Source organism: uncultured Agrococcus sp., from assembly GCF_945915485.1.
GTDB lineage: Bacteria > Actinomycetota > Actinomycetes > Actinomycetales > Microbacteriaceae > Agrococcus.
Genome location: NZ_CAMEFJ010000008.1, coordinates 1 through 57,671, shown reverse-complemented (window position 1 = coordinate 57,671; position 57,671 = coordinate 1). Strand labels below are relative to the sequence as shown.

The 57,671-nt window shown below is 63.7% G+C and carries 57 protein-coding genes (1 of these 57 running past the window's edge); 8 read left to right on the top strand and 49 right to left on the bottom strand.

Annotation, left to right across the window (positions count from 1 at the left end; translation table 11 throughout):
• Positions 1–601: the 5' portion of a pyrroline-5-carboxylate reductase gene (gene proC / locus Q0O95_RS02990; protein ID WP_293695132.1), read on the bottom strand. It extends 233 nt beyond the left edge of the window; the window shows 601 of its 834 coding nt (coding positions 1–601); its start codon is at positions 599–601; the stop codon falls past the left edge of the window.
• 37 nt (positions 602–638) lie between these two features.
• Between proC and Q0O95_RS02985 the strand changes: the two genes are divergently transcribed.
• Both Q0O95_RS02985 and Q0O95_RS02980 read left to right on the top strand, forming a co-directional pair.
• Complete coding sequence (locus Q0O95_RS02985) at positions 639–1,601, top strand: cation diffusion facilitator family transporter (RefSeq protein WP_293695131.1); 963 nt, start codon at positions 639–641, stop codon at positions 1,599–1,601.
• 150 nt (positions 1,602–1,751) lie between these two features.
• Complete coding sequence (locus tag Q0O95_RS02980) at positions 1,752–2,126, top strand: hypothetical protein (RefSeq protein WP_293695129.1); 375 nt, start codon at positions 1,752–1,754, stop codon at positions 2,124–2,126.
• A gap of 85 nt (positions 2,127–2,211) precedes the next feature.
• Here the strand turns inward: Q0O95_RS02980 and putP are convergent, their stop codons facing one another.
• Both putP and Q0O95_RS02970 read right to left on the bottom strand, forming a co-directional pair.
• Positions 2,212–3,753, bottom strand: a complete 1,542-nt coding sequence (gene putP, locus Q0O95_RS02975) for a sodium/proline symporter PutP (protein WP_293695127.1) — start codon at positions 3,751–3,753, stop codon at positions 2,212–2,214.
• Positions 3,754–3,879: 126 nt separating this feature from the next.
• On the bottom strand, positions 3,880–4,350 hold the full coding sequence (locus tag Q0O95_RS02970; RefSeq protein WP_293695126.1) for a nucleoside deaminase: 471 nt from the start codon (positions 4,348–4,350) through the stop codon (positions 3,880–3,882).
• Positions 4,351–4,922: 572 nt separating this feature from the next.
• Between Q0O95_RS02970 and upp the strand changes: the two genes are divergently transcribed.
• The 3 genes from upp to Q0O95_RS02955 all read left to right on the top strand — a co-directional run bounded on the left by upp (position 4,923) and on the right by Q0O95_RS02955 (position 7,916).
• Positions 4,923–5,561: a uracil phosphoribosyltransferase gene (gene upp, locus Q0O95_RS02965; RefSeq protein ID WP_293695124.1), complete on the top strand. Its 639-nt coding sequence runs from the start codon at positions 4,923–4,925 to the stop codon at positions 5,559–5,561.
• A 735-nt stretch (positions 5,562–6,296) separates the two neighbouring features.
• On the top strand, positions 6,297–6,989 hold the full coding sequence (locus Q0O95_RS02960) for a winged helix-turn-helix domain-containing protein (RefSeq protein WP_293695122.1): 693 nt from the start codon (positions 6,297–6,299) through the stop codon (positions 6,987–6,989).
• A 504-nt stretch (positions 6,990–7,493) separates the two neighbouring features.
• Positions 7,494–7,916, top strand: a complete 423-nt coding sequence (locus Q0O95_RS02955; protein WP_293695120.1) for a hypothetical protein — start codon at positions 7,494–7,496, stop codon at positions 7,914–7,916.
• Positions 7,917–8,445: 529 nt separating this feature from the next.
• On the opposite strand, the gene Q0O95_RS02950 is transcribed toward Q0O95_RS02955, so the two are convergent.
• From Q0O95_RS02950 to Q0O95_RS02930, 5 genes are all read right to left on the bottom strand, one after another.
• Positions 8,446–8,697 (bottom strand): Smr/MutS family protein, encoded by a 252-nt coding sequence (locus Q0O95_RS02950; RefSeq protein ID WP_293695119.1) that lies wholly within the window; start codon positions 8,695–8,697, stop codon positions 8,446–8,448.
• A gap of 128 nt (positions 8,698–8,825) precedes the next feature.
• Complete coding sequence (locus tag Q0O95_RS02945) at positions 8,826–9,593, bottom strand: alpha/beta fold hydrolase (RefSeq protein ID WP_293695118.1); 768 nt, start codon at positions 9,591–9,593, stop codon at positions 8,826–8,828.
• Positions 9,593–9,913, bottom strand: a complete 321-nt coding sequence (locus Q0O95_RS02940; RefSeq protein ID WP_293695117.1) for a biotin/lipoyl-containing protein — start codon at positions 9,911–9,913, stop codon at positions 9,593–9,595. Before Q0O95_RS02940 ends, Q0O95_RS02945 begins: the two co-directional genes overlap by 1 nt.
• Entirely contained in the window at positions 9,913–10,923 is a 1,011-nt protein-coding gene (locus Q0O95_RS02935) for a transketolase C-terminal domain-containing protein (protein ID WP_293695116.1), read from the bottom strand. Before Q0O95_RS02935 ends, Q0O95_RS02940 begins: the two co-directional genes overlap by 1 nt.
• Positions 10,916–11,953: a thiamine pyrophosphate-dependent enzyme gene (locus Q0O95_RS02930; RefSeq protein WP_293695114.1), complete on the bottom strand. Its 1,038-nt coding sequence runs from the start codon at positions 11,951–11,953 to the stop codon at positions 10,916–10,918. Before Q0O95_RS02930 ends, Q0O95_RS02935 begins: the two co-directional genes overlap by 8 nt.
• A 296-nt stretch (positions 11,954–12,249) precedes the next feature.
• On the opposite strand from Q0O95_RS02930, the gene Q0O95_RS02925 reads away from it, so the two are divergent.
• Both Q0O95_RS02925 and Q0O95_RS02920 read left to right on the top strand, forming a co-directional pair.
• Positions 12,250–12,726, top strand: a complete 477-nt coding sequence (locus Q0O95_RS02925) for an Lrp/AsnC family transcriptional regulator (protein WP_293695113.1) — start codon at positions 12,250–12,252, stop codon at positions 12,724–12,726.
• Between the two features lie 171 nt (positions 12,727–12,897).
• Entirely contained in the window at positions 12,898–14,256 is a 1,359-nt protein-coding gene (locus Q0O95_RS02920) for an FAD-linked oxidase C-terminal domain-containing protein (protein WP_293695148.1), read from the top strand.
• Positions 14,257–14,578: 322 nt separating this feature from the next.
• Here Q0O95_RS02920 and Q0O95_RS02915 read toward each other — a convergent pair whose 3' ends face one another.
• The 4 genes from Q0O95_RS02915 to hutH all read right to left on the bottom strand — a co-directional run bounded on the left by Q0O95_RS02915 (position 14,579) and on the right by hutH (position 19,531).
• Positions 14,579–14,827 (bottom strand): hypothetical protein, encoded by a 249-nt coding sequence (locus tag Q0O95_RS02915; RefSeq protein ID WP_293695111.1) that lies wholly within the window; start codon positions 14,825–14,827, stop codon positions 14,579–14,581.
• Between the two features lie 218 nt (positions 14,828–15,045).
• Positions 15,046–16,209: an imidazolonepropionase gene (gene hutI / locus Q0O95_RS02910; RefSeq protein WP_293695109.1), complete on the bottom strand. Its 1,164-nt coding sequence runs from the start codon at positions 16,207–16,209 to the stop codon at positions 15,046–15,048.
• A 13-nt stretch (positions 16,210–16,222) separates the two neighbouring features.
• Entirely contained in the window at positions 16,223–17,896 is a 1,674-nt protein-coding gene (gene hutU / locus Q0O95_RS02905) for a urocanate hydratase (RefSeq protein ID WP_293695107.1), read from the bottom strand.
• 114 nt (positions 17,897–18,010) lie between these two features.
• Positions 18,011–19,531, bottom strand: a complete 1,521-nt coding sequence (gene hutH, locus Q0O95_RS02900) for a histidine ammonia-lyase (RefSeq protein WP_293695105.1) — start codon at positions 19,529–19,531, stop codon at positions 18,011–18,013.
• A gap of 94 nt (positions 19,532–19,625) precedes the next feature.
• On the opposite strand from hutH, the gene Q0O95_RS02895 reads away from it, so the two are divergent.
• A complete protein-coding gene (locus Q0O95_RS02895; protein ID WP_293695103.1) occupies positions 19,626–20,378 on the top strand; it encodes an IclR family transcriptional regulator C-terminal domain-containing protein in 753 nt (250 codons plus the stop codon).
• Positions 20,379–20,740: 362 nt separating this feature from the next.
• Here Q0O95_RS02895 and Q0O95_RS02890 read toward each other — a convergent pair whose 3' ends face one another.
• The 37 genes from Q0O95_RS02890 to Q0O95_RS02710 all read right to left on the bottom strand — a co-directional run.
• A complete protein-coding gene (locus Q0O95_RS02890; RefSeq protein ID WP_293695101.1) occupies positions 20,741–21,013 on the bottom strand; it encodes a DUF4190 domain-containing protein in 273 nt (90 codons plus the stop codon).
• A gap of 64 nt (positions 21,014–21,077) precedes the next feature.
• Complete coding sequence (gene rfbC, locus Q0O95_RS02885) at positions 21,078–21,644, bottom strand: dTDP-4-dehydrorhamnose 3,5-epimerase (RefSeq protein WP_293695099.1); 567 nt, start codon at positions 21,642–21,644, stop codon at positions 21,078–21,080.
• Positions 21,645–21,651: 7 nt separating this feature from the next.
• Entirely contained in the window at positions 21,652–22,809 is a 1,158-nt protein-coding gene (locus Q0O95_RS02880) for an AI-2E family transporter (RefSeq protein ID WP_293695098.1), read from the bottom strand.
• A 296-nt stretch (positions 22,810–23,105) separates the two neighbouring features.
• Positions 23,106–24,299: an elongation factor Tu gene (gene tuf, locus Q0O95_RS02875; protein ID WP_293695096.1), complete on the bottom strand. Its 1,194-nt coding sequence runs from the start codon at positions 24,297–24,299 to the stop codon at positions 23,106–23,108.
• Between the two features lie 155 nt (positions 24,300–24,454).
• Positions 24,455–26,569 carry an elongation factor G gene (gene fusA, locus Q0O95_RS02870; protein WP_293695095.1) on the bottom strand — a complete coding sequence of 705 codons (2,115 nt, stop codon included), beginning with the start codon at positions 26,567–26,569 and terminating at the stop codon, positions 24,455–24,457.
• A gap of 66 nt (positions 26,570–26,635) precedes the next feature.
• Entirely contained in the window at positions 26,636–27,106 is a 471-nt protein-coding gene (gene rpsG / locus Q0O95_RS02865) for a 30S ribosomal protein S7 (RefSeq protein WP_293695094.1), read from the bottom strand.
• Positions 27,106–27,480, bottom strand: coding sequence for a 30S ribosomal protein S12 (rpsL, locus tag Q0O95_RS02860; RefSeq protein WP_293695093.1), 375 nt, complete (start codon positions 27,478–27,480; stop codon positions 27,106–27,108). Before rpsL ends, rpsG begins: the two co-directional genes overlap by 1 nt.
• A 488-nt stretch (positions 27,481–27,968) precedes the next feature.
• Positions 27,969–28,613 carry a hypothetical protein gene (locus Q0O95_RS02855; RefSeq protein ID WP_293695092.1) on the bottom strand — a complete coding sequence of 215 codons (645 nt, stop codon included), beginning with the start codon at positions 28,611–28,613 and terminating at the stop codon, positions 27,969–27,971.
• On the bottom strand, positions 28,610–28,960 hold the full coding sequence (locus Q0O95_RS02850) for a hypothetical protein (RefSeq protein ID WP_293695091.1): 351 nt from the start codon (positions 28,958–28,960) through the stop codon (positions 28,610–28,612). Before Q0O95_RS02850 ends, Q0O95_RS02855 begins: the two co-directional genes overlap by 4 nt.
• Before the next feature lie 5 nt (positions 28,961–28,965).
• Positions 28,966–30,675, bottom strand: coding sequence for a hypothetical protein (locus tag Q0O95_RS02845; RefSeq protein ID WP_293695090.1), 1,710 nt, complete (start codon positions 30,673–30,675; stop codon positions 28,966–28,968).
• Positions 30,675–30,947 carry a hypothetical protein gene (locus Q0O95_RS02840; RefSeq protein ID WP_293695089.1) on the bottom strand — a complete coding sequence of 91 codons (273 nt, stop codon included), beginning with the start codon at positions 30,945–30,947 and terminating at the stop codon, positions 30,675–30,677. The genes Q0O95_RS02845 and Q0O95_RS02840 overlap by 1 nt, the downstream gene beginning before the upstream one ends.
• 80 nt (positions 30,948–31,027) lie before the next feature.
• Entirely contained in the window at positions 31,028–31,858 is an 831-nt protein-coding gene (locus tag Q0O95_RS02835; RefSeq protein ID WP_293695088.1) for an FHA domain-containing protein, read from the bottom strand.
• A complete protein-coding gene (locus Q0O95_RS02830) occupies positions 31,855–32,679 on the bottom strand; it encodes a protein phosphatase 2C domain-containing protein (RefSeq protein ID WP_293695087.1) in 825 nt (274 codons plus the stop codon). Before Q0O95_RS02830 ends, Q0O95_RS02835 begins: the two co-directional genes overlap by 4 nt.
• A 90-nt stretch (positions 32,680–32,769) precedes the next feature.
• On the bottom strand, positions 32,770–33,903 hold the full coding sequence (locus Q0O95_RS02825) for an AI-2E family transporter (protein ID WP_293695086.1): 1,134 nt from the start codon (positions 33,901–33,903) through the stop codon (positions 32,770–32,772).
• Positions 33,904–34,050: 147 nt separating this feature from the next.
• Positions 34,051–35,169, bottom strand: coding sequence for a sn-glycerol-3-phosphate ABC transporter ATP-binding protein UgpC (ugpC, locus tag Q0O95_RS02820; RefSeq protein WP_293695085.1), 1,119 nt, complete (start codon positions 35,167–35,169; stop codon positions 34,051–34,053).
• Between the two features lie 117 nt (positions 35,170–35,286).
• Positions 35,287–36,633, bottom strand: a complete 1,347-nt coding sequence (locus tag Q0O95_RS02815) for an ABC transporter substrate-binding protein (RefSeq protein WP_293695084.1) — start codon at positions 36,631–36,633, stop codon at positions 35,287–35,289.
• Positions 36,634–36,662: 29 nt separating this feature from the next.
• The gene (locus Q0O95_RS02810) at positions 36,663–37,508 is read right to left on the bottom strand and encodes a carbohydrate ABC transporter permease (RefSeq protein ID WP_293695083.1); all 846 of its coding nucleotides are present in this window, start codon (positions 37,506–37,508) and stop codon (positions 36,663–36,665) included.
• The gene (locus Q0O95_RS02805; protein WP_293695082.1) at positions 37,505–38,443 is read right to left on the bottom strand and encodes a carbohydrate ABC transporter permease; all 939 of its coding nucleotides are present in this window, start codon (positions 38,441–38,443) and stop codon (positions 37,505–37,507) included. Before Q0O95_RS02805 ends, Q0O95_RS02810 begins: the two co-directional genes overlap by 4 nt.
• 502 nt (positions 38,444–38,945) lie before the next feature.
• The gene (locus tag Q0O95_RS02800) at positions 38,946–39,230 is read right to left on the bottom strand and encodes a WXG100 family type VII secretion target (protein WP_293695073.1); all 285 of its coding nucleotides are present in this window, start codon (positions 39,228–39,230) and stop codon (positions 38,946–38,948) included.
• Positions 39,231–39,350: 120 nt separating this feature from the next.
• Positions 39,351–39,620: a hypothetical protein gene (locus Q0O95_RS02795; protein WP_293695081.1), complete on the bottom strand. Its 270-nt coding sequence runs from the start codon at positions 39,618–39,620 to the stop codon at positions 39,351–39,353.
• A 127-nt stretch (positions 39,621–39,747) separates the two neighbouring features.
• Positions 39,748–40,545: a hypothetical protein gene (locus Q0O95_RS02790; RefSeq protein WP_293695080.1), complete on the bottom strand. Its 798-nt coding sequence runs from the start codon at positions 40,543–40,545 to the stop codon at positions 39,748–39,750.
• A gap of 36 nt (positions 40,546–40,581) precedes the next feature.
• Positions 40,582–41,253, bottom strand: coding sequence for a hypothetical protein (locus Q0O95_RS02785; protein ID WP_293695079.1), 672 nt, complete (start codon positions 41,251–41,253; stop codon positions 40,582–40,584).
• 32 nt (positions 41,254–41,285) lie between these two features.
• Positions 41,286–41,906: a hypothetical protein gene (locus Q0O95_RS02780; RefSeq protein ID WP_293695077.1), complete on the bottom strand. Its 621-nt coding sequence runs from the start codon at positions 41,904–41,906 to the stop codon at positions 41,286–41,288.
• Positions 41,907–41,960: 54 nt separating this feature from the next.
• Complete coding sequence (locus tag Q0O95_RS02775; protein ID WP_293695075.1) at positions 41,961–43,142, bottom strand: hypothetical protein; 1,182 nt, start codon at positions 43,140–43,142, stop codon at positions 41,961–41,963.
• A 23-nt stretch (positions 43,143–43,165) separates the two neighbouring features.
• A complete protein-coding gene (locus tag Q0O95_RS02770; protein ID WP_293695074.1) occupies positions 43,166–43,465 on the bottom strand; it encodes a hypothetical protein in 300 nt (99 codons plus the stop codon).
• Positions 43,466–43,546: 81 nt separating this feature from the next.
• Entirely contained in the window at positions 43,547–43,831 is a 285-nt protein-coding gene (locus Q0O95_RS02765) for a WXG100 family type VII secretion target (protein WP_293695073.1), read from the bottom strand.
• A 604-nt stretch (positions 43,832–44,435) separates the two neighbouring features.
• A complete protein-coding gene (locus tag Q0O95_RS02760; RefSeq protein ID WP_293695071.1) occupies positions 44,436–45,086 on the bottom strand; it encodes a hypothetical protein in 651 nt (216 codons plus the stop codon).
• Between the two features lie 214 nt (positions 45,087–45,300).
• Complete coding sequence (locus Q0O95_RS02755; protein ID WP_293695070.1) at positions 45,301–46,101, bottom strand: hypothetical protein; 801 nt, start codon at positions 46,099–46,101, stop codon at positions 45,301–45,303.
• Positions 46,094–46,654: a hypothetical protein gene (locus Q0O95_RS02750; RefSeq protein ID WP_293695068.1), complete on the bottom strand. Its 561-nt coding sequence runs from the start codon at positions 46,652–46,654 to the stop codon at positions 46,094–46,096. Before Q0O95_RS02750 ends, Q0O95_RS02755 begins: the two co-directional genes overlap by 8 nt.
• Entirely contained in the window at positions 46,635–47,267 is a 633-nt protein-coding gene (locus Q0O95_RS02745) for a hypothetical protein (protein ID WP_293695066.1), read from the bottom strand. The genes Q0O95_RS02750 and Q0O95_RS02745 overlap by 20 nt, the downstream gene beginning before the upstream one ends.
• Positions 47,268–47,275: 8 nt before the next feature.
• Entirely contained in the window at positions 47,276–48,502 is a 1,227-nt protein-coding gene (locus Q0O95_RS02740) for a hypothetical protein (protein WP_293695065.1), read from the bottom strand.
• The gene (locus Q0O95_RS02735) at positions 48,499–48,801 is read right to left on the bottom strand and encodes a hypothetical protein (RefSeq protein ID WP_293695063.1); all 303 of its coding nucleotides are present in this window, start codon (positions 48,799–48,801) and stop codon (positions 48,499–48,501) included. The genes Q0O95_RS02740 and Q0O95_RS02735 overlap by 4 nt, the downstream gene beginning before the upstream one ends.
• A gap of 190 nt (positions 48,802–48,991) precedes the next feature.
• Positions 48,992–53,500, bottom strand: coding sequence for an FtsK/SpoIIIE domain-containing protein (locus Q0O95_RS02730; protein ID WP_293695061.1), 4,509 nt, complete (start codon positions 53,498–53,500; stop codon positions 48,992–48,994).
• Between the two features lie 36 nt (positions 53,501–53,536).
• Positions 53,537–54,247: a hypothetical protein gene (locus tag Q0O95_RS02725; protein WP_293695059.1), complete on the bottom strand. Its 711-nt coding sequence runs from the start codon at positions 54,245–54,247 to the stop codon at positions 53,537–53,539.
• Positions 54,240–55,745, bottom strand: coding sequence for a serine/threonine-protein kinase (locus tag Q0O95_RS02720; RefSeq protein WP_293695057.1), 1,506 nt, complete (start codon positions 55,743–55,745; stop codon positions 54,240–54,242). Before Q0O95_RS02720 ends, Q0O95_RS02725 begins: the two co-directional genes overlap by 8 nt.
• A complete protein-coding gene (locus tag Q0O95_RS02715; RefSeq protein ID WP_293695055.1) occupies positions 55,742–56,989 on the bottom strand; it encodes an FHA domain-containing protein in 1,248 nt (415 codons plus the stop codon). Before Q0O95_RS02715 ends, Q0O95_RS02720 begins: the two co-directional genes overlap by 4 nt.
• Before the next feature lie 17 nt (positions 56,990–57,006).
• A partial coding sequence (locus tag Q0O95_RS02710; protein WP_293695053.1) for an FHA domain-containing protein occupies positions 57,007–57,671 on the bottom strand: 665 nt, incomplete at its 5' end.

Sequence of the window (57,671 nt, the reverse complement as noted above, 5' to 3'; positions counted from 1 at the left end):
GCTCGAGAGCAACGCGAGTCCACTGCTCGATGAACAGGAACACGTACGCCGGCCCCGACCCGGAGATCGAGGAGAGGGCGTCGATCTGAGACTCGTCGATGACCAGCGCCGTACCAACGGCCCCGAAGATCGTACGGGTGACGTCCACTGCGCCCTCGCCCGCGCCGGTGCCGGCTGCAATGCCCGCAACGCCCAATCCGACATGGCTCGGCGTGTTCGGCATGACACGAACAACGGCGATGTCGTCGCCGACCTCGGCCTCCATGACCGCCGTCGTGATGCCCGCCGCAACCGACACAACGATCGTCCCGGAGCGCAGAGCATCGGAGATCTCACGCAGAAGCTCAACGATCTGGTACGGCTTCACGCCGAGTACTACGACGTCCGCTGCTGCGGCCAGACGTCGATTCGCGTCCGGCTCAGCAGCCAGCGCAACGGCTTCGACGCCGTCGCTCGCGATCTTCGCCGCGGACTCCTCAGAGCGAGTCGTGGCCGAGAGCGACCCGAACTTTTCACGCTGCTGCACGAGACCGGCGAGGATGGCCCCGCTCATCGAACCCGTGCCGAGGAAAGCAATAGATGGCGTATCTGAGACATTCATAACCCCCAGCGTATTCCTCCCGCGTAGACTCGTAAGCGTGAGCGCGTCACACGGAACGAAATCGGTCATCGCCGCGTTTTTTGCGAACCTGTCAATCGCGGTGATGAAGTTCATCGCGTGGGCTTTCTCCGGCTCTTCAGCAATGCTTGCCGAGGCCATCCACTCGGTCGCAGACGCCGGGAATCAGCTCTTGCTGCTGCTCGGCGGCCGCCTGGCGAAGAAGAAGGCGGATCGCGAGCATCCCTTCGGCTACGGACGCGAGCGTTACATCTGGGCGTTCATCGTCGCGCTGGTGCTGTTCTCGGTCGGTGGCCTCTTCTCGATCTACGAGGGCGTCAACAAGCTGCAGAACCCGCACGAGCTGACACTGTGGTGGATTCCGATGCTGGTGCTGACCGGCGCGATCATCGCCGAGTCGTTCTCGCTGCGCACCGCCATCAAGGAGTCGAACCAGGTTCGTGGGGGTGCCGGCTGGATCTCCTTCATCCGCAAATCGAAGTCGCCGGAGCTGCCGGTCATCCTGCTCGAGGACATCGCCGCGCTACTCGGTCTCGTGTTCGCGTTTGTCGGCGTCGGTCTGACGGCGCTCACCGGGAACCCCGTGTTCGATGCCGTCGCGACGCTCGTCATCGGGGCCCTGCTCGTCGTCGTGGCGATCGTTCTGGCGATCGAGATGAAGTCGCTGCTGATCGGCGAGGGCGCGACCGAGGACGACTGGATCAAGATCCGCGACATCATCAATGAGAACGAGCGGGTCGAGGGCCTCATCCACATGAAGACCCTGTATCTGGGGCCGGAGGAGCTCATGATCGCGGCGAAGGTGGCGTTCCCTCCCACCTACACGACACAGGACATCGCGCGCGCGATCAACGATCTCGAAGGGCATATCCGACGGAACGTCGCGGATGCCAGAGTCATCTACATCGAGCCCGACATCATGATCGACGACCCCGGGGTCGAACTTTCAACCGATGTCGTCGTGATCCAGTCGGGTAACTAACCGACTTCACGGCGGCATCGCCGTCAGCTGATTTCGGCTCGGTTGTAAAGGGCGAGTGCGGAACGCTCGATGCTCTGCATGTGGCACCGGGGCGAGCATCCGGCATTTCCGGCTTCAATACACCTTTGTCGAGCCAGTTACCCTTGTTATATGGATGTTTTGCACTTGATTCTGCTCGTCGCCCACTTCATCGGTCTCGCTCTTCTCGTCGGAACATTCCTGGCGAATCTTCGCCGTAACGAGAACTGGAACTTCCCCGTCATGGTGATCGGTGGTGCAATTCAGCTCATCTCCGGCATCGGCATGTACGGCCTGTTGATGGGGATGGGCGCCGACCCCAACCACATGAAGCTCGGCATCAAGAGCCTGGTGGCACTGCTCGCATTCGTCGGCGCACTGATCGGTCTGCTTCAGCAGCGTAAGCTCAAGGCGGCCGGTGAGAACCAGCGCCCTGCCAAGAAGTTCTTCCACATGGCCGGTGGCTTCGCAACCATCAACGTGCTGATCGCGGTGCTCTGGCAGTAAACGACGACAACGCTAAGCGGCCCTTGCCATCCTCGGATGTGCAAGGGCCGCTGCTGTTCGGTGCGTCACCGCGCACCGAGGCGGGTCAGCTCTTCACGTCAGTAGCACCGGTGTCACCGGGCTTGCCGACGGCGACCAGCGTGCCGGTCTCAGTGAACTCTTCCTCGATCTCCCCGTTCGGCTTGTAGGTGGCCAGGCTTACGACGACGGCCGTGAGCATCGCGAGGATGAACGCGGGCAGGAGTCCGTAGAGGCTGAAGATGACCGGGCCGTCCTCGATCTTAGCGAGGGCATCCCAGACGAACACGGTCACCGAACCCATGACCATCGCCGCCAGTGCGCCCCAGTTGGTGAGCTTGCGCCAGAAGAGGCTCAGCAGGATGATCGGGCCGAAGGATGCGCCGAAGCCCGCCCACGCGAAGCTCACGAGCCCGAGGATCGTGTCGTTCGGGTTGATGGCCAGCAGCGCCGCGATGAGCGCGACACCCAGGACACAGAGGCGACCCAGCAGCACCAACTGCTTCTCGGACGGCGGGTTCTTCTTCAAACCCCGGTAGACATCCTCGACCAGTGCCGACGAGCAGACGATGAGCTGGCTCGAGAACGTGCTCATGATCGCGGCCAGTACGGCAGCGAGTACGAGGCCCGCGATCAGCGGATGCAGCAGCGCCTGCGACATCATCAGCACGATCGTCTCCGGGTCACCGAGGTCGATGTTGTTCTGCGAGACGTAGGCGATACCGATAAGGCCGGCGATCACTGCACCGATGAGGGAAACGATCTGCCAGGAGATGCCGATGCGACGGGCCGCCTTGGCGTCGTGCGGAGAACGCATCGCCATGAAGCGCACGACGATGTGCGGCTGCCCGAAATACCCGAGCCCCCACGCGAGACCGGAGAGCACACCGATGATCGTGGCGCTCGTCAAGCCCGTTCCGCCGAAGACATCGAAGTGGCTGGGTTCGAGCTGGCGTACGAGCGCGGTCGCCTCTGCCGGGCCCCCGACCGCGATAACCGCGGCGACGGGCACGATGATCAATGCGATCAGCATCATGATGCCCTGCGCGACGTCGGTCATCGACGAACCGAGGAATCCGCCGAAGAGGGTGTACGTGAGGGTCACGACCGTGACGATGATCATGCCGATGATGTAGGTCGAGTCGAAGGCGCTCTCGAAGAAGACACCGCCTGCCACCATGCCCGACGAAACGTACAGCGTGAAGAACACGAGGATGATCACGCTGGAGACGATGCGCAGGAGACGCGACTTGTCGCGGAGCCTGTTCTCGAAGTAACTGGGCAGCGTGATCGAGTTCTTCGACACCTGCGTATAAGCGCGCAGACGAGGCGCGACGAGCTTCCAGTTGAGATATGCGCCGAGCGTCAGCCCGACCGCAATCCAGCCTTCGATGAGACCGGCGACGTAGATGGCGCCCGGGAGGCCCATGATCAGCCAACCGGACATATCCGATGCTCCGGCGCTCAGCGCCGCGACCCACGGGGGTAGCCCTCGACCGGCGATCATATAGCCTTCATGGCCGCTGGTCTTCTTGTACGCGCGATAACCGATAAAGATCATGCCCGCGAAGTACACGCCCAGGGCGATGTACAGGAATGCCTGGTCCATTGTCTTCCTTCTTCAATATTCGATTGCAGGTCGCCATTGACCTCTGCTGTGTGCACTCACCCTGTCACTTCTCAGTTTCGATATCCACCGCATTTACGGGTTTCGGGAAGTTTCGCTATGGAATTGTTATGTTCTGCGTCCAGCGAAGAACGCACGCAATTGCTCAGCGCATTCCTGCTCGAGCACTCCCCCCACGACTTCTACCCGGTGAGGCAATCTTCTATCGCGAAGCAGGTCGACAACGGAGCCAGCAGCACCGGCCTTGTCATCCCACGCCCCGAACACGACGCGACGCAGTCGCGACTGCGCTATCGCCCCCGCGCACATAGGGCAGGGTTCGAGCGTCACGACCAGGGTGCAGCCATCGAGATGCCAGTCTTCGCGCATCCGTGCCGCGCCTCTCATCGCGACGAGTTCTGCGTGCCCCGCTGGGTCGTTGTGCAGTTCTCGGACGTTCGCTCCCGATGCGATTTCCTTGCCGGCAGCATCCAGCAGCACTGCGCCCACTGGCACATCCTGCGGCTCGCGTTCCGATGCGAGGCGCGCGAGATCCATAGCGCGGCGCATGTGCGCTTCGTACGCGGGATCGACTCGCATGCTCTGGTCTTTCTTCCTTCGGCTCGGTAGCGGCCGGACGTTCATCTCGTGCACTCGACTCTACTGAGAGCTCGAGCCGACCGGACGTTGTCACGAAGGTGTTCCGCACCACGGGTTGACGCTCGACGGCGCCATCCGGACGATCGAAACAACGATAGGAAGGATGGGCTTCGATCCGATGGATCGGATCCATGAGTTTCGACGCTCGACGGAAGACTCTCGGGTGGAGCGACCTCGTTGCAGTTACCGTGAACGGCCTCACTTCGAGTTCCGCACGGAGGAAGACAGCACCCTTGACGCGACTTCTAAGCCGGCAGAGCGATGAAATGACGTCTGGTTTCTGGCACGGCGAAGCGTGAAATCCGTCAGTGGCTTCGATTCCGGGAACAGCGGAGCTGCATCCGCCTACGACAATGCAACGCGCGGGCTACACAGCGGCCACGGCCGCCGGTTGATGCGAGCTCGTATTCTGTGTCGTGGTTCCACGGTTCGGGCTCGCGAAAGCCGGACCGCGTTCGCACGTTCCGCCATTGGACAGACCCGCGTCCGGTCGCGCGCGGTAAATTGAACGTATGCGAGTCCATGTAGCCGACCATCCGCTCATTACGCACAAGCTCACGGTGCTACGGGACGAGCGAACGCCTTCGCCGACCTTCCGCGCTCTCGTGTCCGAACTTATGACACTGCTGGCATACGAAGCGACCCGGGAGGTCAGGGTCGCCCCGAAAGAGATCAACACGCCAGTCACCGCGACGACAGGGGTCGCGATCGCAAAGCCGCGCCCGCTCGTCGTGCCGATTCTGCGCGCGGGCCTCGGGATGCTCGACGGGATGACCGCGCTGGTGCCGACAGCAGAGGTGGGGTTCCTCGGCATGGCCCGCAATGAGGAGACGCTTGAACCGTACACCTATGCAGAGCGCCTCCCCGATGATCTGCGCGACCGGCAGTGCTTCGTGCTCGACCCGATGCTCGCGACCGGTGGCTCGCTCGCCGCAGCTGTGCAGTACCTGTTCGACCGCGGCGCAGTCGATGTCACGGCGGTGTGCATTCTCGGAACACCGGAGGGCGTCGAGCGCATGGATCGCGATTTCGGTGCTAACGACAATCTCAAGATCGTGCTCGGGGCACTCGACGAACGACTCGACGAACGCGGGTTCATCGTGCCCGGCCTCGGGGATGCCGGCGACAGGTTGTACGGCACGGCAGAGTAGCGCGGTGCGTCAATGGTGGGGTCCCTTTCGGGACGCCACTCGCATCGCAGTGCCGAGGCCGTCCCGGCCGAGGAGTGGCGCTGCCGCACCGAGATAAGGCGCTACTCACAAAACACATCGAAACACGGCAATTTTCGCCATTTTTACAGCACAACGCCGCATCTCAATGTCCGCGGCTGCCGGTCGCGAGGTGAGCGCGGCATCCCGAACAGACGCAACCCCTCGGGCACGGCCGACCACCCCGGCATCCTGGCACGGCACAGCAGGCCCGTCTGAGACACCGAGAAGCGGCGCTATTCGCAAAACGCACCGAAACGCGGCGATATTTGCCGCTTCTCCAGCACAACGCCGCATCTCAATGTCCACGCCGGGCGGGATGCGTGGACGCTGCACCCGGCTCCGGCTCGCCACGAGCTGACGCCGCCTGACCGGGGTATGCCCAGCATGGCGGCGAATGCCCGACACGCTCTTCCGCTCAAGAACTTGACTCGGCTGTGAGAGCTGCCATATCTTGTTCGACATGACGAACATCAAGCAGCCCGCGACCGCTTCCGTCGCCAAGGGACTTACCGGCATGATGATGCCGATGTTCGCCATGTGCCGAATGTGCATGTAGTCATCCCCATCGACCACTACATGCAACCGGCGGATCTCCGCCGGTTTTCTATTTCTCAAGAAGACTCATTTGGCAGTTGCCGTTGAGCGCAGCTCCGGCACACTCTGGAAGGCAAACCCATGGCTATCGCCCTTACCGACATTCGACCGCACATCACCGACGCCCCCGCGGCACCGCAGCCGACGGCTCCGACTCGTTCGCACATCCGCGCTGTCCCCGCGCAGCCCGAAGCACGCGGGTTCGTGCTCTACGTTGGCCTCGGAGAAGACAGCCAGGAGCAGGACGGCATCGACCTCGCCACCCTGGTGCGCGAGCTGCGTGAACTCACCGACCGACTTTCACCATCGGCGCAGACGCACGCCGCAGTTGCGCTCGCGCCTGCCGAAGCCGGCGGGCGGGACATCGACGTGGTTCGACGTGCACTGCAGGACCCTTCCCTGCGCACGCCAGAACCGGAAGACGAGCCCGAGGCCGATCTCGGGGTCACGATCGACTTCGGGCGCAATCGCGTCGCGATCGATGGCGAGCAGACAACACTCACCTACAAGGAGTTCGAGCTGCTGCAGTCCATCGTGCTGCGCACGGGACGCGCGGTCGAGCGGCAGGAGCTGATCGACATCGTTTGGAAGGACGGGGATGACGCCGAGCGCCCCAACGCGCGGACCGTCGACGTCCACATCCGTCGTCTGCGTGCGAAGCTCGGCGATTATGCAGACATCATCCGCACGGTCCGCGGGTCTGGCTACCGATACGACGGCCGCTCGGATGTGCGGATCGTCTCGAGCCTCACTCGCAGCCCAGACATCGTCTAGCAGCGCTCCGAACGTCTAATAGCTGGCTCATAGCGTTCGTCAGGCTGATTCCAGGCTTGAGTTCCTAATCTTTAACCACGTTGAAAGTTGTGCTGTGGCTTTCAACGAAAGCTGACTTCTGAGAATCAGCTTGGTGCAAGGGACAGAAAATGCCCCCGGGCTCTCCGGGGGCATTTTCGCGTCCCTTGCACCTTGGGCAAGCGCGTTTGCGTCCCAAGCGGCCGCATCGCGGTCGCCGCAAACGCGCCGAGGGGCCGAAAGGCACCGAGGAGAAAACCCCCGGCAATCTGCCGGGGGTTTTTCGCGTCCCGCAGCACCTTGGGCAAGCGTCCGCGCGTCCAAGGTGATCGCATGCGATCACCGCGCGGGCGCCGAGGCACCCCGAAGCGGTACCGAGGAGAAAATGCCCGGCAATCTGCCGGGGGTACTTCGCGTCCCGCAGCACCTTGGGGCAAGCGCGACGACACCTTTCTTCTTGCCCGTTGCTTTCGTAGGCTGGCACTTATGAGGGTGCTTCGCGTGTTGGCGGCTGCCGCTCTCACGCTTGCGGTTCTGACTGCCGGTTTTTCCGGGAGTGGGACATTAGCCGACGATCGGCCCTCGACTCTTCCTGACGACTCATTGGGCCTGGCTGCTACGGATTACCGGTTCACTCCCCTACTGCACGAAGAAGGCCGTGATTTGTGGCAGGCGGGTGAGCTGACTCTTGAGATGTCGCTGACGCGCCCTGCGCCCGGCGAAACCAGTTCGATGACCGGCTGCTACGTGGTCAATATTCCGGATCACGACGTCTGCATCGACATCGAGATCTCCGTTGGCGGCATCGAGATGGTGGCTGATCGAGATTGCTTTTATACGGAGTCTCCCGTCTCCCGCAGTGAGGAATCCATTGACATCGTGATTACCTGTAGCCAGCTCAGACCCTAATAGTCGACGCATAGAAAGTACAAGGGTCATTCCATAGGGGGCGTCCGTATTGTGAGTCACACGTTGAAAGTTTTGCTGTGACTCTCAACGGAAAGCTGACTTCTGTGAATCAGCTTGGTGCAAGGGACAGAAAAGGCCCCGGTGTTCTACCGGGGCCTTTTCGCGTCCCGCAGCACCTTGGGGCAAGCGCGGGCTTATAGGACAAAACGTATGGATAGCGCGCTCAGCTCCTAAGCAATCGCACTGCGATTGCGTCGAGTGCGCCGAGGCACCGCGAAGCGGTACCGAGGAGAAAACCCCCGGCTATCTGCCGGGGGTTTTTCGCGTCCCGCAGCACCTTGGGCAAACGTCCGCGCGTCAACTTCTCGGTCGCCTGGCGACGAGAGCGCCTCCTCACGGCGTGTCGCCGCCCAGCGACCGAGAAGTTGGCAGGAAAGCTCGCGCGGGCGAGGGATAACCAGCAGTGGGGGCGAAAAGCAGTGGCGTGATGGCAAAGACGCCGCTGCCCGCGTTGAACGAGCGAGGGTCGTCAGTGCTTGAAGTACACGAAGAGGCGCCCGAAGTTCTTGCTGTCCTTTTCGACGCGGTGGTACCGCGCTTTGATGTCCTTGCGGTCAAGGAATCGCAAGACACGTTTTTTGAGCTGACCACTCCCCTTACCCGGAATGATCTCGACCGTCTTCACGCGTTTGTGTTCCGCCTCATCCATAATGTCGTTCAGTGCACGGTCGATGTCGGTGCCCCTGTTGTAGATGTCGTGCAGGTCGAGTTTCAGCTTCATCGGTGTCCCTCATGTTGTCGGCACTTCCAGCGTCTCATGATCCCGTGATGAGCGCTGAAAAATGCAGCAGAGCGAGGGGCCGGATGGAATATCCACTTCGAGGCGCGCTGCAGCGCACCTTTCAGCGTCTATCGCAGGTGCGCGCTAAAGAAGTCGAACGCGCCGCCCTTGAATGTGCGGCTCGTGATCGCATTGAGGTGATTGCGGCCCGGGATCGGCGCGAACCGCGCATCCGGCGCCATCGACACGATCGACTCCGTGTCGTCAGCGCGGTCGTCCTTGTCGCCGCTCATCAGCAGCATCGGCACAGCGGGGGGATCCTCGGCCGGTCTGAAGGGCGCACGGGAGACTCCGAAAACAACGTCGAGCAGCACCTGCGGGTTCGCCTCGGGGAAGATCGTCGCCAATTGCACGACGAATGCCGTGGGCCCGGTGGCTTCCAGACGACCGGCTAGGGCCTCCACCGCCATATCCCGGTCGATGCCTTCGAACGGGTCCGAAGCGGGTAGTCCCCCAAGCACGAGGGAGGAGAACACTTCGGGATGCGCGCCCGCGTACCGGTAGGCGAGGCGAGAGCCCATCGAGTAACCGAGGCAGCCGAGCAGAGCATCCGGTTCCGAGTCGAGCGACCGAATCACCGCGTCCACGTCTTCGAAGAACCGGGCGACGTCGTAGGCGTCCTCGCCCGTGGGCTTGACGCTTTCGCCGTGACCGCGGAGATCCATGCCGATGCCGCGGAATCCGGCCTCGGTCAACGCGCGGTCCCAGCCTGCATCGACCCAGTTGCGCTGCGTGCTCGAGGCGAAACCGTGCAGGAGCAGCACTGCGGGGCCGGATGCGTCGCCGAGTTCGTGGACGGCGATCTCCGTGCCGTCTGCGCTTGCGACGTGCCGCATCAGTTCTTCTTCGACAGGCGTACCCGTCGTTCTTTCTTCTGCTCCTGCGGCACGGTGCCGACGATGCCGGCTTCGTCATCCGACACTTCGAATGTGATCAACGGGTCGCCGACGTTGACGGTGTCGCCGTCTTCGCCGTGCAGCGTTTTCACGGTGCCTGCGATCGGGCTCGGCAGCTCGATCGCAGACTTCGTGGTTTCGACCTCGACGATCGGGGTGTTGCGCTCGACCCACTGACCGGGCTCCACGAGCCACTCGAGAATCGTCGCGTCGATGAGCCCCTCACCGAGATCGGGAAGCGGAAAAGAACGCTCAGCCATTAGTACTCCAAACTGCGTTGCACACCGAACAGGATGCGGTCGATGCCGGGGATGTATTCGTCTTCGAGATCTCCTGCGGGCGTGGGTACATCGTAACCCGTGACCCGCTCGACAGGGGCCTGCATCCGGCCCCAGAGGCGCTCGGTCAGCAGCTGCCCGATCTCGGCGCCCAGGCCGGCGGTGCGCGGTGCCTCGTGCACGACCACGGCCCGACCGGTCTTCGCGACCGAGGCGACGAGACCTTCCTCGTCGAGCGGCTTGAGCCAGCGCGCGTCGATCACCTCGATCGATACCTCGTCTTCCGCTGCAAGCTCGGCGACTTCGACAGCCTTGGCGACCATTGCGCCCCAGGTGATGATCGTGAGGTCTTCGCCTTCGTGCGCCACGAGCGATCCTGCGAGATCACCGGGGTTGTCGAAGTCGACATCGCCGCGGTTCCAGTAGCGCGACTTCGGCTCCATGAACATGACCGGGTCGGGCATCTCGTGCGCCTTGCGGAGCAGGTGATACGCCTGGTGGGGGTTCGAGGGCGAAACGACCTTCAGCCCGGGAACGTGCGCAAGCGTCGACTCGATCGATTCGCCGTGCAGCTCGGGAGCGCGGATGCCGCCGTAGCTCGGGATGCGCAGCACCATCTGCATCGGCATCGTGCCGCGAGTGCGATAGTTCGTGCGGGCGATCTGGCTGATGAGCTGGTTCATCGCGGGATACGCGAACCCGTCGAACTGCACCTCGGGGATTGGCCGATAACCCGCCATGGCGAGCCCTGCCGCCATGCCCAGGATGCCCGACTCGGCAAGCGGAGTGTCGATGACGCGCTCCGCGCCGAACTCGGCCTGCAGCCCGTCGGTGACGCGGAAGACGCCGCCGAGTTTGCCGACGTCTTCGCCGAAGACGAGCGATTTCGGGTCTGATGCGAGGATGTCGCGCATCGCACGATTCAGCGCCTGCTGCGTCGAGAGGCTCTGCGCGGTCGGCACTGCGCCCTGCGGTACCAGCGTCTCAGTCACGGTCGGTCTCCTCTCGCCACTGCTGCTGTTGCGCAGCGATCTGCGGTGTCTTCTCCTGGAAGACGAAGTCGAACATCTCATCGCCGTGCACATATCGCGGCCTGGTCATGCCCTCGCGCACTGCCGCGACCGCCTCCTCGGCGTCTGCCGTAGCCCGCTGCCACCACGAGTCGTCGGCGATCGCATCCTTGACTCGATCGACCGGGTCGGGGCCGAGCATCCGCTCCTCTTCGAGCGTGCGATATCGGCTCGGGTCGTCGCTCGTCGCGTGCGGTCCGCGGCGATAGGTGAAGGCCTCGATCACGACGGGGCCGTGCTCGCGCGCATAGTCGAGTGCGACCCGCGTCGCCTCGAACACTTCTGCGACATCATCGCCATCGATCTTGATCGACGGCATCGCATAGCCTGCGGCGCGGTCGGCGATGCTGCCTCCCGCGACCTGCAGGTGCAGCGGAGTCGACAGCGACCACTGATTGTTCTGCACGAAGAACACGACCGGCGCCTCCATCACGGATGCGAAGTTGAACGCCTCGTGCACGTCACCCTGGCTGGATGCGCCGTCACCGAAGTACGCGAGTGCCGCGCCGCCCGAGCCCTCGAGCTTCTGCGCGTACGCCCATCCCATCGCCTGAATGCCCGTGGAACCGACAACGGCCTGCAGCGGTGTGTGCCGCGCTTCGTTGGGGTCGGCGAATCCGCCGTTCCAGAGCGCGAGATGGCTGCCCATGTAGTCGGTGAGGTCACTCTCGAGCGCCGCGATGACGCCGTGGTCGCGGTAGGTGATGAACGCCATGTCACGCGTCTTGTCGAGCGCGAACGCACTCCCGACCTGCGCGGCCTCCTGACCGAACGCGGGCGGGAACGCCGGCAGGATGCCCTGTCGCTGCCAGCGGACGGCCTCGACATCGAGGGTGCGCGAGACGAGCATGTGCCGGGCGAGCGCTCTCAGAGTGTCGGCAGGCGTTTCGATCGGGATCTGCGGCGGCCAGAGGTGCTCCGGCGCCGGCGACGCAATCGGTGGGACGGTCACGAAAGGGCTCCTCACTGCATTGGTAACTCGTCCACGGTACGGTCGCCACTCGTCGGACACAAGCTGCGATGAATATGGCATACAGTTTGTGCAACTTGTCTACAGATCTCCCGCGATTGCTAGTCATATTGATAACCTGAAGTCATCATGATTGAAGACAGAGAAGATCGAATCGGCGCGTGCGCGCCCGATTGCAGCAGTATCTTCGAGCGTTAGCTGTGCACGGGTCGTACGGCGCGACTCGTCCACCACCGACGCTTGCGTTTTCGCAACATCAGAACGTGAGGAGACACGGGATGCGCATCGACAGCATCGACGCCAGCATCGTTCAGCTGTTCAGCGATGAACCACGGATAGGCGTGCTCGAAGCGAGCCGTCGGCTCGGACTCGCTCGAGCGACCGTCCAGTCGAGGCTCGACAAGCTCGTCGCGGGAGGCGCGATAGCGTCCTTCGCGCCACGGTTGAACACCGCGGAGTTCGGCTACCCGGTTTCGGCCTTCGTCTCGGTGAGGGTAGAGCAGCGCGCCGGTCATACGCAGCTCGGCGACTTCCTCGCGGCCATCCCCGAAGTAACCGAAGTTCACACGGTGTCGGGCGATTTCGACATCCTCTGCCGCGTTGTCGCGACCTCGAACGCGGACCTCCAGCGCGTCCTCGACCGCATCAGCGAGCATCCCACTCCTGTGCGAACATCCTCGTCAATCGTGCTGACTACGCACTTCGAGCAACGCACACTGCCGGCGTTCGCAGCAGCTGCCGAACGAACACCGTGAGCGGGCTCGCCCGAAATGCTGGAGAATCGACGATCGTGACCGAAGTGCTGACGGATTTCCAGATCCCCAGCACATTCCAGCATTTCGGCACGCCTCGCAGCCTGCGGCACAATGGCAGGAGTGCCTATCGAAGGAGATCGACGGATGACCGAAACCGCACCGCCCAGCACGATGACGGAGGCCGTGCTTGAAGCACTCGCCGAAGGGCTCAGCGAAGGAGCGCTCTCGAACGACAGTGCCGAGCTGAGTGCTGCGAGGGCAGACCGGTCGGGCAAAATCGCGGACGGCATGCCCATCGCAGTTGTTCACGCGCAGTCGGTCGAGGACGTGCAGCACGTCATGCGCGTCGCACACGCTCACGGCATCCCTGTGGTCCCGCGAGGAGCAGGAACGGGGCTTGCCGGCGCCGCCATCGCGGGAAGCAACAGCATCAGCCTCTCGCTGCTGCGCATGAACCGCATGCTAGAAGTGAACGCCGCTGACCAACTCGCAGTAGTGGAACCGGGCATCTTGAACGCTACCCTCAACGAGCAACTCGAGCCGCACGGGTTCTGGTGGGCCCCAGACCCCGCCAGCCGCGCGATCTCGACCGTGGGCGGCAATATTGCGACGAACGCCGGCGGCCTACTGTGCGCGAAGTACGGCGTCACGCGAGAGGCGGTGCTCGGGCTCGATGTCGTACTGCCGAACGGAGAACTGCTGCACCTCGGGCACCGCACCGTCAAGGGCGTCACGGGCTACGATCTCGCTGCACTCATGATCGGTTCGGAGGGGACACTGGGCGTGGTCGTCGGCGCAACGCTGAAACTGCGGCCGCTCGTGCCAGGCGAACTCTGGACGATCGGGGCGGAGTTCCCGGATGAGCAGGCTGCCGCGGAAGCGTGCGCTGCTGTGACCGCCGCACGCATCCGACCGGCGGTTATGGAACTCATCGGATCCGTCGGGATTCAGTTGCTCGCTTCGTATACTCGCACGACACTGCAGGGCGCATTCGTGTTGCTGCAGACCGATGACAATGACGGCGAACAGACGGCGAAGGCGGCCGCCGAGGTCCTCGAACGGTTCGGCGCCAAGGTCGAGCTCACGAACGATCTCGAACGGTCAGCGCACCTCGCGGAAGCTCGGCGACAGATGATGCCGGCGATGGAAGCCGCCGGCAATGTACTGGTCGAGGACGTCGCGGTGCCCCGCTCGCGCATGGCCGAGATGTTCGCGTTCTGCAACGACGTCGGCCAGCGATACGGGGTGACGGTGTCGACCGTGGCGCACGCGGGCGACGGCAACCTGCATCCCGCTTTCGTCTTCGACGAGGCTGAACCGACGGAAGCCGTCTGGCGGGCCGCCGACGAGATCTTCACGAAGGCGATCGACCTCGGCGGTACACTCACGGGCGAGCACGGCGTCGGCACGCTGAAGAGCCGCTGGTTGCGCGACGAACTCGGGGATGCGCAATACGAGTTGCAGCGCCGCATCAAGGCCGCCTTCGACCCGGCGGGCATCATGAACCCCGGCAAGGTGTTCGGGGAGTAGGCGAGGGTAGCGGAGCCGGCGACCCGGTCGGGGCCGAGTCGGGATTCGCTCGCTACAATGGACTGCGCGCACCAACAGGGTCGACCCCGGCACGGGCATGTGGACGAGCAGCTACGAAGGCTGGGGCATCGACCGCCTCCGCGTTCGCGGATCGGGCGACTCGGGCTTCTGCATCCAGTGGTGGAGCCGACTGGGCGCCCTGTAACGACCCTGCCACGTGACACGAACTTCGATTCGGGTGGCAGCCGAATGCCTGCACGAAGCGAAAACAGCAGGCGCTCAGTGCGGCCCCCCTTGCCGCAGGGATGTTCCGGCGGTGCCGCTACAGCGCGGTCAGCAGTACGACAAGCGTCACGATCGCCTGCCAAAAGTCGGTCTGAGCCAGTGGAGAACCCATAAACGTACCCCAGAAGACCGGCACGTACGCCGCGACGATCAGCGACATCACGACAATAAGCCCGAGCAGCCAGAACGGCCGGCGTCCTCTGGGTCGAGACTCGTCACTGATCGACTCGAGGGCGTCGAGCAGCTCATCGTCACCGGGTGACTCCTCCAACGCCAGATCGGACATCAGTCGATGAGGGATGCCGGCGTGAAGGTCACGGGAAACGGTGCGGCAGGGAGGTCGGCAACGTCCGCACGCGTGAACTCCCGTCCGTGCGGCAGAAAGCTCGGTGCCTGCGTGGTCATGACAGTCATCGTAGCCGCTCCCTTCGTTCACGGCGCCCATCCAGCCGAAGCTGCGCTCCGCGGTGGGGCCAGAAACGAATTCGTGGATACCTTCGAGCCTCACACCACGCGTTCACCGCGCTGCCACACGGCGCTCGTCAGCGGAACTCCCGGACGATAGGCCAGATGTGTGACCGACGGCGCATCGAGTAGCTGCAGGTCTGCACGGGCGCCGACGGATACGCGCCCGAGGTCCGGGCGGCCGAGCGCGATAGCCCCGCCGAGCGTCGCCGCTCGCACGGCCTCCTCGATCGTCAGCCGCATCTGCAGCACCGCCGTCGCGACGCAGAACGCCATCGACGTCGTATACGACGTGCCCGGGTTCGCGTTCGACGCGATCGCCACGACCGCCCCCGCGTCCACGAGGTCGCGAGCGGGCGCCAAGGGCATCCGCGTCGAAAGATCGCACGCGGGCAGCACCGTCGCGACCGTGCCGCGAGCGCCACCCGACCACGAATCGGCGAGCATCCCGATCTCGGCAGCGTCGAGGAAGGCCACGTGATCGACGCTCAGCGCACCGTGCTCGACAGCGAGACGCGCACCCGGCCCGGGCCCCAGCTGATTGCCGTGCACCCGTAGACCCAGTCCCTTCGACTGCCCGGCGCGCAGAACAGCGCGGCTCTGCTCCTCATCGAAGGCGCCGTGTTCGCAGAAGACGTCGACGGCGTCGACGAGCGGCGCGACAGCATCCAGCATCGGACCCGTAGCGAGTGCGAGATACTCGTTCGCATCCGCTCCCGCGGGCACGAGATGCGCTCCGAGAAAGGTCACCGCCTCCGCCCGCGAGCGAGCAACTCGCGCCGAGCGCACTTCGTCATCAACGGTCAGACCGTAGCCGGTCTTCGTCTCAAATGCAGTGGTGCCGCCGCGCAGTGCTTCAGCCGCGAGCCGGTCAAGGTTGGCCAGAAGCTCCTCATCGCTCGCGGCACGCGTCGCCTCGACGGTGACGTTGATACCGCCGGCAGCGTATGCCTCGCCCGCCATACGCGCTTCGAACTCCTCAGTGCGATCGCCGGCGAAGACCATGTGCGTGTGGCTGTCGACCCAGCCCGGCAGCACCGCACGCCCTTCTGCGTCGACGCGCTCATCCGCATCCGGAGCCTCGGATGCCGCGCCCACCCAGGCGACGCGGCCCTCGTCGATCACGACCGCTGCGTTGTGCAGCCTGCCGAGCTCGTCGTCGTTCGTCGTGAGTTCGCCGATACCGGTGATGACCGTGCTCATGTCAGATACCGCCTCAAGCCTGCTGCCGCATCGGCACTCGGATGCCGTGCTCGTCGGCAAATTCCTCGGCCTCTTCGTAGCCGGCATCGACGTGTCGTAGAACGCCCATCGCCGGATCGTTCCGCAGCACGCGCTCGAGCTTCTCGGCCGCGAGCGCCGTGCCGTCGGCGACCGTGACCTGGCCCGCGTGAATCGATCGCCCGATGCCGACACCGCCACCGTGATGCAGCGATACCCAGCTCGCTCCCGATGCCGTGTTCACGAGCGCGTTCAGCAGCGGCCAGTCGGCCACGGCATCCGAGCCGTCCTTCATCGCCTCGGTCTCGCGATACGGGCTCGCGACAGAGCCGCTGTCGAGGTGGTCGCGCCCGATGACGATCGGTGCTTTCAGCTCACCGGAGGCCACCATCTCGTTGAACTTCAGCCCCGCGAGGTGCCGCTCCTCGGACCCGAGCCAGCAGATGCGCGCCGGCAGTCCCTGGAAGTGCACACGCTCGCCCGCCATCGTGATCCAGCGACGCAGGTGCGCGTTGTCGGGGAAGAGTTCGAGAATCGCGCGGTCGGTCTTCGCGATGTCTTCCGGGTCGCCGGAGAGCGCTACCCAGCGGAACGGCCCCTTGCCCTCGCAGAACAGCGGTCGGATGTATGCGGGAACGAATCCGGGGAAGGCGAAAGCGTCCTCGAAGCCGCCGAGTTTCGCCTCCGTGCGAATCGAATTGCCGTAATCGAAGACCTCGGCGCCGCGCTCCTGAAAGCGGACCATCGCCTCCACGTGCTTCGCCATGGATGCCCGCGCAGCATCCGTGAACGCCTGCGGGTCACGCCCGCGCTCGCTCTGCCAGTCGTCGAACGCGACGCCGGCGGGGAGGTAGGCGAGCGGGTCGTGGGCACTGGTCTGGTCGGTGACGATGTCGATCGGCGCATCCATGTCGAGCAGCTCGGGGAAGACCTCGGCGGCGTTGCCGTGGATGCCGATCGAGATCGCCTCACCGGCGTCGCGTGCGGCAACGGCACGCGCGACGGCATCTTCGACACTGTCAGCGAGAACATCGAGGTAGCGGTGCTCGATGCGACGTTCGATACGCGAGAGGTCGACGTCGACGCAGATCGCAACCCCGTCGTTCATCGTGACGGCGAGCGGCTGCGCACCGCCCATCCCGCCGAGCCCGGCCGTCAGGGTGATCGTGCCGCGCAACGAATCGCGCCCTGTCGCGCGCGCAACCGCCGCGAAGGTCTCGAACGTGCCCTGCAGGATGCCCTGGGTGCCGATGTAGATCCAGGACCCCGCGGTCATCTGGCCGTACATCATGAGCCCCTCGGCCTCGAGCCTACGGAACTCGGGCCACGTCGCCCAGTCGCCCACGAGGTTCGAATTGGCGATCAGTACGCGCGGCGCCCATTCGTTCGTGCGCAGCACGCCGACCGGCTTGCCGGACTGCACGAGCAGCGTCTCGTCCGCTTCGAGCTGCTGCAGCTCGCGAACGATCGCGTCGTACGCACCCCAGCTGCGGCAGGCGCGGCCGGTGCCGCCGTAGACGACAAGGTCGTCGGGATGCTCGGCGACCTCGGGGTCGAGGTTGTTCTGCAGCATTCGCAGCACGGCCTCCTGCTGCCACCCCTTCGTCTGGAGCTCTGCTCCTCTTGCGGCCTGCACCGGCCTGGGCCCCGATGGTGTGATCTGCGTCATGATGTTCCCCTCTGCTTCTGCAATTCGCGGCTGTTCCTTCTGCTTCAGAAGGTTTTTATGGGTCTGGACGGCGTCTTGACCCATAAAAACCATCTGGAGTCGCTGGTTACTCCGCTAGGAGAAGACCAGCTGTGCTTCTTCTACGGCGCGGCCCGAGGCGACGAACTGCACCGTCGCCTCGATCTCGTCTGCCAGAACTCTGTCCGGGCCCACGCCGTCGACGGTCTCGCGCAATCCGGCGATGACGCGCCCCGTCCGCTCGCCCGCGGGATCCTCGCGCATTTCGGTGCCTCGCGCGGCGGTCATCAACTCGATCGCGAGCACGCGCTGCAGCCCATCGACCGCCCTGCGGAGCTTTCGCGCAGCACCCCAACCCATCGAGACGTGGTCTTCCTGCATGGCGCTGGAGGGAATCGAGTCGACGGATGCCGGAACCGCGAGGCGCTTCATCTCGCTGACGATGCCGGCCTGCGTGTACTGAGCGATCATGAGGCCCGAGTCGACCCCCGGGTCAGCTGCGAGGAACGGTGTCAGGCCGAAGCTGCGCGACTTGTCGAGGAAGCGATCGGTGCGGCGTTCGCTCATCGAAGCGACATCGGCGATCGCGATGGCCAGGAAATCGAGCACTACGGCAACTGGCGCGCCGTGGAAGTTGCCGTTCGAAACGACCCTGCCGTCGGCGGTGACGACCGGATTGTCGATCGCGCTGGCGAGTTCGACCACGGCGACTCGCGCGGCGTGCGCGTGCGTGTCTCGTGCTGTCCCGTGCACCTGCGGTGCGCAGCGCAGCGAGTAGGCATCCTGCACGCGCGTGTCCTCCGGGCCCTTGTGGCTCGCTACGATGGGGCTGCCCTGCAGGAGCGCCGCGATGTTCGCAGCGCTTGCCGCCTGGCCGGGATGCGGGCGCATCGCCATGAGATCGGCTGCGAAGGGCGCATCGGTTCCAAGAAGACCCTCGACGCTCATGGCGGCCGTGAGGTCGGCGGTCAGCAGCAGGCGCTCGAGATCGTTCAGCGCGAGGCAGAGCATCGCGAGCATCCCGTCGGTGCCGTTGATGAGCGCGAGCCCTTCCTTCTCCGCCAGCTGCACGGGCGCGAGTCCCGCATCAGCGAGCGCATCGGCAGCCGGAACATCCCGGCCGCGATACGTGACCGCGCCCTCCCCCATTGCCGCGAGCGCAATGTGCGCCAAAGGCGCGAGGTCCCCTGAACAACCGAGCGAGCCGTACTCACGAACGTGCGGAACGATGCCGGCGTTGAGCATCCCGGCGTACAGCTCGACGGTTGCACGTCGCGCGCCCGTGTGCCCCGTCATGAGCGTCTGCAGACGCAGCAGCATGAGGCCGCGCACAACTTCATTCTCGACTCGCTCGCCGCTCGATGCCGCGTGCGAACGCACGAGCGACCGCTGCAGCGCTGCGCGATCCGCGGGAGCGATTTGCGTGTTCGCAAGTGCGCCGAAGCCGGTTGAGATGCCGTAGTGCGGGTTCGTGTCATTCGCCAGGTCGTCGATGATGCGGCGAGCGTGATCGACCCGCTCGAGCCCCGCCGAACTCAGGTCGACCGTCTCCCCTGCTCGAACGACGGCTACGACTTCGTGCCGCGTCAGCGGCGCATCCCCGATGGTGATTGACATGCCCCTATTTCACCCCTTCACGCGCAGGTCGGATACAGCCTGACATAGAATGGTGTCTGAAATATCAGACCTGGAGGCTGTAATGGGAGTTCGCATGCCCGCAGCGCGCAATGCTCTCCGAGTGTTGGCGCTGCTTGCGGAACAGGTTGGCCCGACTCGCGCCGCGACGGTGGCCCGCGAGCTCGATATGCCCCGCTCGAGCGCGTACCAGTTGCTGCAGGTCATGCGCGACGAGGGCTTTCTCGTGCACTATCCGGAGCTCGGCGCCTTCGGCCCGAGCGCCAAGGTGCGTGAAATCGGCTCCCGTGCCGGCGCCGCCACACGGCTGGAGCGTCTCGGCCAGCCCGTGCTCGAACGCGCTGTCTCCGCCACTGCCGTTCCCGCGACGGCGCATCTGGCAGTGCTCGCGGGCAGTGACATCGTGTATGCGGCACGCGCACAGGGCTCTCGCTCCCCGACCACGGTGTCGAAAGTGGGCGTACGGCTGCCCGCACTCCACACTGCGACGGGAAGAGCGCTGCTCACGGCGCTGCCCTACTCGCAGGTGCTCGCGAACCTGCCGACGACAACCGAGTTCGAAGGCAGTGTGCGATCGAGATCGGAACTGCGGTCTCTACTGCGCGCGACGGCCGACCGCGGGTACGCGACGGAGTCGGGAGACGTGGATGCCAACTACGGTTCCGTGGCCGCCGCGGCGTTCGATGCGGCAGGGTACCCGACAGCAGCGATAGGGCTGACTTTCCGTCTCGCGGCCGTCGAATCCGAAGCATGGATCGAGCTGGGCGCGGCGGTGCAGAGCGCCGCCGCCGATCTGACGCGTCGCCTCGGTGGCACCGCGAAGCAGTAGCCCCCTGCCCTGAAAACTTCTCGGTGCTTTTGCGTCGACACTCCGAGGTGCCGTCGGCGTGTCGTCCGGAATGCACCGAGAAGTTCTCACGCGCGATGGCGGGAACGCAGCTGTGGCGTGGGATGCGCGGGATGAGTGCCGGGCGAGAACGAACGCCAGGCTCACACGGCCTGCAGCCCTGCGAACCAGCATCTCTGCAGCGTCTGCCCTGCTCCTCATCCCCATCGCCAGGGGTTCCGGGGCCGGCGCCTCTCTATGCGCGGCGACACGCCCGTATAGCGCGTTCATTCGGCCTATTGACCGAGAAGTGTGCCCGTTACGAAGAGCTCTGCTCGATGTATACGCGAATGCTCGACGATCGGCTATACGAAAAGGAACGCCCCGAAGAACGCTCCTCCCACGGTCAGTAGGATGATCGTCGCGATAACCCAGCCGATAACGCACAGACCGTTCAGGATCAGGCCCGTGATGGCTAGGCCCTTGCCGCGCGGCTCGCGCTTGAGCCCCATGAACCCGAGGATCAAGCCGATGATCGGCACGAGGAAGGTCCAACCGAAGAACAGGCTGACGATGCCGAGGATCATCGAGGTCAGGCTCAGGCCGGTCGACTGGTTCTGTTGCTGGCTCGTCGTCATGATGCTCCTTGGGTTGCTGCGCACGTCGTCGCTGTTCGACGCCGTACGGCTCCTCTTTTCAAGATTACAGCGGGGCGAGAACCTGAGCCAAGGTGGGCGCCTCGGAATCCTTCTCAGAGATAATTTCGCGATCGCTCGCATCGATGGGCAAAGGCCACCGAATCCCGAGCTGCGGATCCAGCGGTGTGATCGCGATACTCTGCATGCCCGGAGTCCACTCCCGCGTGAAGCAGTACACATACTGCGTGGGAGTCTCGCCCGTCGACTGGAATCCATTGCACACGCCCTCCGGCACGAGCACCTGCGTACCCTGCTGCAGCGCCACCTGTACGACTGCGCCGCGCGTCGGGGACTCGGGCCGCGCATCCACCCACGCACCGTAGGCCGTGCCGTGGACGATGGCGACGAGCTTCGTCATCACCTCGCCGTGCATGCCCCGCACCGCGCCGGGCCTCGTCTCCGTGACGTTGATCTGCTGAAAGGGCGGCAGCTCGTATCCCGCGTCCCGGAAGGCGGATGTCCGGAAAAATTCCCTCACAGCGCCGCGGTCCTCGAACACCTGCTTCATGCGCATCAGCATGAGCCCCTCGATATCGGTGGTTTCGACATCGAAGTCGATGATATCGACCATTGCGCCCCTACTTCATCGACTCTCGTCGTTTCTGACGCCACATATAGGCGGGCTTATCTTCTCCGTCCCAGACCTGGATGATGCCCCACGCGACAGCGGCGATGGGCACGGCGAGTACCGCTCCGACGATGCCCGCAAGAACCGTACCGATGGTCAATGCGACCAAAACGACGAGCGCGTGCAGCTTCAGCGTACGACCCATCACAACCGGCTGCAGGAAGTTTCCTTCGATCTGGTTGACCAGGACCACGATGCCGATGACTACGAGCGCGATCCAGATGTCGTGGGCAACGAACGCAACGAGTGCAGCCAGAGTTCCCGCGAGCGTGGCACCGACGAGCGGGATGAACGCCAGCACGAACACGAGCAGCGCAAGTGGGATCGCCAACGGAATCGGGAACCCGACCCAACCGAGGATGAGCAGGCCGAGCAAGATGCCGAGCGCGTCTACTGCCGCAACAGTCGCAGTGCCGCGAACGTAGCTGCCGAGCGTCTCCACGGTCTTGCGGCCGACTCGCTCCGCGCGCTCGTAGCGCTCGCCCTGGAACGGCCGGAGCAGGAACTGCCAGATCTGCGGGCCATCCTTCAGGAAGAAGAACAGCACCACGATCATCAACACCAGGCCGGTGAAGAAGCTCGCCGCAGCGCTCACACCGGCGAGTGCACCGCTGCCGAACTGGCTCGAAGTGAGAAATTCGACCGCGGTGTCCTGGAACTCGGTGAACTGTTCCTCCGTAATCGTGAACGGCAGGTCCTGGAACCAGACGATCAACTCCGAGACACCCTGTTGCGCCTGCTCATAGAGCGTTTCCCACTGATCACGGACCTGCCAGGTGATCAGCCAGCCGACGCCCGTCAGTGCCGCGACGATCGCCAGCAGCGCCAGGATCGTCGCAACAAGGCTGGGCACGCCGCGGTCGCGCATCCAGCGCATGACGGGCTCGAAGGCGGAGGCGAAGATGAGCGCGAGCAGCACGGGGATGATCACGAGCGTCAACTGCGTCATTCCGAAGATGGCGCCGGCAACTATGATCAGCACGAGAATGATCTGTGCGGCTCGCGTCGCGGCACGGCCGAGACTGTCGCTCCACATCGAACTCACCTTGGACGACTTATCCTGCGTCTCGGGTACCTGCTGAGGTGCGCGTCTTGCGAAGAACCACATAACTGCCCACTTTCGTCATTGCCACCGGGGTTGCCGGGCCGATCGATTCCAGCGTAGTGCCCGAGCCCTGAGAAGCGCCGCATCCTGCCCGCACAGTCCGCGGCGGTGCACCGGCCCAACCGCTCACCCACCCAAAATATGCGAAAAACTTCGAAACATGACCGTCACGTTTCGAAGTTTTTCGCACCCTGGGAGGGGGAGGGCGAGAAGGGAGGGGGATGGGAAGGGTGGGAAGGGCAGGCGGCAAAGCGAAAGGGCCCCGCAGAAGCGGAGCCCTTTCGATGCGTACCGGAGTACTACTTGATGACCTTGGTCACCGTACCGGCGCCGACCGTACGACCACCCTCACGGATGGCGAAGCCGAGGCCCTCCTCCATAGCGATCGGCTGGATCAGCTCGACCGACATGTCGGTGGTGTCACCGGGCATGACCATTTCGGTGCCCTCGGGGAGGGTGATAACACCGGTCACGTCCGTGGTACGGAAGTAGAACTGCGGGCGGTAGTTCGTGAAGAACGGGTTGTGACGGCCACCCTCGTCCTTGGCGAGGATGTACGCGGTGCCCTCGAAGTCCGTGTGCGGCGTAACCGAACCGGGCTTGACGACAACCTGACCGCGCTCGACGTCTTCGCGCTTGGTACCGCGAAGCAGCAGACCACAGTTCTCGCCTGCCCATGCCTCGTCGAGCTGCTTGTGGAACATCTCGATACCGGTAACCGTGGTCTTCTGCGTCGCGCGGATGCCGACGATCTCGACCTCGGAGTTGATCCCGAGCGTGCCGCGCTCGGCGCGACCGGTGACAACGGTTCCACGACCGGTGATCGTGAAGACGTCCTCAACGGGCATCAGGAACGGCTTGTCGCGGTCACGGACCGGGTCGGGGATGTTCTCGTCCGCGGCATCCATGAGGTCGAGGATCGCCTGAACCCACTTCTCTTCGCCCTCGAGCGCCTTGAGCGCTGAAACGCGAACGACGGGAGCGTTGTCGCCATCGAAGCCCTGGCTCGAGAGGAGTTCACGAACCTCGAGCTCAACGAGCTCCAGGATCTCCTCGTCGTCGACCATGTCGGACTTGTTGAGAGCAACCATCAGGTACGGAACACCGACCTGCTTTGCAAGCAGCACGTGCTCGCGAGTCTGCGCCATGGGGCCGTCGGTCGATGCAACCACGAGGATCGCACCATCCATCTGAGCCGCACCGGTGATCATGTTCTTGACATAGTCGGCGTGACCGGGTGCGTCGACGTGCGCGTAGTGGCGCTTCGGGGTCTCGTACTCGATGTGCGAGATGTTGATCGTAATACCGCGCTGACGCTCCTCAGGAGCCGAGTCAATGGTTCCGAAGTCGCGCTGCACGTTGGTGGCGGACGGGTACTTGTCAGCCAACACCTTCGAAATTGCGGCAGACAGGGTCGTCTTACCGTGGTCGACGTGACCGATCGTTCCGATGTTGACGTGCGGCTTGGTCCGCTCGAACTTGGCCTTAGCCACTGTGTCCCTCCTAGGACTATTCTCTGGACCCTCAGACGCGGTATGCGACTAAGAGGTTTCGGGGTATGAAGTTATATTACGGGGCGCCGGACTATGTCGGAAACCCGGGTCGAGCGCTGGATTGGCGGGATGCCTCCCCAGCGCTCATCGCGGGCTTACTCGCCCTTGGCCTTCTGGACGATCTCTTCCGAGACTGCCTTGGGCACCTCGGCGTAAGTCGAGAACTCCATCGAGTAGACGGCGCGTCCCGAAGTCTTGGAGCGCAGGTCACCAACGTATCCGAACATCTCGGAAAGCGGAACCTGTGCCTTGACGACCTTAACGCCCTGGGCATCCTCCATCGACTGGATCTGCCCGCGACGCGAGTTCAGGTCACCGATGACGTCGCCCATGTACTCCTCGGGAGTACGGACCTCAACGGCCATGAGCGGCTCGAGGAGAACAGGATTCGCCCTGCGGGCGGCTTCCTTATACGCCATCGAACCGGCGATCTTGAACGCCATCTCCGAGGAGTCGACGTCGTGCGCTTGACCGTCCATGAGCGTCGCCTTGACACCTACGGTCGGGAAGCCGGCGAGCACGCCGATCTGCATGGCATCCTGGATGCCCGCATCGACCGACGGGATGTACTCGCGCGGGATGCGGCCACCTGTGACCGCATTCTCGAACTCGTACGTCTCGTCGCCCTCGACCACCATGGGCTCGAGCTTGATCTGCACCTTCGCGAACTGACCGCTACCACCGGTCTGCTTCTTATGGGTGTAGTCGTAGCGCTCGACCGTGCTGTTGATCGTTTCGCGGTAGGCAACCTGCGGCTTACCGACGTTCGCCTCCACGCGGAATTCACGCTTCATGCGGTCGACGAGGATGTCGAGGTGCAGCTCGCCCATACCCTTGATGGTCGTCTGACCGGTCTCGGGATTAAGTTCGGTCCGGAACGTCGGGTCCTCTTCTGCGAGCTTCTGGATGGCGGTACCCAGCTTCTCCTGGTCGGCCTTCGTCTTCGGCTCGATCGCAACTTCGATCACCGGGTCGGGGAAGGTCATCGACTCGAGAACAACGGGGTTCTGCGGGTCGGAGAGCGTGTCACCGGTCGTGGTGTCCTTGAGGCCGATGACTGCGTAGATGTGCCCGGCGGTCATGAAGTCAACCGGGTTCTCCTTGTTCGCGTGCATCTGGAAGATCTTCCCGACGCGCTCCTTCTTGCCCTTCGTGGAGTTGATGAGCTGAGCGCCGGAGTCGACCTGGCCCGAGTACACGCGTACGTAGGTCAGGCGACCGAAGAACGGGTGCACGGCAACCTTGAACGCGAGCGCCGAGAAGGGCTCATCGCGGCCAGCCTTGCGCTCCACGACTGCGTCTTCGTCGCCGGCCTTGTGACCGGGGATAGCGGGAACATCGAGCGGGTTCGGCAGGTAGTCCACGACAGCATCGAGCATCGGCTGCACACCGCGGTTCTTGAATGCCGAACCGCACAGGACCGGGTAGACCTCACTGGCGATCGTAAGCTTGCGGATGCCGCTCTTGATCTCCTCCTGCGTCAGCTCCTCGCCCTCAAAGAACTTCTCCATGAGTGCTTCATCGGTTTCCGCGACTGCCTCAATGAGCTTCGCGCGGTACTCCTCGGCGCGAGCCTTGAGGTCCTCCGGGATCTCCTCGACGGCGTACTCGGCGCCCATCTTCACGTCACCCTTGGCGTCGCCGCGCCAGGTCTTCGCGTTCATCTCGACGAGGTCGATAATGCCCTCGAAGGAGCTCTCGGCGCCGATCGGCAGCTGCAGCACGAGCGGTTTCGCCCCGAGACGGCTCACGATGGTGTCGACCGTGTAGTAGAAGTCGGCACCGAGCTTGTCCATCTTGTTGACGAAACAGATGCGAGGCACGTCGTACTTGTCGGCCTGACGCCAGACGGTCTCCGACTGCGGCTCAACACCTTCCTTGCCGTCGAACACTGCGACGGCGCCGTCGAGCACGCGCAGCGAACGCTCCACCTCAACGGTGAAGTCGACGTGGCCAGGCGTGTCGATGATGTTGATCTGGTTGTTCTCCCAGAAGCAAGTGACCGCGGCGGACGTGATCGTGATGCCGCGCTCCTGCTCCTGCTCCATCCAGTCCGTGGTCGCGCCGCCGTCGTGGGTCTCACCCATCTTGTGGTTGACACCCGTGTAGAACAGGATGCGCTCGGTCGTTGTGGTCTTGCCGGCATCGATGTGCGCCATGATGCCGATGTTGCGGACCTTCTTCAGGTCTGTGAGCACGTCTTGTGCCACGAGTTCCTCCGTGTGAGTGATGCGGTGGATGCGGGCGGAGCCGGGTGCGGCCCCGCCCGTAACCAATTACCAGCGGTAGTGGGCGAATGCCTTGTTCGACTCGGCCATCTTGTGGGTGTCCTCACGGCGCTTCACAGCGGCACCGAGGCCGTTGGAAGCATCGAGGATCTCGTTCATGAGGCGTTCCGTCATGCTCTTCTCACGACGGGTCTTCGCGTACGAAACGAGCCAGCGCAGGGCCAGCGTGTTCGCACGGTGGGGCTTGACCTCGACGGGCACCTGGTAGGTGGAACCGCCGACGCGGCGAGACTTCACCTCGAGCGTAGGGCGGATGTTGTCGAGTGCCTTCTTGAGCACGACAACCGCATCCTGTCCCGACTTGGCTGCGACGCCCGAGAGAGCACCGTAGACGATGCGCTCGGCGAGGCCCTTCTTGCCGTCGAGAAGGATCTTGTTGACGAGCTGGCTTACAACCGGTGCGCCGTAGACGGGGTCAGCAATGACCGGGCGCTTGGGAGCTGGGCCCTTGCGTGGCATTACTTCTTCTCCTTCTTCGCGCCGTAGTGGCTGCGGCCCTGCTGACGGCCCTTGACCGCCTGCGTGTCGAGCGCGCCGCGCACAATGCGGTAACGGACACCCGGAAGGTCCTTGACACGACCGCCACGGACGAGCACCATCGAGTGCTCCTGGAGGTTGTGGCCCTCGCCGGGGATGTACGCCGTGACCTCGATGCCGTTCGAGAGCTTGACACGAGCGACCTTACGGAGCGCCGAGTTCGGCTTCTTGGGCGTGGTGGTGTACACACGGGTGCACACGCCACGTCGCTGGGGATTCGCCTTCAGAGCGGGCGCCTTGGTCGTGGTGACCTTCGGCGACCGGCCCTTGCGAACCAATTGCTGAATAGTAGGCACGTTGCCTCTTCCTGCTGCACGGTGACAGCTTCGATGACTTTTCTCCTGCCGGGCGGCAGCAGACCATCGGATCATTCGACGTGCGCACGCGGCGCCTCCCGTGATGGAAGTGTCGAATATGCCGTGGGAGCTCGGGAATACCGATTGCCCAAGTGTGTTAGGTTTTGCCGCGATTTCTTTCGAGCACGGCAAACGTTATAAGCACACCCGAGCAAGTCTACGGTGCCGCGGTTCTTCCGGTCAAGTGCGCGGTATCGCCCACCGTGAACTCTTGGTGAATACGTCGTACCGGCCCGCCGCTCGCGCTTGGCTTACTCCAACTACCGCCCCTTCAACCCTTGACGAAATCCCCCATCCCCGAGTTCGGGCCTCCCTTTTCCTCATCTGGCGGTAACACTTCTCGGTCTATAGCTGGAATGAACGCGCTATACGGGCGTGTCGCCATGCATGGACCGAGAAGTGTACCCACCCAACAGTGGCGGCAGGGGTTATGAGTCGGGCAGAAGCAGTTCACTGCGCAGCGTGGCACCGCCGGCGGGCTTCGACGCGAACACGATCTCGTCGAACAGCGTCGCGTACAGCGTCGTGTGCAGTGCTTCCGGAATCGAAACGTGCACCAGCTGCACACGGTTCGTGCCGGGCACGGTCAGCCAGTAGTCGATCAGCATGCCGGGCGGGATATCCGGGTCAGGGTCGAAGCGGATGCGCGGCCTCCGCAGAATCCGCCGCTCGCCGACCTCGAATATCCGGTCGTCCGCGCCGGGCACCGGATCACCACCGACGGGGTCGGTCTCGGCACGGATCACGGAGGGGATGAATGTATCGATGACGGTCTTCGCATCGACAGATCTCGTCGCCGAGACGGCAACGGACGGGTAGACGCTGATCGTCCCGGGCAGCGGCACGTCCTCCGTCAACGCCACACCGACGTGCAGTTGCTCCGCTTTCCCGCGTCGGGCACGCTCGGCCGCGTGGAGCAGCCGCTGGTGCAGCAGCGCCCGGCGAGATGCGAATCGGTCCTCGGCTCCGAGCAGTTCACGGGCGAACTCCCGCAGGCGATCGCTGACGTTCTCGGAACGCAGAGGAACTTCGAACCACGTCCCCGGCAGCGTCAGGCGCAGTGTCATCGTCACTCGAACCGCCGACGAAGCCATCCGTCGGGAACCGTGACCGACGATCCCCACGCGCGCAGGCCCTCCGGCAGCGCCAACCGCTTCGCGCGAAGGTTCTCACGCACGCCGTCTGCTATGACGAAGAATCCGAGTGATCCGCGCGGAACGCTGGGCCCGCCGGCTTCATATACACAACGAAGAATACTTTCGATGAGCTCTGGCATCGTCTGCTCGCCGACCGACGTGAGCTGCACTTCGGCGCGGAAGGACTTCGAGAACGGCAACCCGTCGGTCGACTCCGCGAACGAAACGTCGACGACCCCTTCGAGCTCGCGCATGTGCTGACGGGCCTCTGATGTCCAGGTCACGGGGCTCAGTGTACCGGCACCTCTGGCGTGCCGCGCTGGTACACGTGCGACTGCGACGAGCCGCTGGAGCCGTCGCCGCGGTAGTCGCCGAGATTGTCCTCTACCCACTGCTCGGCGCTCGAACCCGTCTGATCTCCTTGATCCTGCATCGTCTCACCGTAGGCATCGCCGACGTGCGGAACGAACCCCGTCCCGTCCGGCGGCGACACGGTCACGATCGTGCGGTTCGGGTCGTGACGGTGGCTGGGATTATCGGGGTCGGTTATGGCGGGGATCGGATCGTTGAGGATGCCGCCGTCACCGTTCGCGTGCTCGAACTGCAGCACGGGGATGTGCGGCGGAATCGATGTGTCATCGAGTGCTGAGCCTGCCGCGACAACACCATCGACGTCGTACGTCGACGCGAAGTCCGGGTCGGCCGCCAGGTTGCCGGCGGTGATGCCGCCCAGGCTCCAACCCGACAGAATCACGCTGTCACCGGGTGCGACACCGGCACGTTCCATCGCATCGATAACCGCTTGTTCGAGCTGCGTGCGCTCATCCCCCATCTTGCCCGCGACCCCCGAAGTGATGTCGTTGAGCGCGTCCCCTCCCGGTACCCACACCTGCGTGCTCGGGATGTTGACGACGTACCTGGCGTCTCCGTCCGGCCCGACTACTTCTGTGACGGTGACGGCCGAGGAGGTCTCGTTGTCGAGGCCGTCCGGCATATCGATACCCACCTGCTTGTCGGCATCCAGATTGCCCTCCTGCAACCATGCGAGGAACTCTCCCGGCGACATATCGCTCAGGTCGACACGGCCCTCGTGGTCGAACGATGCCTTGTGCTCCGGCCTCCCCTTCTCGAGCTCCAGGAGGCTGTCCAGCACCCCCGGGAACATTTCCGTAAGCGTCTTGACGAGGCCGGCGACGACTGCGCGCTGCCAGTCTCCCGTTGCGAACAGTGATTCGAGGAAGGCGTCCGCCCCACCGGTGAGGACGAATGCCGCGATGCCGATGCCGGCGATGGCGAGCAGCAGCGCTCCAGCGAACGTCGCCGCCGAAAGAGCAGCGACGATGAGTGCGACCGCAAGCAGCGCGAGCCCTATCTGTATCGCCATGCCTGCGATGAACTTCAGCAGTTCTGTGAGTGCTTCGCCGATCCAGTCCCAGGCGTCGCTGAAGAAGCCCTTGACGTCGTCCCACCACGAGTCGTTGATCTCGGCGTCGCCGATGATGTCCTGGATCAGCGCTGCCGCGTGCTCCGCCGCCTCGTTCTTCCGGCGTTCGGCGGCATCCCGGCTGCTCTCGGCTGTCCCCATCGCCGACTCGTAGCCGCCGATCGTCGCATCGTGCGCTGACAGGTCCGGGTTGCGTTCCTCGGAGTTCGCGGCAGCCTGCGACCGGGCCGCCCTGGCATCGTCGAGCAGCTGCTGCGCCGATTCCCAATCTTCTATCGCGGCCTCTGCTTCCTGCTGCGCGGCGCGCAGTTCGGCCGCGTAGTCGACCAGCGCTGTCCCCGTTACCTCATAGCGCTCGGTCGCAAGCTCGATCTCACCGGAGACATCGCTCGCGTCATCACGGATGCGGTCGACGGCTTTCGAGATCGTCGTATCGTCGTCCCTGATCTTCCGCAACAGGTCGACCGCTTCTCCGATTGCCTTCGCGGTGTTGATGTACGTCGTGCCGTGCCCTTCGACGACGAACGGCTCTCCTTCGAGCGGTGAAAGCGACATCAGTGCGATGCGGCTTCGTCATCGAAGGTCTCGAACGCATCGCGAATCTCGTCGATCGACTTCGCGAGGTCTTCCGCCGCCCGGCGGAACCTGCCGCGTGTGTCGTCCCAGTTGTCCGCGAACTCCTGAACGCGACCCGAGAGATGCTGGTGGCCCGTCGCCGCGGCGGCTGCCGAGGCAGTGTCTCCGGACGCCTCGAACTGCTTCGCAACATATTCGAGATTCGTGACAGCTCCTCGAAGAACTGCATAGTCCAGCGATACGTCAGGCACGGTTCCTCCCGGGTCAGCTCTTGAGATCAGCCTAAGCAAGCCCGACACGTCGACCAAGGGGAGAACTCCCCTGGTGGCGGTCAATCGCTGAGCGCTATAGCAACTCCGTCGCCGAGCCCGAGAATGTCGCCCGCGTGCAATCTCGTTGGCACATCGGCCCGCAAGCGCTGCGTCAGGGTTCCCGGCCGCGAGACGGTCGTGCCGTTGGTGGAGCCGAGATCGGTCGCCATGACCCCTCCCTGGGTGGATTCGACGCGCAGATGCGTGCGGGATATCACCATGCTCAGCCCCCCGACCGTCACCAGCCGCGGAGGGCGCCCTCCGTCGACCCGATCCGATTCGGGGCGTCTACCCACCAGGACACCGCGGTCGAGCGGGATGCGCTCCCCCGACTGCAGTACCAGCGCCGGATGCCCGTCGCCCGGGATGCTCGTGAAGACGGAGAGCTCATCGGTTTCGGGCGCCCCTACCTCTGCCGCTCTGGCAACCACTCCTGGCGTCGCGTCGACCTCGAATGTCACCCGCAGCGAAGCGACACGAGTGACACCGCCGAGGAACGGCAGAGCAGCCGCTGCCAGCGATCCCGTGTTCCCCAGTTCGAGCAGACTCCCCGGGATCAGTTCGGGCGCCGGTGCCCCGCCGTTACCGGTTCCGGAGGAGTTCAGGGGTTCGCCATCGACGACGGCCGGGACTCCTCGGTAACGCAAGAGCGTGTTGACGCCGTGCGTCGTGGACACCACCGCGAGAGCGCTCTGCCCGATGGCGGCCGCGAGTTCGCTTGCGCCGCCGCCGTGGGCGACGATGTCGTGGGCGCGGTCGATGTCGGCGACCGGGGCATCCGGGTCAAGCACGGCGACGGCGGTCTCGCCCGCAATGCACCACGCCCTGCCGGGTGCGAACGACAGCTTCACGGCGTACCGCCACGCGGCACAGTGTCGAACATGAGGTCGAAATCGGTGTCCTGCCAGCCCGTGTCGTCCTGATCGACGGCATCGACATCGACGATGACGACGCTGACGTTGTCGCGTGCGCCGGAAGCCAGCGCAAGCCGCAACAGTTCTGCTGTCGCGTGTGCCGGCGAAGGATGCGAGCGCAGGACTCGCGCGAGCACTTCGTCGTCGAGTTCACCGGAGAGCCCGTCGGAGCAGACCAGCAAACGCTGGTTTCTCTGCACCGGCGTGAGCCACGTATCGGGAGGCGTTACCTGGCCACCGCCGATGGAGCGCGTTATGACGTTGCGCAGCGGATGGCTCCTTGCGTCCTCACGCGTTACCTCACCCGACTCGATCATCTCCTGCACGACCGAGTGATCGACGCTCAGCTGCCGGAGGACACCGTCCTGCAGCAGATACGTGCGCGAGTCCCCGACGTTGACGAGGTACCAGTAGATGCCGCTGCCCGTTGTCGTGACGACGGCGCCCGTGAGCGTTGTGCCGGCTCCCTCATCGCCCGAGCCGAGCACTGCGGCGAACGACCGTTCGAGGGCCGACTCCACCTGGTACGGCTCGGGAAGCGATCTGCCGTGGAGTCGATCGAACGCGCTCAGGGCGAGAGTGCTCGCTCGGTCGCCCGCAGCGTGACCGCCCATCCCGTCTGCCACGAGGAAGACGGGAAACGATGCATCGAAGGAGTCCTCGTTCAGCTGCCTCCGCATCCCCACGTGCGTGACGGCGCTCCAGCGCAGGCTGACGGCGTCGTGGTGATAACGAAACTCCCGTACTTCCTGCTCCATGGGATGTCCCCAATCCGTCCGCCTTATTTACCGGGCGTTTACGAGCGTATGGCAGAGTACGGATCTTCGCACCGGGGAGAACTCCCCTCGTTACGATCGTTTGCGTCTCTTGGCGTCCTGTTTGGGAATCACGACTTCATTCAGGATGAGCAGCAGCGATGCCGTCACGGGGATCGCAACCAGAGCGCCGAGCAGCCCCAGCAGGGTTCCGCCGACGAGCGCACCGATGACCACGAGCGAACCGGGCACCGAAACGGTGCGGTTCATGACCCTCGGCGTCAGCCAGTACGCCTCCAGCTGCATGTAGAGCAGATAGATGATCGCGAACGCCAGCGCCACGACAGGGCTCGTGAAGAGCGCGAGCACCGATGCGATGGCCCAGAAGAGAACAGAACCGATCAGCGGGATGAGCGTAATGCAGAACGCGAGCACCGTCAGCAGCAGCGCGAACGGCAGCTGCAGTGCCAAGTGCAGCACCATCACGAACAGTGCGTTCAGCGTCGCGAGGATCACCATGCCCATGAGGTAACCGCCGATCGACCCCGTGATCTTCTCGGTGAGATCGGCGACGCGCGCACGAGAATAGGCGGGCGCGAGGCGGTAGAACGACTGCTTCATCCGCGGCAGTGCCGCTAGGAAGTACAGGCTCAGCACAAGCACGATGACAAGACCGGAAACGGTCTGGGCGATCGTGGCACCCACCTGCAGGACGCCGCCGCTGATGGCTGCGATATTGCCGGGGTTCGTGATGAAGTCGTGCACTTGCGCAACGCTGCCCGCCATGGCATCGCCGAGGTTCTCCTGCATCCAGGCGAACCAGTCCGCACGCTGCACGTCGGCGATCAGTCCGGGAGCATCCTCGAAGAACTGCGCGATCTGCCGCACCACCTGCGGCACGATGAGCAGCAGGATGCCGACGATGATGAGCGCGAACGAGACGTAGACGATGACGATCGCGAGCGCTCGGGATATGCCGCGGCGTTCCAGCATCACGACGAGGGGATCGAGGCCCAGCGCCGCGAAAAGTGCGAGCACGATCGAGATCATTACCGTCGACAGGTTCGAGACCGCGAGCCCGAGGACGATCGCGGCGAGAGCGCCGAGCGCGAACAGGAATCCGAACGCGAACGGGTTCGACAGCGGCCACCGGGATGCGCGGTCGCGATCGGGAGCGACACGACGACCGGTTGCCGCGCGGCGCCGACGAATTCGTGATCCCGCCATGTGCACCCCTTCGATCGCTCTCCGCATCAGCTTAGAGGTTGACTTACTCCAGGACGCCGGCCGTGCGAGAACGGAAACGTCTGTCAAGCAGCGCTGAGCGTGCGTCTTCCGTCCAGCGGAGGCAGAAGCGCAGAGGGCGGGCGCTGTCTACGCTCCCGATCCGACGAGCTTTTCCGTCTCGGCGTCGAAGAACAGCACCCTTCGAGCATCCGCTGCGAGCGTCAGTTTCTCGCCCGCGGTCGGCTCGAGGTCTTTATCGATGCGCGCGACGACCCTGGACTCCTCATCGGCGCCGCCTGCTGTTCCGTAGACGTACACGTCCGAGCCGATGGATTCGACGAGGGATATGTTGATCGTGAACTGGTCTTCGCGTTCTGCGTCTTCCAGTGCATCGCTGTCGGGGAGCACGAGGTCCTCGGGGCGAACGCCGACGACGACACTCTCGTGTTCGAACTGCAATCCGGCAGGAACCGGCAGAGTGTTGCGGCCGACGCGAACGCGCTTCCCTCCTCCGGAGTCGGACTCGACCCTGCCGGGCAGGAGGTTCATGGTCGGCGAGCCGATGAAGCTCGCGACGAACAGTGTCTCGGGTCGGTTGTAGAGCTCTTTCGGCGTGCCGATCTGCTCGATGCGTCCTTCGTTCATGACGACGACGCGGTCACCCATGGTCATCGCTTCGGTCTGATCGTGCGTCACGTAGACCGTCGTGACGCCGAGACGTCGCTGCAGCTGCGAGATCTGCGTGCGCGTCTGCACCCTGAGCTTCGCGTCGAGGTTCGACAGTGGTTCGTCCATGAGGAAGACCTGCGGGTTTCGCACGATCGCACGACCCATCGCGACGCGCTGACGCTGTCCGCCCGATAGCTGTCGCGGTTTCCTGCTCAGGTACTGGTCGATGTCGAGCAGCTCCGCGGCCTCGAGGATGCGGCGCTTGCGTTCCTCTTTCGGAACACGCGTGTTCTTCAGCGCGAACTCCATGTTGCTCTCCACCGTCATATGCGGGTAGAGGGCGTAGTTCTGAAACACCATGGCGATGTCGCGCTCGGCGGCCGGCGTCGTCGTGACGTCTTCTTCGCCGAAGAAGATCGTGCCCTCCGTCGGCAGTTCGAGGCCCGCGAGCATCCGCAGTGTCGTCGACTTTCCGCAACCGGAGGGGCCGACGAGCACCAGGAACTCGCCGTCGGTTATGTGCAGGTCGATGTCCTCGACCGCGTTGCGGTCGGCACCGGGATATTTCAACCCGACTTCGCTGAGAGTGACGTCCATCTCGGGTGCTTCCTTCCTTCATGAGGTCATCGCGGTGGTTCGTGCTGTGCAGCAGCGAGTTGCCGCGTGACCGGTTGCTCGTGGGGTCGGGCCCATCGACCCGACCCCAACGATGTTCTACTCGTCGAGCAACGGTGCGAGATCGCTGTCGTAGAGATCCTGCAGTGTCGCCTGCAGCGACTCGAGCTCATCCGTGACGTCGACATCGGACGTCAGGATGCGCTGCAGCGCCTGCGACAGGTTCAGATCGCCACCCGGCAGGAACACGCGCGCGAAGTCCTGCGAACGGGCGTTCTCGAGCTGGTTCACGGCGACCTCGAACGCCGGGGTCTCCGAGTAGACCTCGCTCATGTCGGAGTCGGTGCGTACCGGCAGGTACCCGGTGGCTGCCGAGAACGTTGCGGTGTTCTCGGCGTTCGTGACGAAGTCGATGAACATGGCGGCAGCGAGCTGACGCTCCGGCGTCGTCTTGTCGGCGATGCTCAGGCCGGCACCACCGGTCGGGACGACCTCGTTCTCTCCTGTCGGGCCGAGCGGCAGGAAGCCGACGCCGACCTCGAAGTCGGCCGTCTCGAGGATGCCGCCAAGCGAACCCGTCGATGCGACGACCTGGCTGATCGCACCGGCGGAGAAGTCGGTCGCCGGGTCACCGCTGACGACGGTGGCGAGATCGTCGTTGACGACGCCCTGCGCGAGTTCCAGCGCCTCGATCGTGCCGTCGCTCGTCAGCGACGAGAAGTCCCACTCGTCGCTCCACGCGCCGCCGTGGCTCCACACGAGGTTCGACATCGTCCAGGCCGGGTACTCGGCCTGGGGTGGGAAAGCGAAGGGGGAAGCACCGGTATCGGCATCCGAAAGCGCCTGCGCGTGCGTGAGCATCTCGTCCCAGGTCTCGGGTGCGTCCGTGAGGCCTGCGGCCTCGTAGTGGTCGGCGTTGTAGTAGAACAGCGGCGTCGAGCGTGCGAAGGGGGCACCGTAGTGCTGGTCCTCGTAGAGGTAGTCGGTGTAGAGCGCTTCGACGTACGTGCCGGTGTCGGCGTCGATCGCGTCGAACAGCGGGTCGAGCGGCGCGAGCGAGTCGTTCAGGTAGTTCGGGAACCAGGTGGCGTCGGAGAGCACGATGACGTCGCCGACATCCCCGGAGGCCTGAGCCGTCTGGAAGCGTTCGGAGACCTCTTCGTAGTTGGCTCCGGCGGTGACGTGGTCGACCGAGATGCCGGTCTCCTCTTCGAACGCCTCGATGAGTTCGGTCTCGACGTCGATCGAGCCGCCCGGGTGGTTCGTCCAGAAGGTGATCGAGTCGGCCGGCTCGATGTCCGAGTAGTCGATGTCGGAATCGGTTCCGTTATCGTCGCCGCCACCGGTTGTGGGGCCGCATGCGGTGAGCACGAGGCTCGCAGCGGCGATGGCAGCGCCCGCGGCCATCCCGCGGCGAAGCCTGCGAGGTGAGATCGTGGTGGACATAAGGGATTCCTCCTTGTTTGTAGAGAGTGTCACTTGACGGCGCCCTGGGTGAGGCCGGCAACGATGTAACGCTGAAGCATGGCGAAAACGATCAGCACGGGCGCGATCACGAGCACGGCGCCCGCCATCAGAACACCGTAGGTAGCGGTGTCGGATTCGATCGAGTTGAGCAGATTGAGGCCGACGGGGAGCGTCATCTTGTTCGTCGAGTCGATGATGATGAGCGGCCACAGGAAGTTGTTCCACTCGTTCACGATCGTGACGAGCGCAACCGTTGCGATCGTGGGTTTCGTGACGGGGACGATGACCCGCCAGAGGCGCTTCCAGTGGCCCGCTCCGTCGAGTTCGGCGGCCTCCACGAGCGCGTAGGGAACGGTTTTGAACTGTTGCCGCAGCAGGAAGGTGCCGAATGCCGTGCCGAGCCCGGGCAGGATGATGCCCCACAGTTGATCTCGTCCGCCGAGCCCGGAAACCGTCAAGTAGTTCGGCAGCATCGCAACCTCTGGCGGCACCATCAGCGCTACGAGAATCCCGAGGAAGATCAGGTTCTTGAAACGAACGTTGATGAAGACGAGCGCATACGCCGTCGTGATCGCGAGGAAGACTTTGATGGTCGCTCCGACTGCGGTCGTGATGATGCTGTTCAGGAATACCTGCGCGAGCGGTACGCGGCTGGCGACCTGCTCGTAATTCGCGAAAGTGGGGTCTTCCGGCAGCAGTCCGGGTGTCGTCGTGACGATTTCGCTGACGGGTTTGAACGACGACAGCACCATCCACAGCAGCGGGAGCACGATGATCAGCAGAGCCAACAGCATGGGGATGTAGCCGCCTGCGATGGCAGACCAGACGTCTTTGGGCCTCAGCGCGCGCTTCATGCGTAGTGCACCTTCCGCTCGACGTACCGAATCTGCACGGCCGTGATCAGGAAGAGCACGAGGAACAGCACGACGGAGATCGCCGCGGAGTATCCGGCTCGCTGGTAGGCGCCGAACGACTGCAGGTACACCTCGAAGAGGATGGTGTTGGTGCCGTGGCCGGTCGGAGTCATGATGCGCAGCACGTCGAAGGCCTGCATGGAGCTGAGGATGCTCGTGATCAGGATGAAGAACATCGTGGGGCTCAGCAGCGGCAGCACGACCTTGAAGAATCGGCGCACGGACCCCGCTCTATCGATGCTCGCCGCCTCGAGCAGATCATCGGGGATCGACTGCAGCCCCGCGAGGAAGATCACGGCGCAGTAACCGAGGTTCTTCCAGATGTATACGACGATGACCATGACGAGCGCAAGGTCCGGATCGAGGAACCACTCGGGCGATCGCTGCCCGAAGAAGCGGAACACGTGACCGAGAACACCGAGGTTCGGGTCGAAGATGAAGCTCCAGACGAGGCCGACGCCGACACCGGACAGCACGTAGGGCGAGAACACCGCGGTGCGCACGACGGTTCGCCCCGGGAGCTTGCGGTTCAAGACGACGGCGAGGAGCAGCCCCAGCACCATCGAACCGATAACGGTTGCGATGGTGAAGATACCGGTGACTCGCCACACTTCGACTCCGGTATCCGACGTGAAGAATCGGACGAAGTTGTCGAAGCCGATGTACTGCGCGGAGTCTGAGCCGAGCCGCCAATTCAGCGTCGAGAATCGGATGTTCGCAATCAGCGGGTAATAGATGAACATCAGAATCAATCCGATGTTCGGCCCCGCGAACAGCAGGAAGAGCGTCCAGTTCCAACGCGACCGCTTCCGTCGTGCGCTGCGGTGCTGTCGTTCCCTTGTCTTCGTCGTCCGCTCCGGCGCTTTCGTCGTCATGCGATACCGCCTGAAGAGCAGGCGATCGCGGTGATGGTGGCGGATGCGGGCACTCGATCGAGCGTAGGGGCCGATCGTTGCGAGGCGCGAACCCGAACACGAACTCCAGGTGAAGGAGTGTTGAACTGTCGAATACCGTCTGCGGCCCCGGTTCTCTCGGGTGATCCAGGCGGGGTATTCCGCTCGACCGGTTCTCGCGACATCGTTGTATCTCAGTCCTTCTTGCTCGCTGTGTGATGAGCCTACCCAAAGCCCGCGTGTCGGTGAGGGTTCACCCAGCACGGGACATTCGCTCGGTGAACCCGCAGAGCGACGCCGCTATCGGTGAAACTCCTTTCAAGAATGTAACGCATCATGGCAGGGATGCTCGCCCAGGACGAAAGGAGCGCGACGGCTCTCGCGCATCTGCGGCCGATCGATGCGGTGGAATGCACGAACAGAAGCCGGGATGGCGAAAGCGGGGTTCGCGCACGAACCCCGCTTTCGGAAAATCTGGCGGTAGTTAGCCGGCGAGCTGGTCGTCCAGGTCGCGGATAGCCTGAGCCATCTGACGCAGACCCTCGGCCATATCCGTCACACCCTCAGCGGCGGACTTCATACCCTCGGTCAACTCCTGGTAGCCCTCCTGGAACTTCCCAGAAGCCTTCTCCGTCTTGAAGCCGTCCTGCACCAGGTCATCAACGTAACCCTGCAGCTTATCCAGCAGATCGTCGATCTCGCCCTTACCGTCGTCCAACTGCTTCGCAGCAGACTCCATCTCGTCATACGTGGCGCCGAAATCCGACATCGTTCACATCCCTTCAATGTGTACACCGGCCCGACTCCGGGCCCCTTACATACACAACACTAGAAGCGAGCCACTCACCGTGCAAAGGGGAGAACTCCCCACACAGACGGTTCTCAGCTTCTAACCGACGTAGTTTGCATCCGGGCCGACGTAGCGCGCTTTCGTCAGTTCGAGCGCGTGCCCCGTGGCGACCTCAACGGGCGGCCATACGAGCACTCCGTCGTCGATGACGTAGTGCAGGGTTGACAGCGCAGCTTCTTCATCTTCTCTCGTATAGAGAGGCAAGAGGAGATCCTGCTTCCATCCGCCCGAACGCTGTCCCGTCGTGAGCACGTCTTCGGTGAGTGTGCTGCTGGAGAGTCCCGCGTAGATCTCGTGCCCGCACTCCACCGCTCCGCTGAGGCTAATGGACTGCTCCGCGTACTTCTTGCCATCTTCGGTGGTGTACCCGCTGCTGTTCCATCAGCGGCTTCGTCTGCTGCGAGGTTTCTATGCGACCGCAGCCAAAGCCCGCTGCCTACAGAGCTCCAGCCGGACGCTGCTCGTCACCGGGCGCGGGGCGCGGACGATCAGAACCCAGCATTGCCCCCAGTTGCCCGAGCGGCAATGCTTTCGCATCGTCTCGAGTCTCGGGCGTGATTAAACCGTCCGTTGCCAACTGATCGAGAGCACCGTCGAGTGATTCCCGAACAGCCGCACGAGTCGCCTCATCGAGCGAATCGACCGCCGACCCCGTCCGGGCAGCAGCAGCTGTGCTCCCCGATCGTCGCACCAGCAGAGCGAACCCCGCGCCCAGGGCCGCAGCTATCGATGCGACGAACCAGAGCGGAGAACCGACCGTACCGGAATCTGACCACGCAACGACGCCGACCACAAGCTGAATCGCGCTTGACACGAGCACGAGCACCGCCGGCACGGTAACACCCTTTTGCTCGAGGGCGGCACGGACGCTTGCGAGTGCACGCACGGCGAAATACAGCAGCGGGACCAGCGCTACTGCGGCTGCCGCTCCAAGATGCCAGGCGACGACGGGAACCTCAAAGCCTCTCGCCGCCAATACGATGCTCCTGACCGAGAGTAAGGGCATGAGCAGATACGAACTCACCAGCAACACGAAGATCATGAGACCGTTGACGAAAGTAAAAAGCTTCCCGCCCGAGTTGGGCAGCGCGACGCTCCAGAGACGCATCGGCATGTTACCGGCGAGTTCGCGCAACACGCTCCCGTTGTTTCGGAAGGCGGCCGCTTCCAGGAGCCACCAGTCATCCTCCGACCACGACTCCCTGTTGGCTACGAGTTGCTTGGGTGACTCCACGCCTGCCTCCTTTCCGAAAGACTCCCCCACTCGCCGCTACCGGCTCTCTTCGGAATCCGCTCGGTCCGACTCAGAAGAGTCATCCTGATCAACTTCCGCAAGAACCTCCCACTCGTCGTGATCGACGCGCGGCGGCTCGAAAGTAGGCTCTTGACTCGCGAAGGAATCACCCTTCTGCGCTTCGAGACCTTCCGGGGTCACGCTCATCACAAGATCCACGAGCTGCGGTTGCAGGCCTGAGAGCCAGCCCGCCGGCATCGGATCGGTCTGCGCAATGACCGCGCCCGACGCTTTCGAAAAACACCACCGAACATGGCCGAGTTGAGCACCACTTTCGTCCGCGAGCATGAACGTCGACATCGCGCCCTGGCCCATCGCTTCCGTTTCGAACCCCAGGATTCGCGGGGGGAGCAACGCGTCCGGCCACAGGAAGAGATCCACATCAGCCTGCGACAACGGCGTATCGTCCATGCCGAATCGGACGACGGTCCATGCTCCTCCCGTGACATCCAATACCAGCACAACCAGCGTTTCACGCCCATCTGCCGAGGAAGCCACCGCCTGCAGCAGCCGTTCAGCAGTAACGGTGAAGCCCTCACCGAGAGCATCGGCCTGCTGGCTGTCTGCGAGTTGCTCAGCCGCCCGACTGGCCCAATCCGCCATCTCAGCGCCGTTGGCAAAAGTTTCCGGATGCGGGATTCCGATCATGCATGCAGGGTCGAGCCTTGCTCCAAGTCGCTTCACGGCTTCTCCCACGCGAATGTGGCGACGTGGGCGTCGATCAGGTCGATCCACTGCTCGATGAGATCGTCATCTGGATCACGTTCATCGGGATGCACGAATGCGGCAACGAGCTGCAGCGCTCTCGAGCGCTTTGCTCCTGGGATCGGGATCAGGTACGCGGCCGTCGTGGTCGATACGTCTTCGCCCTGCACGGATATCTTGCCCTCTTGCCTCCAGGCAGCAATCTGCTTGTTCGAATCGAGGGGCCTTGCTCCCCATCGAGCGACCGCTCCCTTCACTACCTGATCGAGCGTGTACTGGGCCGTCGCCGCTCTCACCGAACCGTGGATGGCAGTGGGGAGGAAGAGTTCCTCAGGGGTCGTATCACCCGGCATGACGACCATGAATCCGCGCTCGGAGCGAAGCCGCTTGAAGCTCTGCGTTGTCATCGCCTGTACTTCCGCCATGAGATCCGGGCGATGCTGCTGCATCAGCCGCTTCGAAGCCTGCTGCAGCAGCGCGCGTTCGTTCTCCGGCGTAGCGGCGAAAGCGATCCAACCCTCCGGTACCGCCATCCGGAACGCCGGAACGTCCGGCAGCAGCGGCGCACCGAGCTCCTGTCTGAGTTCACTCCCCATGTATCGTGCCTATCACGTTTTCAAGCCGCACACTGCGGAAACTCACGTGACGGGTCACTTGAACGGGAGAGAGAAGAACTCAACGGTCCTACCGACAAAGCCGCCCCGGCCGTCATAACCGAAAAGTCCGACTTTGCTGTAAATGCCGGATAGGGTCTGAATGCCGTACCCGAACTTCTCGAAGGTACTCGTCGCTCCCGCTATCGGCCCCCACATGTCAGATCCCTGTCCGGTAAAGAACTTGGAGAATCCGTCTACAACGCTCGTCGGCGCGAAGAAACCGGCCTCGGGCGCAAGACCCCGCATGTTTCCGAAGAAGTTCGGGCCGCCACGAGCGGACATGCCCCATCTGACCACGTCGTCGCCCCAGCTCATGCTCGAGAGCCCGACCCAGGACTTCATGCCGGCTTTGAATCCGCCTTCCATGAACTTCGTGATGTGCCCGAAGGGTATGACGCTGACAACGGCGAGGGCCACTTCGAAGCCGCTCGCATCTCCGCGTCGCCACTGGTAAATCGTAATCGCGAGCAGCACAAGACCGACAACGAGCGAAAGAATCGCGATGATCGGGCCGCCGACGACGAGAGCAAGAATGGCGAGTCCGAAGGACACCCACGTGAGCACCGTCTTGAGGCCACCGAGAACGGAGTCCCACCACTCGGCCCAACCGTCTTCGACGGCACCTTCGAGTACGTCTCCGATACCGGAAACCGCTTCATTGAACGCCTCTTCCCAGGTGTCGTACTCGGCGTCGAAAAGTTTTGCCTCGTCTTCCCAGTTGTCGTACGCGGTCTGCTTCGCAGCGTCGTCCGCCCTGAGGTCCGACGCCTCCTGGCTGTCGGCGTCGACGTCGGAAGGCAGCGGCGTCCCGTCGATACTCCCTGGAAGCGACACATACGTCTCCCAGTACGACTGGCAGTTTTCGACGTGGGTCTGAATCGGACCTTGAACAGCTTCGACGACGCGCCCGTACGAACGAATGTGCAGGCCAGTGGGAGCGTACATGTCTCCTGCCTCTTTCAGCAGCACATGAGTGTCGTCCGCGACTTTGCGGAGCTTGTCGACCGCCTTGCCTCGCTGACCGTCTTGATCATCGGCTACACGTTTCAACGTGAACGCACCGCTGCGCATTGCGCGGCCGGCGTCCCAGATCGCCTGGCCACGTTCGGTAATGGTTTCGCCGTCACCGACGAGCGGTTCGATCGTGCGGCAGCCGGGAGAATTTGGCTGTGTCATGTCAGTCCTCGATCAGTGCTCTGCTATTGGGAGTTCTCGAACTGGCTCGCTGCGTCATCGTCGAACTCCTGAAACGCTTCGACTACAGCGTCGACGTGCTCCTTGATCTTTTCGGTGTCGCGAATCAGCTGACGCCGTTTTCCACTCCAACGAGACTCGAAGTCGACCGTGAGCGTCGTCAAGTCACTCCTGTCATAGGGATGACCGATTGCGGTCTCAAGTGCACTCGAGTTGTCCTGAGCCTCTTCCAATTCATCGATGACGGTCGAGAGGTTCTCCTGCAGACGCAAGAGCGAGCTCCATTTGATCAACACATCTGCCACGAGTGCACCCCATTTCTTGTCTTGGTTCAGTCACAGGGTGCAGCCGCAGCCGATTGCTGGTGCGGCTGCACCCGGAAACTGCTAGCCGGCGAGTTGGTCGTCCAGGTCGCGGATAGCCTGAGCCATCTGACGCAGACCCTCGGCCATATCCGTCACACCCTCAGCGGCGGACTTCATACCCTCGGTCAACTCCTGGTAGCCCTCCTGGAACTTCCCAGAAGCCTTCTCCGTCTTGAAGCCGTCCTGCACCAGGTCATCAACGTAACCCTGCAGCTTATCCAGCAGATCGTCGATCTCGCCCTTACCGTCGTCCAACTGCTTCGCAGCAGACTCCATCTCGTCATACGTGGCGCCGAAATCCGACATCGTTCACATCCCTTCAATGTGTACACCGGCCCGACTCCGGGCCCCTTACATACAACACGATACGAATCTCGCAAGCGACTGCCAAGGGGAGAACTCCCCTCGCCAATCACCGCCGAGCTTTCACGGGGCCGCATCTCCCTTCTGTGCACGCAAAGCGACAGGTTGCAGCCTCAGGGATGCGTCGGCCTGCACAGTTCATGACCGCACTCAGAGAGCACCCACCTGGTGATTCCACCCCCTCCGCAGGGCGTTCGCGTTTCGTGCCAAGAGTCGCCGCAAGCGTTCCGAACTCGAGCCTTTTCGCCGCGGCGTGCTCTTCGGCCGAGATCAGATCCAGAACTGCAAGTTGATCGATAGCTGCGCTCAATTCCTGGCGCACGATGACACCTTCAACGGCAAGCGCCGCCACGAGCTCAAAGCGTGCGGTTCTTTGTTAGCTTGAGGTGACGGATCGCCGGCTCCAACACTGCCAGGTCAGGACCGCGGGAGGTGTCCATATCCCTGATCTTCCCCCGGGAGGGGGAAGAACTCCGCTTGCGGCGTTTGCCAAAGACTCTCTCCATCGCTCACCGAAAGGTTCGTGTACTGCAAGGCACGAGATCCGCTAGGTGTAACTGATGTTCGCCTCGGAGTGCCCACGGACCGTGAGTTCGTCCGCGTACTCGGGGGTGATGCCCAGCGGCGGCCATACGTGCACGCCTTCATCACTCACGAAATGCACCGTAGCTATTACCCTGCTCAACTCGGGAAAACGGTAGACACGCACGAAGCAGTCGTGTTTCCAACCACCGGTACCACCGCTGAGAAGCTTACGCTGCGTTACCTTGCCGACTCGAAGCCCGTCATGCAGCTCTTGACCGAGTTCAGTGGACCCGGCCAAATTGAACGTGTCCTCTTTGACGCGCTTTCCGCTCTCACTGTCCCGCAATCTTCCCCGCTGCAGAACTCTTCCGGCAACAATGAAGGCGCCGGCGACAACAAGCGCAACGAACGCGAACGCCAACCTGTGGTTCATGTCCCTGTCCGGAACCAATGCAAAGAGATCCAGAGCGAACCAGGCAACATCCGCGATCAGCATCGCGACACCGACGACGAACAAGAGAACGCCGAGCACGGGCGAGCGGCTGTATCGCCAAGGCCCCGGAAAAGCAGCAAGCACCGGATTGAACGCGAAGATCCGATTCGAAGTTTCAGGCTCCTGCCCAAGGATGATCAGCCGCGACCTCGATTCGCTCTCGTTCGATTCCGACGGCATAGTTCATTCCTCCGGAGGTTTCAGCCATCCCATGGAACTCACGCGAACGTCCAAGACAGCATGCATCTGTCGATTGTAGTCACCGTCTACCGCCTCCCTCCTGGACGTCAACCGACCCGTGAACTCCGGCATGTCCGCCTTTCGACAGTTGGCACCAGAGTCAGATACGTGACGATGACAAGAGTGACGGCCGTGCCGTTCGAAGGTGAAACGGTCAGTTCCGACGTTTCGCGGCGTTGTCCTCGGCAAACGTCCGCTGCGTGGGCATCGGAACAGTGCGCTCTACGACCTCTGAGAACAGCGCTTCGGCAACACCCGTCGAGCCACCCGCTCCGGCGAGTTCTGCGAATCTTTCCGAGGCTTGCTCGATCAACGTTGCGGCCGGAGGTCGGACAGACTTGCGTAGCTCTTCATGAAGTGAGCGCCGCAGGAACTCCGCGCGATCCATGGCGTCTTCTTCCCGGAGTTTGGCGACATCCGGATGCCGCAGTCGCTGCATCTCGAGCACAAGCCATGACGCTGCAACGAGCATCGCAGCAATCGTGAAAGGCCACGTCAAAAGCTGTGCTCCGGCGTTCCACCATGCGAGCCCCGCGCCCGCCGCACACGCGAAGGCAACCCATCGGTAGATCCCGAGCGTGTGTTTATCGAACGGTCGGCCGCGAGAGACGGCGAGAACAGCAGCCATCATCAGCGCGCACACATAACTGGCGATCATGCCGTGCACTTCGAACCCGCCGCCGGCGAGACGGTAATGGGTCTGACCAAAGAGCGGGAACACCGACGGAACCAGAATCACGAACGAAAGAATACGGAGCGGCCCGCCCTGCCGGAAGGCACCCTCCACGTCCTCGCGTAAGGTCGTGATCTCCAGCGCGTGATCAGCGGCGAACTCTTCTGCTGTTCGGTGCGCGTCGGCTGTGAATCCATGCACGCCTAGATCCTGAAACGACAGCTCAGCAGGGCCGGGCTCGGCGTGGGATCGCTTCGACACCGACGGGTCATGCTCAGTCATGCCACGCTGCCGTCTGCAACGCTGCCGCAATGGGTATCAGCACGTGACCGGCAACATTAGACAGCTGCGGAGAAATCGCCGCAAAGTAGACGGTGCCGTGTCCGTCGGCGGCCACGAAGATCGTCTGCAGCAACTGCAGGTCAGACTCGCCCGCTTCCTGCCGCAACCAATCAGGAAGCTCGTGGATGTGCGTTACCGCGAATCCGTCCAACTCACCGAACATCGCCTCGGTCACTATGGGCTCGGCGATGCCGGGGCCCATGAGTCGATTCACGAGATCGACGGCGTGGGCGGCGTCATGCACGACCTCCGGGCCATCCGCGGACACCGGGACGACCGCGGCAGCAATGCCAAGCTGCTCATCACTTAGCAACCACGTGGTACTGCCGAGATCGTTCGCCGAGGAGAGAGCGTAGCCTCCATGGTGATGCAGCATCGCTTTCCAAGGAGTGTTCGGAACGTCGGCCCAGAGAGCGAAGAATTCCTCCTGCTCCGTACCCGGCTCGACTTGTGTCCAGAACTCCGGGTCGGCTTCAAGACTGAACTGCTTCACGCTTCCATCGTAGTGTCGTGACGATCGAATCGCTCAGCAAGAAGAGCGACTCTCGCACGAAGTCCATGTTCGCATCGGGGTGCTCGGGCATGGGCAGCACCGTGCGAATCAGGAGCGCCAGATGCTTGTTTCCCTCGATAGGAATCAGATACGTGGGCCCACCGAACTCGCCGCTCTCACCATCCGAAGCGACCGTAGCTGACTCCATCCAACGCAGCACTCCGGAGGAACCCTCGAGCGGCCTGGCTTCTCGCGTCTCCATCATTCGAAGGCCGAACGCCTGCACGGTTGCCCCGGTCGGCGGTCTAAACCAGTGGACTGTCAAGCTCATCGGTACGAACTGATCCTCGGGCGCCTCCACCTGGCGGATGACTCCGGCCAGTTCAACGCGCGAGCTACCTGGGGCAGTCTTCGCCTGTTGCACCATCTGGCGGACGCCTGGTTCGAGAGCACGCTTCACATCCGGAGGGAGATCCTCCACCGCGGACAACACTTCTTCGTGGAATCGGTCGGCGTCACCTTCGTCGAACCGCCAACCGTCGGGCAGGAGAACGGCGAAGCTCGGTCGATCAGCGGATCCACTGACCAATTCCGCTCGCAGACTTCCTCCCATGCCCACAGCTAGGAATGCCGACCTTGATTGCTGAGGCTGAGAATGCCGTCAAGCGTCCCGAGCACGCCACCGCCCGCATCCGCGACACCGGCGAGCGCCTCTACAAGGTTGCTCGGACCTCCGGGGAAGCCCGCTAGCTCTTGCCATCGAGCACGGTTACCGCGAATCAGCGTCGGGGTGTTCCTCACGAGAAAGTGCCCCACTCCTGCAATGCCCAGTTCAAACGGTAGCGAGGGCAGAAATCCGGAAATGCGCGGGTTCATGCCCCGGAACGCTCTCAGCCCATCCCCGAGATCCGAACCCAAATGGCGCATCGCGCCCGTGAACTTCCCAGTGGGTAGCGCTTTGATGTGCTTGCCGAGCGTGGCGAGCTTGGCAAACGGCACGACGCCGACGATCGAAAGACACAGGCTCAGCACATCACCGCGCCCGGCAAGGAACTTGGATGCTTCCAGCAGGACGACGATAATGCCCGCGACGAGCGCGATGGCAGCGAACACCGCTAGCAGGGGACCGGTGAAGAAGAAGCAAAGCACGAACGCGATGACACCGATCCACGTAAGCACCGTCAGGAGGCCCTCGATGAACGGCATGGCGTTATCCCAGAAGCCATCCTCTGGGCCGGATTCATTGGCCTGCTCGAGGCTGGCGACGGCCGTGCTGTAGGCCGACTCCCAGTCGCTGACAGGAGCGTCGTAGGCGCCCCAGTACGATTCCCACTCGCTCACTGCAGTGTCGAATCGAGTTCTTTCACTTGTCGAGCTGGGGCGGTCTCCGAGGTCCTCCCCTGAGTCCGCGTTGTCGGCTCGCTCGTCGAAGGTCTCTTGGTCGCTGACTGCAGAGTTCAGAGCAATTGCGGCCTCGCGGACCTCTTCCCAGGTCGATTCCGAATTCGTAACCAAGGAGTCGGTGTCATTCTGCACATCGCGCAAGGCGCCCGCGTACACCTTGAGAGCGGCCCCGCTCGGAGTGTACAACTTTCCGGCGATGTCGAGGTCCTCGTAAACATCTTTTGCGTCCTTGCGGATTCCGTCGATCGAGAGCCCGGCTCCGAGGCTTCCATCCGCGAATCCCTCAAGGGTGGTCGCTGCTTGCTGCATCAGGTTGCCGAGTGTTTCGATGTTGCGACCGCGACGAAGGATTGTCGCGTGATCCCCCACGATATTCTCTACTGTGCGTTCGCCATCCGTCTCGGGCTGAGTCGTTCGCAGGTACTGTGATTCCGCTCTGCTCATTCGCTACTCTCCTGCATCTGCTGCAACTCGAGATCCAACTCTTCCCAAGCACTCTTCGTCTCGTCGACTCGTTCCAGGAGGCTCTCGAGCTTGCGCCGCAGCGTCTCGCGTTTGTCATCCCAGCGAGACTCGAAATCTTCAGCAGCGTCTCGGAGCTCGCCCCGATCCTGGGGTCGATCGATAGCATCGAGCAGTTCTGTCGTCCTCTCGTCCGCATCATCGAACTCGGCGATAATCCGGGTCAGGGAGTTCGAAAGTGTCTGCATCGACGAGAAAGGAATATCGACATCTCCAGCCATGTGAGCCTGTTCCTTCCCTACACGATCGGTCGTTCTTCACCATCGTATGGTCACCTCACCGAAAGCGCACAGGGGAGAACTCCCCTTCCCTGATCCATTCGCACCCCCGCGGCCACTCGACGGCTGCTTGGGCACGGCACGATGACCGCCGTTGCGGCCCTACGGCACACGGTGCTGGAGGAACGCCGTGTTACTCGTCGTCCTTCACGTGCGGCATCTGCATCGTGATCCACTTGCCTGCCTGGACGAAGATGCCGCGTCCGACCGGGAACTCCGTGCGCTTCACGCGGGGGAACGGCACCTTGAACATCGTGTCGCCATCGTGCGTATCCGGCATGAGGATGATGCCCTGTCGCCCCTGCTTCAGCTCGCCGACAACGCCGGCGCTCGTCGTCATGCGAGAGATGTCGCCGTCGCCGAAGAGCACGTGATCGCTCTTATTGACCGCCTGCAGCATCCCGCGGAGTGCCCGGTCCGCGCCGCTGTCTGCGAACTGCGGGGCATCCTCCATGAAGATCGCGATGCGACCGGGGAGGGAGTCGTCGACGAGGATCTCGGCCAGTTCGGTCGCGAGCTCCTTCGCATCGTCGTCGCGCGTCGCGCTCCTCACCCACGGGCGGTAGTCCTTGAGCACCGAGCGACGGCCGCCGAAGTGGAACATCTTGACCTCGGGGTCGAAGCGTTCCATCGCGTGGATGATCGCCTTCATCGCCGTCGTTCTGCCCGACTGCGGCGGGCCGGTGATCACGAACGTACCGAACGCGTCGAAGCCGCGCGGCGCAAGCGTATCCTCCGCGACGCCCCAGACGGGGAAGCCGTCGACGGAGTCCGGCATCTTGGCGACATCGATCTTCGTCGGCAGCGCCCCGATCTCCTCGATCGGTTCAACACCGCGCGCCACGAGCTCCTCGGCCAGTTTGTCCATCGCCTTCGACTGCTCGGCGACGTTCGGCGTGCCCGTGATGACGGCCATCTGCACTTCGGCGCCATCGACGATCGCGCGACCCGGAGGAGACTGCTCGTTCAAGACATCGCGTGGCACGTTCAGCAGCGTGTAACCGGTCTCTTCCGAAAGCCGCAGGATAACGCGACGAGACACGTTGGACGCGACGCTCGAGGAGATGGAACCGCCCCTGTCGACCGTGAGCACAGCGTGGACACCGAGGGGCCGACCCTCACCGAGGATGCGCATGAAGTTCGCGTAGTACGGGGCTCTCGCCGCCGTGATCTCCCAGCCGTTCTTGAACTCCGGGAAGTTGTCGATGAGCACGATGATGCGAGTCATCTTCGGATCGGCGATCTCGCGATACTCGGTCAGGTTCGAGGCATCGACCTCACCGAACAGCCTCGACCTCCTGTCGAGTTCGCGGCCGAGCGACCGCAGCACGCGCTGCACGCGCTCGGCGTCATCCCCGTCGATGACGGAGCCCACCTGCGGGAGTCGCTCCGCCGAACGCAGCGCGCCGGATGCGAAATCGAGCCCGTACACTTCGGCCGCGCCCTGCTCCGGATTCATTCCGGCGGCGACGGCGATCGACTTCAGGACCGTCGTCTTTCCTGAACCGGAAGTTCCGTACACCAGCAGCGAGCCGTCTCGGTCGGGGCGGAAGTACACGGGCGACTGCTGCTGCCGCTCGGGGATGTCCGCGAGCCCGAGCACGATGTTGCTGTCGTTCGTGTCGGCAAGACGCTGATCCTCCAGCGCGATCGTCTGCTCGAGATCATCGAGCCACGGCCTGCGAGGCAGCGGGATCTTCGCCTTGTCGGCGGCTTTGATAACCGTTTGCACGATGCGCTTCTGGTCGTTGGGGCCGAGATCCTCGTCGGTCAGCTCGACCTCGGGTGCCTTATCGGCCTCCCACTGCAGCGTCGAACCGAACCGCAGTTCCGCAACGCGAACATCCGCCGTGACCTCTTCGTCCGTCGTCCAACCGCCCGCGTACGCCGACTGGAAGGGCACGAGGCGTCCGGGCCCCGTCTTCGCGATGCCGCGGCCGGGGATGGAGGGGCTGAAGGATGCCGCAACGGGGTCGTCGACGACGTCTTTGGAGTCCGACTCGTCGGCCATGCGCAGCGCTACGCGCAGGTTGGTGTTGGCACGCAGATTGTCTTTGATAACGCCGGCAGGGCGCTGCGTCGCCATGATCAGGTGGATACCGAGCGAGCGACCGCGCTGCGCGATGTCGACGACGCCGTCGACGAACTCGGGCACCTCGCCCGCGAGCGCCGCGAACTCATCGATGACGAGCACGAGAGCAGGAGGGGTCTCAGGGTCTTGACGCTTTTCGAGCTCGAGCAGATCCTTCGCCTTCTTGCGGTTGAACAGGTGCTCACGGTGATGCAGTTCCGCGCGCAGCGACGTCAGGGCTCGCCGCACGAGGTGGGGAGAGAGGTCGGTGACGAGCCCGACGCAGTGGGGCAGCTCGACGCAGTCCGCGAAAGCTGAGCCTCCCTTGTAGTCCACGAACAGGAACGTAACGCGATCCGGGCTGTGCGCAGCCGCCATACCCAGCACCCACGCCTGCAGGAATTCCGACTTACCGGCACCGGTCGTGCCGCCGACGAGCGCGTGCGGCCCCTGTGTGCGGAGGTCGAGGGTCATGACATCCGAGGAGCCCTGCCCCATGATGGCTCGCAGGTCTCCCGCCTTCTTCAGCCGTGGCATCTCTCGACCCGATCGGTCGATTATCGAATTGCTTTCGCGCCATCGTTCGACGACCGCACCCGGCTCGTCCGCGATCTCCTGGCCGGTCAGCGAGAGGAACATCACCGCGTTCGGGATGTCCGATGCGTCTTCTATGACGGTCGACGAGTCGACGACGGGGGCGAGTCGCTTCGCCAGCATCGTCATGTAGCGGTTAGAGACGCCCTCGACCTTGACACCCTCGTGCAGCTCACCGGCGCGCACGATACCGACGGTCGCCTGCTGCAGGCCGGCCGTCACATCGATGAAGCTACGGCAGGCCGCGGGAAGGGCTTCTACCGTCGGCGCTACGAACAACGCGAACACACCTACTTCGGAGCCGCGCTCGAGGATCTGCGTCAGACGCGGCCTGTCGACGTCAGGATTGCCGGCGACGATCAGCACGATCGCGGTGTTGCCCTTGAAGGTCACGTCACTGAGCGCACGATCGATGTCGGAACCGAAGTCCATCGGATTCCAGTCGTCCTTGAACGGCTTCATCCTGCCGTTGCCGCCCTTGGACCGTCCGTAGACGATCTCCTCCAGGCTGTTCAGCAGCGCTGTCCCGGATGACGCCGAGTCGGCCAGCGGGAGGTCCTTGAGCGGATTCCGTTCGCTGGATGTGTGCGGCATCCACTTGAGCCAATCGAGCTCTTCCGTCCAATCGGGGTCGGTGAGCGCAACCGTCACGACCTCGTTGGGGGCGTGCATCCCGAGCAGTTGGACGGCGACGCCCCGCAATACGTCACTCGTCATCGCCTTGGGCCCGGCGATGCCGACGGAACCGACCGTCTGCAACGACTCGAAGATCGGCACATCGGTTATTGACTTGAAGCGATCCCGCAGGTGGTCGACGCGCTCGACATACTCGGGAAGCACCTCGGGGTTGTCGCTCTCACCGATCGTATTCCGGCTGTCATCGTCGCCGACGCCGAGCCGGAGTCCGAGGAAGTTCCAGTGCTCGGGCCTGCGGCTCCAGAGCATCGGCCCCAGCTTCATCGCCTGATCGAAGACGGTCGCGACGGCGGGCACCTCGCGGTTTCTGACCTTGCGTTCCTTGGGTGTCTGCTTGTAGAACATCTCCTCGAGCTCTTCGTACTGCTTCTCGAAGATCGCATCGTCTTTTTTGAACTGCTGGCCCATGCGCTGACGCTGCGTTATGAAATTACCGAACATCATCATGGGGGTGGCGGCCATGATGAGCAGCGAACGGATACGGCCCGTCATCGCGTAGAGGGCACCGGCCATCAGAATCGGCGCCACGAGCATCGGCCACGGGAACACGTTCTTGATGCGCTCCGTCGGCATGCGCGGCTCTTTGAACTCCTCACCGGGATACCGCGGCTCCACGACCGGCGAACGGTTGAACATGAGTGCTCCGCCCCGCTCCAGAACCGGGTCCTTGCCGGAGGAATTGAAGTTGCCGACGACCTGCACGACCAGTTCGGAATCGCCGAGCGTGAACGGCTGGCCCGGCACGACCGTGAGCCGCTGCACACGGCCGCCGTCGACGACAACGCCGTTCGAGGAGTTCAGGTCGACGACTTCGATGTGGGCACCGACCTCGATGCGCGCGTGGCGCTTCGATACCAGGGAGTCGGGAATCACCAGGTCGCTCGACGGGTCGCGCCCTATCGTCGCGTGCCCGGAGCGCAGCTGGAATTCATGCCCCTTCGCGGGGCCCCCCGTTACGTGCAGAGTCGCGACGACTTCGGCGCCCTGGTTCATCTCCGCCGAAGACGTGCGACGGCCGAGGTTGACGACCTGCGCGTTGAAGCCCGAGCCGATGGGTGCCTCACCGATGAGCGTGTCGGGAGCCATAGGGACCCTGTGCTCCTCGGTGGGCGGCGCGACGGCTAACGACAGCACCTCGCCTTCGTCTGCCCAGATGGTCTTCTCGGGATCGGCGTCCTTGATCTGGTTGGCGACATCTTCGACCGTCGCGGTGGAGTCCGCGGTCACGACAACGTCGGTGGGGGCGATCCCATCGCGATGCAGGGTCAGTTTGACTCGCACGAATTTCCTCTCGTCAGCGTAACGCCGTTGTCAGCTCTATTGCTTCTGTTGCTCGTTATCCAGCAGAGCGAGATCCGCCCGCGAAACCAGCCTCGACGATACCCCGTATTCGACCAGTCGCGCTCGGCGGTTCGTTGCCAGTTTGCCCGGTGCGGCGCGCATCCCCTGCACTCCCATCTGATCGAGCTTGTCGCAGAGCGCGTCGAGCCTTCTGTTGAACGTCGTCATGGACCAACCGAGACGCTGTGCCGTCGCCGAGTTCGTCGGCAGTTCGCTCACGCCAGCGGCATCGCGCCGCAGCATGGGCTCCGCGAGTGCGACGACCAGCAGTTTCTGCACATCGCTCAACTGCAGTGGCATAACCGTTTCTTCGCCGGCGACGTGGCGGGCGGCCGGTGAGAACTCGAACTCCGCGTGGGAGGTCACCATGGTCAGTTCATACGTCGTCGGGCCGGCGGTGAAGACGACGACGCACTCCGAGAACACCAGCGGTAGGGCCGCTCCCGGCGCCAGCCATGACTGCACCGTTCCCTCACCGCTGGAGATCGTCGCCGAGAGTCGAGACCCGACATTCGTCAGCCACCAGAGACTGTCTTTGAAGCCCACCTGCAGGAAGTGCCGGTGCAGGTACTGATTGTCGTCGATAGCCAGATCGCCTTCGCGACCGATGACGAACGGCTTAGCCTGGTCGACCCGGAACCATTCGCCGGCGAACTCGATCTGCATTTCGCTACGCGTATCACTCATCTGTGCATCCCTGGGCCGACTGCGAAGACTGTCCGGATGCCCGCACGATAGAGACACTCAAGCACGTCGGTCCTTCCGGTTCGAGGGGTACCGTCAATTCTGGCGACTCGAGCCATCCCGTCTCGGGGTTCCCGTTCGACGGCTCGTACCGGTACTGGTAGCGGTCGCCGTCGCGCGGCTGCGGGTTCTGCCAGGAGAAGTGGACCTCGTCGCCGTCGATCTCTGCGACGAAGGCGATCGGCATGCTGGGAGGAGCCGCGGGAGGCGGGGGCGCATCCTCGGTCTCATCCGGGTTGGAGCCAGACTCCAGCACGTTGTTGCCGAAGATCACCAAGCCGCCGACGGTAGCGACCACCGCGATCAGCACGGCTGCCGCGATCGTCACCGGCAACCAACGTCTTCGCGTTCGGCGCGGAGGCTCGGCATCCCGCAGCTCGGCGGGGGCCGCCGGCTGTTCACCGGCCCCGATCTCGGCCCGAACCACGGTCCGGTCGTCCACTTGAATCGGCGCGTGGTGGTGACGGACGGCGGAGTCCGTTCGCCGATCGGCCTGCGCATCGATCGTGACGACACCCCGCACTCTCGTCGCACCGCCGTCTTCGACCTCGGACGCATCGGGAGCGAGCGAGTCATCGAGCACGTCGATCTGCGTTATCGGCAGCGCCATGCTCGCCTCTACCCGCTGCAGCGCCCTGCCAAAATCGAGGGCCGTCGAGTATCGGCGATTCGGGTTCGCCGCCATGGCGGCCAGCAGTGTGTTCTCGAGCTCTGCCGGCACGTCGCCTCGTGCCAACGGCGCGACGTCACCGGCCTCTATTCGAGCGATGAGGTCGAGGCTCGCGTTGCTCTCCCCCGGCAGCTCGAACGGTGTACGCCCCGCGAGCAGCGTATACAGCGTTGCGGAGAGCGAGAAAACGTCTGATTCGGGGCCGGCCCACGGGGTGCTCGCAAACGCTTCCGGCGGCGACCAGGGCACAGACATCCCCGATTCCTCGTGCACTGCACCGCCGGCAGTCGCGATACCGAAGTCGGTCAGCGCAGGGCGATTGTACGCGGTGACGAGAATGTTCGCGGGTTTGATGTCACGGTGCAGGATTCCCGCCCGGTGCGCGGTTTCCACAGCGCCGGCGATCTGTACGCCCAGCGTGAGCACCTCCGGAACCGAGAAGCGCTCCTTCTGATAGCGCAAGCCGAGATTCGGTTTCGGCGCGTACTCCATCGCGAGATACGGTCGCCCGTCCGGCGTCACGGCAGCGCCGTAGATCGTCACGATCGACGGATGCTCGGAGAGTTGCGCCATCAGGTTCGCTTCGTTGCGGAAGTGCTCGACGGTGTTCTGATTCAGCTGCGAAGGCAGCAGGACTTTCACCGCGACGCGTCGACTCGGCAGCGCCTGCTGATACAGATACACGTCCGCGAATCCGCCGGACCCGAGTACCTGCAGGAAGTCATAACCGGGGATGTCGGGGGCCGGCGCCGGCGCTCGCTTCGGGCTCACGGTGTCTGCACCTCGATGACGACACCTTCGCCGATGTCGAGCCTGTCTCCCGGCCAGAGGAACGTCGGCGTATCGGGGCGCAGTCGCTGGGGTTGCTGCCCTGGACGCAGCAGCATCGTGCCGTTCGTGGAACCGAGATCTTCTGCCACGACGTTCCAGTCTTCTATCCGCATCTCGACGTGGCTGCGGGAGATGTCTTCGTCCGGGCTCGCGACCTGCATCAGCCGCGTGTGCGGATCGGAGCTTCTCGCGCGCGGCTTGCGCCCGAAGACCACCGTGTTGTGAAGTGGGATGCGCTCCCCGCTCGGGAGCGCGGCCACAGCGAAATCGGGCCGTGGGCGACGCTGCAGCGACCCTTGCGCGATCGTTCCGCCGCACACGGAGCAGACGGATGCGGACGGCGGGTTCACGTGACCGACGTGGCACACCAGTGACAGTACCTGCGGACCGCTGTCGTGCAGATGCTGCTCCTGCTGCTGAGCAGAGCGTTCAGCGCGGTTTCGGGCTATCAGTTCCGCTGCGTCTTCTGCGCGAACGGTGTTGCCGTCGTGATCGCCGAGCTGCTCCTGCGCGGCAGGAAACTGCGGTCCAGCAGGAGGCTGCGCAGACGATGGTTGCGCGACGGCCGGCTGCTGGGCTCCGGTCTGCGGGGAATCCGGCAGCCGGGCCGGCACTTCCTCGCTGGCCGACCGGGCATCTTCGTATGCTCGCGCCGCGGGAGTTGCCGGGGCCGGTGCACTGCGCTGAAAGCCGGGAACGGAGTCGATGATCCCGCCCTCCAACGACCCTTCATCGGCGGTGGTCTCTTGTTCGGGGAGGTCCTCGGGAACGAGTGTTTCGAGAGAAACATCCGCGAGGTCAAGCACGAGTGCCCTTACCTTGGCGACACCGTGCGTGATCGGAAACGACGGCTCGCCCTCCGCGCGAAGGTCGCCGACCAGAAGCGACCCTCCCCGCAGGCTTTCGAAGATGAGCGACTTCGATGCGTTCGATTCGAGATCCTTGTCGTCGAGGCGGGCCGGCACGCCGGAACGGCGAGCGAGCTGGCATTCCGCCCCGAAGTCGGCAAGCGCGAGAGGGTTGCCGTACCGCTGGGCAGCCTGTGCGATCTCCTGCAGAGAATCGCCGGCAGCGAGCGCGTCGAAAGCACGCTGCACCTGCTCGGGCGCCGCCGAAGCGGGGAGCACGACGACGCGCGAACCTGCGACCGCGGCCCATGCCGAGCCGGGCACGAATCGCATCATGACGCCCCCTCATCCATCTACGTCAGTTGAAGCCGCAAGGAGCGGTCTCCAATTCGAACGATATCGTTACCGAACAACTCGACGCGATGCCCCGGAGGCAGGTTGACCACTTGGCCCGACCGCTCCAGCGACGAACCGTTCGTCGAATGCCGGTCGACCGCGAACACCTTGGCGCCATTGACTTCGAGCAGCAGATGCGTCTTCGAAATCGACTGCGAAGGGTCCGCGATGGGGAGCGCGTGCGCAATGTTCTCGTCTGCTCCCGCGCGCGGGTTACGGCCGAGGAGCGCGCTTCCCTCCAATTCGAATGTCTCGCCCGTGTCGAGCGCGATCGTCGCTACCGCGGCGGAGCGTCGCCCGGCCATCCTGGTTTCCGCGACATCGTCATCGAGCCCGGCACCACCGTGCATGACCGTGTCGTCATCGATCGGCTCCTGCCACGCCTGCGGCGCGCTCGGTGGCGCAGGCGGCGCAGACCGCTGTTGTGCAGGGTGCGACTGCTGGTACTGCACCCGACCAGGACCGGCGGGAGGAGGAGCAGACGGCTGCAGGGGAGCGTGCTGTTGCTGTGCGTGCTGCTGCACGCCCCGGGGAGGAGACGCCTGCGGCGGTGGACTCTGCGGCGGTGGTCCTTGCGACGCGCCCTGAGGAGATGCGCCCTGAGGAGATGCGCCCTGAGGAG

Bases quoted from the DNA above. Each gene is read 5' to 3' on its own strand.
- Q0O95_RS02780 (WP_293695077.1), bottom strand. From the start codon at position 41,906: ATGGGGAGTGAACTCAGACAGGAGCTCGGTGCGCCGCTGCTGCCGGAC.
- Q0O95_RS02880 (WP_293695098.1), bottom strand. From the start codon at position 22,809: ATGTGGTTCTTCGCAAGACGCGCACCTCAGCAGGTACCCGAGACGCAG.
- Q0O95_RS02945 (WP_293695118.1), bottom strand. From the start codon at position 9,593: ATGCGGCACGTCGCAAGCGCAGACGGCACGGAGATCGCCGTCCACGAA.
- Q0O95_RS02915 (WP_293695111.1), bottom strand. From the start codon at position 14,827: ATGTCCGATCTGGCGTTGGAGGAGTCACCCGGTGACGATGAGCTGCTC.
- Q0O95_RS02830 (WP_293695087.1), bottom strand. From the start codon at position 32,679: ATGGAGCAGGAAGTACGGGAGTTTCGTTATCACCACGACGCCGTCAGC.
- Q0O95_RS02785 (WP_293695079.1), bottom strand. From the start codon at position 41,253: ATGATCGGAATCCCGCATCCGGAAACTTTTGCCAACGGCGCTGAGATG.
- Q0O95_RS02760 (WP_293695071.1), bottom strand. From the start codon at position 45,086: ATGCCGTCGGAATCGAACGAGAGCGAATCGAGGTCGCGGCTGATCATC.
- Q0O95_RS02825 (WP_293695086.1), bottom strand. From the start codon at position 33,903: ATGGCGGGATCACGAATTCGTCGGCGCCGCGCGGCAACCGGTCGTCGT.
- Q0O95_RS02800 (WP_293695073.1), bottom strand. From the start codon at position 39,230: ATGTCGGATTTCGGCGCCACGTATGACGAGATGGAGTCTGCTGCGAAG.
- Q0O95_RS02755 (WP_293695070.1), bottom strand. From the start codon at position 46,101: ATGACTGAGCATGACCCGTCGGTGTCGAAGCGATCCCACGCCGAGCCC.
- Q0O95_RS02980 (WP_293695129.1), top strand. From the start codon at position 1,752: ATGGATGTTTTGCACTTGATTCTGCTCGTCGCCCACTTCATCGGTCTC.
- Q0O95_RS02960 (WP_293695122.1), top strand. From the start codon at position 6,297: ATGGCTATCGCCCTTACCGACATTCGACCGCACATCACCGACGCCCCC.
- rfbC (WP_293695099.1), bottom strand. From the start codon at position 21,644: ATGGTCGATATCATCGACTTCGATGTCGAAACCACCGATATCGAGGGG.
- hutH (WP_293695105.1), bottom strand. From the start codon at position 19,531: ATGTCAATCACCATCGGGGATGCGCCGCTGACGCGGCACGAAGTCGTA.
- Q0O95_RS02940 (WP_293695117.1), bottom strand. From the start codon at position 9,913: ATGGCTGAGCGTTCTTTTCCGCTTCCCGATCTCGGTGAGGGGCTCATC.
- Q0O95_RS02775 (WP_293695075.1), bottom strand. From the start codon at position 43,142: ATGACACAGCCAAATTCTCCCGGCTGCCGCACGATCGAACCGCTCGTC.
- Q0O95_RS02920 (WP_293695148.1), top strand. From the start codon at position 12,898: ATGACGGAGGCCGTGCTTGAAGCACTCGCCGAAGGGCTCAGCGAAGGA.
- Q0O95_RS02740 (WP_293695065.1), bottom strand. From the start codon at position 48,502: ATGAGCAGAGCGGAATCACAGTACCTGCGAACGACTCAGCCCGAGACG.
- Q0O95_RS02815 (WP_293695084.1), bottom strand. From the start codon at position 36,633: ATGTCCACCACGATCTCACCTCGCAGGCTTCGCCGCGGGATGGCCGCG.
- Q0O95_RS02715 (WP_293695055.1), bottom strand. From the start codon at position 56,989: ATGATGCGATTCGTGCCCGGCTCGGCATGGGCCGCGGTCGCAGGTTCG.
- ugpC (WP_293695085.1), bottom strand. From the start codon at position 35,169: ATGGACGTCACTCTCAGCGAAGTCGGGTTGAAATATCCCGGTGCCGAC.
- Q0O95_RS02735 (WP_293695063.1), bottom strand. From the start codon at position 48,801: ATGGCTGGAGATGTCGATATTCCTTTCTCGTCGATGCAGACACTTTCG.
- Q0O95_RS02895 (WP_293695103.1), top strand. From the start codon at position 19,626: ATGCCCGCAGCGCGCAATGCTCTCCGAGTGTTGGCGCTGCTTGCGGAA.
- Q0O95_RS02955 (WP_293695120.1), top strand. From the start codon at position 7,494: ATGAGGGTGCTTCGCGTGTTGGCGGCTGCCGCTCTCACGCTTGCGGTT.
- hutU (WP_293695107.1), bottom strand. From the start codon at position 17,896: ATGACGCAGATCACACCATCGGGGCCCAGGCCGGTGCAGGCCGCAAGA.
- upp (WP_293695124.1), top strand. From the start codon at position 4,923: ATGCGAGTCCATGTAGCCGACCATCCGCTCATTACGCACAAGCTCACG.
- Q0O95_RS02970 (WP_293695126.1), bottom strand. From the start codon at position 4,350: ATGCGAGTCGATCCCGCGTACGAAGCGCACATGCGCCGCGCTATGGAT.
- rpsG (WP_293695094.1), bottom strand. From the start codon at position 27,106: ATGCCACGCAAGGGCCCAGCTCCCAAGCGCCCGGTCATTGCTGACCCC.
- Q0O95_RS02925 (WP_293695113.1), top strand. From the start codon at position 12,250: ATGCGCATCGACAGCATCGACGCCAGCATCGTTCAGCTGTTCAGCGAT.
- Q0O95_RS02845 (WP_293695090.1), bottom strand. From the start codon at position 30,675: ATGTCGCTTTCACCGCTCGAAGGAGAGCCGTTCGTCGTCGAAGGGCAC.
- putP (WP_293695127.1), bottom strand. From the start codon at position 3,753: ATGGACCAGGCATTCCTGTACATCGCCCTGGGCGTGTACTTCGCGGGC.
- Q0O95_RS02950 (WP_293695119.1), bottom strand. From the start codon at position 8,697: ATGAAGCTGAAACTCGACCTGCACGACATCTACAACAGGGGCACCGAC.
- Q0O95_RS02805 (WP_293695082.1), bottom strand. From the start codon at position 38,443: ATGACGACGAAAGCGCCGGAGCGGACGACGAAGACAAGGGAACGACAG.
- Q0O95_RS02810 (WP_293695083.1), bottom strand. From the start codon at position 37,508: ATGAAGCGCGCGCTGAGGCCCAAAGACGTCTGGTCTGCCATCGCAGGC.
- Q0O95_RS02745 (WP_293695066.1), bottom strand. From the start codon at position 47,267: ATGGGAGGAAGTCTGCGAGCGGAATTGGTCAGTGGATCCGCTGATCGA.
- Q0O95_RS02765 (WP_293695073.1), bottom strand. From the start codon at position 43,831: ATGTCGGATTTCGGCGCCACGTATGACGAGATGGAGTCTGCTGCGAAG.
- hutI (WP_293695109.1), bottom strand. From the start codon at position 16,209: ATGAGCACGGTCATCACCGGTATCGGCGAACTCACGACGAACGACGAC.
- Q0O95_RS02725 (WP_293695059.1), bottom strand. From the start codon at position 54,247: ATGAGTGATACGCGTAGCGAAATGCAGATCGAGTTCGCCGGCGAATGG.
- Q0O95_RS02890 (WP_293695101.1), bottom strand. From the start codon at position 21,013: ATGACGACGAGCCAGCAACAGAACCAGTCGACCGGCCTGAGCCTGACC.